At 67.0% G+C, this 57671-nt stretch carries 47 protein-coding genes (2 of these 47 running past the window's edge); 27 read left to right on the top strand and 20 right to left on the bottom strand.

Annotated elements, in window-relative coordinates:
* The 4 genes in view from csb2 to cas3g are tightly spaced (at most 4 nt apart) and all read right to left on the bottom strand, a layout consistent with a single transcriptional unit that may run on beyond the window.
* On the bottom strand, nucleotides 1–1545 hold the 5' portion of the coding sequence (gene csb2, locus E4O86_RS02645) for a type I-G CRISPR-associated protein Csb2 (RefSeq protein ID WP_161138972.1). 648 nt of this gene lie to the left of the window's left edge; 1545 of the gene's 2193 nt are visible here — the first part of the coding sequence; the start codon lies at nucleotides 1543–1545; its stop codon lies beyond the left edge, outside the window.
* A 4-nt stretch (nucleotides 1546–1549) separates the two neighbouring features.
* Entirely contained in the window at nucleotides 1550–2602 is a 1053-nt protein-coding gene (gene cas7g / locus E4O86_RS02640) for a type I-G CRISPR-associated RAMP protein Csb1/Cas7g (protein ID WP_161138971.1), read from the bottom strand.
* Between the two features lie 4 nt (nucleotides 2603–2606).
* Nucleotides 2607–3515, bottom strand: a complete 909-nt coding sequence (cas8g2, locus tag E4O86_RS02635; RefSeq protein WP_161138970.1) for a type I-G CRISPR-associated protein Cas8g2 — start codon at nucleotides 3513–3515, stop codon at nucleotides 2607–2609.
* Nucleotides 3515–6067 carry a type I-G CRISPR-associated helicase/endonuclease Cas3g gene (gene cas3g / locus E4O86_RS02630; RefSeq protein ID WP_246206142.1) on the bottom strand — a complete coding sequence of 851 codons (2553 nt, stop codon included), beginning with the start codon at nucleotides 6065–6067 and terminating at the stop codon, nucleotides 3515–3517. Before cas3g ends, cas8g2 begins: the two co-directional genes overlap by 1 nt.
* A gap of 811 nt (nucleotides 6068–6878) precedes the next feature.
* On the opposite strand from cas3g, the gene E4O86_RS02625 reads away from it, so the two are divergent.
* The 14 genes from E4O86_RS02625 (at nucleotide 6879) to E4O86_RS02560 (ending at nucleotide 20773) form a co-directional block, all read left to right on the top strand.
* Nucleotides 6879–8069 carry an L-dopachrome tautomerase-related protein gene (locus E4O86_RS02625; RefSeq protein ID WP_161138968.1) on the top strand — a complete coding sequence of 397 codons (1191 nt, stop codon included), beginning with the start codon at nucleotides 6879–6881 and terminating at the stop codon, nucleotides 8067–8069.
* Nucleotides 8070–8141: 72 nt separating this feature from the next.
* Entirely contained in the window at nucleotides 8142–8444 is a 303-nt protein-coding gene (locus tag E4O86_RS02620) for a putative quinol monooxygenase (RefSeq protein WP_161138967.1), read from the top strand.
* A 47-nt stretch (nucleotides 8445–8491) separates the two neighbouring features.
* Nucleotides 8492–9331: an aldo/keto reductase gene (locus tag E4O86_RS02615; RefSeq protein WP_161138966.1), complete on the top strand. Its 840-nt coding sequence runs from the start codon at nucleotides 8492–8494 to the stop codon at nucleotides 9329–9331.
* A 31-nt stretch (nucleotides 9332–9362) separates the two neighbouring features.
* On the top strand, nucleotides 9363–10049 hold the full coding sequence (locus tag E4O86_RS02610; RefSeq protein WP_161138965.1) for a TMEM175 family protein: 687 nt from the start codon (nucleotides 9363–9365) through the stop codon (nucleotides 10047–10049).
* A 666-nt stretch (nucleotides 10050–10715) separates the two neighbouring features.
* Complete coding sequence (locus E4O86_RS02600) at nucleotides 10716–11045, top strand: Clp protease N-terminal domain-containing protein (RefSeq protein ID WP_161138964.1); 330 nt, start codon at nucleotides 10716–10718, stop codon at nucleotides 11043–11045.
* A 34-nt stretch (nucleotides 11046–11079) separates the two neighbouring features.
* Nucleotides 11080–12852 carry a PAS domain S-box protein gene (locus tag E4O86_RS02595; RefSeq protein ID WP_161138963.1) on the top strand — a complete coding sequence of 591 codons (1773 nt, stop codon included), beginning with the start codon at nucleotides 11080–11082 and terminating at the stop codon, nucleotides 12850–12852.
* A 186-nt stretch (nucleotides 12853–13038) separates the two neighbouring features.
* Nucleotides 13039–14136: a potassium channel family protein gene (locus E4O86_RS02590; protein ID WP_161138962.1), complete on the top strand. Its 1098-nt coding sequence runs from the start codon at nucleotides 13039–13041 to the stop codon at nucleotides 14134–14136.
* A gap of 347 nt (nucleotides 14137–14483) precedes the next feature.
* Nucleotides 14484–15662: a zinc-dependent alcohol dehydrogenase gene (locus E4O86_RS02585; RefSeq protein ID WP_161138961.1), complete on the top strand. Its 1179-nt coding sequence runs from the start codon at nucleotides 14484–14486 to the stop codon at nucleotides 15660–15662.
* A gap of 4 nt (nucleotides 15663–15666) precedes the next feature.
* Nucleotides 15667–16275, top strand: a complete 609-nt coding sequence (locus tag E4O86_RS02580; RefSeq protein ID WP_161138960.1) for a cyclase dehydrase — start codon at nucleotides 15667–15669, stop codon at nucleotides 16273–16275.
* 20 nt (nucleotides 16276–16295) lie between these two features.
* Complete coding sequence (locus tag E4O86_RS02575; protein ID WP_425500106.1) at nucleotides 16296–16841, top strand: type 1 glutamine amidotransferase domain-containing protein; 546 nt, start codon at nucleotides 16296–16298, stop codon at nucleotides 16839–16841.
* Between the two features lie 3 nt (nucleotides 16842–16844).
* On the top strand, nucleotides 16845–16976 hold the full coding sequence (locus E4O86_RS23740; protein WP_281351526.1) for a hypothetical protein: 132 nt from the start codon (nucleotides 16845–16847) through the stop codon (nucleotides 16974–16976).
* Between the two features lie 45 nt (nucleotides 16977–17021).
* Entirely contained in the window at nucleotides 17022–19802 is a 2781-nt protein-coding gene (locus E4O86_RS02570) for an ATP-dependent Clp protease ATP-binding subunit (protein WP_161138958.1), read from the top strand.
* 142 nt (nucleotides 19803–19944) lie between these two features.
* A complete protein-coding gene (locus tag E4O86_RS02565; protein ID WP_161138957.1) occupies nucleotides 19945–20475 on the top strand; it encodes a hypothetical protein in 531 nt (176 codons plus the stop codon).
* Between the two features lie 85 nt (nucleotides 20476–20560).
* Nucleotides 20561–20773 carry a hypothetical protein gene (locus tag E4O86_RS02560; protein ID WP_161138956.1) on the top strand — a complete coding sequence of 71 codons (213 nt, stop codon included), beginning with the start codon at nucleotides 20561–20563 and terminating at the stop codon, nucleotides 20771–20773.
* A 493-nt stretch (nucleotides 20774–21266) separates the two neighbouring features.
* On the opposite strand, the gene E4O86_RS02555 is transcribed toward E4O86_RS02560, so the two are convergent.
* The 6 genes from E4O86_RS02555 to E4O86_RS02535 form a co-directional block, all read right to left on the bottom strand.
* Entirely contained in the window at nucleotides 21267–22508 is a 1242-nt protein-coding gene (locus E4O86_RS02555) for a cytochrome c (RefSeq protein ID WP_205520647.1), read from the bottom strand.
* A gap of 11 nt (nucleotides 22509–22519) precedes the next feature.
* Complete coding sequence (locus E4O86_RS02550) at nucleotides 22520–24280, bottom strand: GMC family oxidoreductase (protein WP_161138954.1); 1761 nt, start codon at nucleotides 24278–24280, stop codon at nucleotides 22520–22522.
* A gap of 5 nt (nucleotides 24281–24285) precedes the next feature.
* Complete coding sequence (locus E4O86_RS02545; protein ID WP_161138953.1) at nucleotides 24286–25044, bottom strand: gluconate 2-dehydrogenase subunit 3 family protein; 759 nt, start codon at nucleotides 25042–25044, stop codon at nucleotides 24286–24288.
* 291 nt (nucleotides 25045–25335) lie between these two features.
* Nucleotides 25336–25422 carry a small membrane protein YohP gene (locus E4O86_RS24070; RefSeq protein ID WP_152527856.1) on the bottom strand — a complete coding sequence of 29 codons (87 nt, stop codon included), beginning with the start codon at nucleotides 25420–25422 and terminating at the stop codon, nucleotides 25336–25338.
* Nucleotides 25423–25431: 9 nt separating this feature from the next.
* Nucleotides 25432–25608 (bottom strand): CsbD family protein, encoded by a 177-nt coding sequence (locus E4O86_RS02540; RefSeq protein ID WP_161138952.1) that lies wholly within the window; start codon nucleotides 25606–25608, stop codon nucleotides 25432–25434.
* Between the two features lie 140 nt (nucleotides 25609–25748).
* Nucleotides 25749–27152: a phospholipase D-like domain-containing protein gene (locus E4O86_RS02535; protein WP_343039074.1), complete on the bottom strand. Its 1404-nt coding sequence runs from the start codon at nucleotides 27150–27152 to the stop codon at nucleotides 25749–25751.
* A gap of 782 nt (nucleotides 27153–27934) precedes the next feature.
* Here E4O86_RS02535 and E4O86_RS02530 point away from each other — a divergent pair.
* Nucleotides 27935–28930, top strand: a complete 996-nt coding sequence (locus tag E4O86_RS02530; RefSeq protein WP_161138950.1) for a GlxA family transcriptional regulator — start codon at nucleotides 27935–27937, stop codon at nucleotides 28928–28930.
* A 163-nt stretch (nucleotides 28931–29093) separates the two neighbouring features.
* Complete coding sequence (locus tag E4O86_RS02525) at nucleotides 29094–30779, top strand: putative bifunctional diguanylate cyclase/phosphodiesterase (protein ID WP_343039073.1); 1686 nt, start codon at nucleotides 29094–29096, stop codon at nucleotides 30777–30779.
* A gap of 165 nt (nucleotides 30780–30944) precedes the next feature.
* Here the strand turns inward: E4O86_RS02525 and acnA are convergent, their stop codons facing one another.
* Nucleotides 30945–33638 (bottom strand): aconitate hydratase AcnA, encoded by a 2694-nt coding sequence (acnA, locus tag E4O86_RS02520; protein ID WP_161138948.1) that lies wholly within the window; start codon nucleotides 33636–33638, stop codon nucleotides 30945–30947.
* A gap of 24 nt (nucleotides 33639–33662) precedes the next feature.
* Nucleotides 33663–34856 carry a CaiB/BaiF CoA transferase family protein gene (locus E4O86_RS02515; protein ID WP_161138947.1) on the bottom strand — a complete coding sequence of 398 codons (1194 nt, stop codon included), beginning with the start codon at nucleotides 34854–34856 and terminating at the stop codon, nucleotides 33663–33665.
* A gap of 397 nt (nucleotides 34857–35253) precedes the next feature.
* On the opposite strand from E4O86_RS02515, the gene gcvA reads away from it, so the two are divergent.
* Nucleotides 35254–36234, top strand: coding sequence for a transcriptional regulator GcvA (gene gcvA / locus E4O86_RS02510; protein WP_161138946.1), 981 nt, complete (start codon nucleotides 35254–35256; stop codon nucleotides 36232–36234).
* Between the two features lie 372 nt (nucleotides 36235–36606).
* Here the strand turns inward: gcvA and E4O86_RS02505 are convergent, their stop codons facing one another.
* The 4 genes from E4O86_RS02505 to E4O86_RS02490 form a co-directional block, all read right to left on the bottom strand.
* Complete coding sequence (locus tag E4O86_RS02505; protein ID WP_161138945.1) at nucleotides 36607–38109, bottom strand: tripartite tricarboxylate transporter permease; 1503 nt, start codon at nucleotides 38107–38109, stop codon at nucleotides 36607–36609.
* A gap of 13 nt (nucleotides 38110–38122) precedes the next feature.
* On the bottom strand, nucleotides 38123–38587 hold the full coding sequence (locus E4O86_RS02500; protein WP_161138944.1) for a tripartite tricarboxylate transporter TctB family protein: 465 nt from the start codon (nucleotides 38585–38587) through the stop codon (nucleotides 38123–38125).
* Nucleotides 38588–38639: 52 nt separating this feature from the next.
* Nucleotides 38640–39584 carry a tripartite tricarboxylate transporter substrate-binding protein gene (locus E4O86_RS02495; protein WP_161138943.1) on the bottom strand — a complete coding sequence of 315 codons (945 nt, stop codon included), beginning with the start codon at nucleotides 39582–39584 and terminating at the stop codon, nucleotides 38640–38642.
* 226 nt (nucleotides 39585–39810) lie between these two features.
* A complete protein-coding gene (locus E4O86_RS02490; RefSeq protein WP_161138942.1) occupies nucleotides 39811–40050 on the bottom strand; it encodes a hypothetical protein in 240 nt (79 codons plus the stop codon).
* Between the two features lie 133 nt (nucleotides 40051–40183).
* Between E4O86_RS02490 and tcuA (E4O86_RS02485) the strand changes: the two genes are divergently transcribed.
* The 3 genes from tcuA (E4O86_RS02485) to tcuA (E4O86_RS02475) are packed head-to-tail and all read left to right on the top strand — an operon-like array spanning nucleotide 40184 to nucleotide 44669.
* Entirely contained in the window at nucleotides 40184–41689 is a 1506-nt protein-coding gene (gene tcuA / locus E4O86_RS02485) for an FAD-dependent tricarballylate dehydrogenase TcuA (protein WP_161138941.1), read from the top strand.
* Between the two features lie 38 nt (nucleotides 41690–41727).
* Nucleotides 41728–43101, top strand: a complete 1374-nt coding sequence (locus E4O86_RS02480) for a CapA family protein (protein ID WP_161138940.1) — start codon at nucleotides 41728–41730, stop codon at nucleotides 43099–43101.
* An 11-nt stretch (nucleotides 43102–43112) separates the two neighbouring features.
* Nucleotides 43113–44669, top strand: coding sequence for an FAD-dependent tricarballylate dehydrogenase TcuA (gene tcuA, locus E4O86_RS02475; protein ID WP_161138939.1), 1557 nt, complete (start codon nucleotides 43113–43115; stop codon nucleotides 44667–44669).
* A 72-nt stretch (nucleotides 44670–44741) separates the two neighbouring features.
* Here the strand turns inward: tcuA (E4O86_RS02475) and E4O86_RS02470 are convergent, their stop codons facing one another.
* From E4O86_RS02470 to E4O86_RS02460, 3 genes are read right to left on the bottom strand one after another with little or no spacing between them, the layout of a single operon-like run.
* On the bottom strand, nucleotides 44742–45761 hold the full coding sequence (locus E4O86_RS02470) for a Bug family tripartite tricarboxylate transporter substrate binding protein (RefSeq protein WP_161138938.1): 1020 nt from the start codon (nucleotides 45759–45761) through the stop codon (nucleotides 44742–44744).
* 37 nt (nucleotides 45762–45798) lie between these two features.
* Entirely contained in the window at nucleotides 45799–47319 is a 1521-nt protein-coding gene (locus E4O86_RS02465; protein WP_161138937.1) for a tripartite tricarboxylate transporter permease, read from the bottom strand.
* 4 nt (nucleotides 47320–47323) lie between these two features.
* Nucleotides 47324–47803 (bottom strand): tripartite tricarboxylate transporter TctB family protein, encoded by a 480-nt coding sequence (locus E4O86_RS02460; RefSeq protein WP_161138936.1) that lies wholly within the window; start codon nucleotides 47801–47803, stop codon nucleotides 47324–47326.
* 505 nt (nucleotides 47804–48308) lie between these two features.
* On the opposite strand from E4O86_RS02460, the gene E4O86_RS02455 reads away from it, so the two are divergent.
* From E4O86_RS02455 to E4O86_RS02445, 3 genes are read left to right on the top strand one after another with little or no spacing between them, the layout of a single operon-like run.
* A complete protein-coding gene (locus E4O86_RS02455) occupies nucleotides 48309–49139 on the top strand; it encodes an enoyl-CoA hydratase/isomerase family protein (RefSeq protein WP_161138935.1) in 831 nt (276 codons plus the stop codon).
* The gene (locus E4O86_RS02450) at nucleotides 49124–51274 is read left to right on the top strand and encodes an acetate--CoA ligase family protein (protein WP_161138934.1); all 2151 of its coding nucleotides are present in this window, start codon (nucleotides 49124–49126) and stop codon (nucleotides 51272–51274) included. The genes E4O86_RS02455 and E4O86_RS02450 overlap by 16 nt, the downstream gene beginning before the upstream one ends.
* Entirely contained in the window at nucleotides 51274–52233 is a 960-nt protein-coding gene (locus E4O86_RS02445) for a hydroxymethylglutaryl-CoA lyase (protein ID WP_161138933.1), read from the top strand. The genes E4O86_RS02450 and E4O86_RS02445 overlap by 1 nt, the downstream gene beginning before the upstream one ends.
* 333 nt (nucleotides 52234–52566) lie before the next feature.
* Here the strand turns inward: E4O86_RS02445 and E4O86_RS02440 are convergent, their stop codons facing one another.
* Entirely contained in the window at nucleotides 52567–53316 is a 750-nt protein-coding gene (locus tag E4O86_RS02440; RefSeq protein WP_205520646.1) for a GntR family transcriptional regulator, read from the bottom strand.
* A 353-nt stretch (nucleotides 53317–53669) separates the two neighbouring features.
* Between E4O86_RS02440 and E4O86_RS02435 the strand changes: the two genes are divergently transcribed.
* The 4 genes from E4O86_RS02435 to E4O86_RS02420 all read left to right on the top strand — a co-directional run.
* Nucleotides 53670–54896 (top strand): CaiB/BaiF CoA transferase family protein, encoded by a 1227-nt coding sequence (locus E4O86_RS02435; protein ID WP_246206123.1) that lies wholly within the window; start codon nucleotides 53670–53672, stop codon nucleotides 54894–54896.
* A 70-nt stretch (nucleotides 54897–54966) separates the two neighbouring features.
* Entirely contained in the window at nucleotides 54967–55998 is a 1032-nt protein-coding gene (gene dctP / locus E4O86_RS02430; protein ID WP_161138930.1) for a TRAP transporter substrate-binding protein DctP, read from the top strand.
* 78 nt (nucleotides 55999–56076) lie between these two features.
* Entirely contained in the window at nucleotides 56077–57108 is a 1032-nt protein-coding gene (gene dctP, locus E4O86_RS02425) for a TRAP transporter substrate-binding protein DctP (RefSeq protein ID WP_161138929.1), read from the top strand.
* 54 nt (nucleotides 57109–57162) lie between these two features.
* Nucleotides 57163–57671, top strand: partial view of a TRAP transporter small permease subunit gene (locus tag E4O86_RS02420; protein WP_161138928.1) — the 5' portion only. It continues 52 nt past the right edge of the window; 509 of the gene's 561 nt are visible here — the first part of the coding sequence; it begins with the start codon at nucleotides 57163–57165; its stop codon lies off the right edge, out of view.

The raw sequence follows: 57671 nt of genomic DNA, 5'->3' as shown, positions 1-57671 counted from the left end.
CAGCGCGAAGGCGTAGGCGCCGGGCGGCCGCTCGGCAGGGCGCATCAGACCGAGACCGCAGAACCGGCCGTCGCCCAGGATGAGCGGACCTTTGACCGTTGCGGCGAAACCGAGCTCGACATGCCATAGGGCGGTCTTCGAAAACCGTGTGCCCTCGGCGAAGGCCTCCGCCCACGCGCCCTGTGCGGCGAAGGGCTCGCGCTGAACGCGGATCGAAAGCGACCGCTCCCCGATCCCGGCCTGGCGAAGCGCCGTCAACACAGCCGCTGCGGCGGCATAATCCTCGCGCAGCCGCTCGACGCCGGGCTTAGGCTCGCGACGGGCAGGGTCAATGCGCCGACGCCCGGCGGGGAGCGCCAGCGGGGTCTCGGAGCGCCAGAGCCGGTCGGCCCGACAGTAGCGGTCGAGCATCGACCGGTCTTCGGCCTCGATCAATATTGGCGCGCCCGCCTCAGCGTCGGGTTCGCGCACCAGCGGCGACAAGCCGGAGAACGCCCAGGCGATATCGCGCCAGTCCAGCGGACAGTGGGCCGGGATCTCGATGGCGACACGGCGGATGGCGCGGTCGACATGGGCCCGCAGCGTCGGAAGTGCGAAGACGCGGACGCGCCGCTGCAGGTCGGCGGCTCCGGCGCCGCGCCCGACGAGGAAGCGCTCGATCTCTCCCTCTCTCGCCGGAAGAGCCGGTTTCAGCCGGCCGGCCGCCAGCTCGATCAGGTGCCGAACCAGCTGGCCGGCCCGGGCGGGGGGGACAGCGTGGAAACGCCCGTCCGGCCAGCGGAGATCGAAAAGCAGCTGCCGCGGCGGCGCGTCGTAGCGGACCTGCCGGAAACGCGGCTTCGGCGGGTTCGTGAAGCTTGTCCGCGCGCTGCGCCCCGTTCCGACCTGGCGAAAGCGACCGAGGAAGGCGGCGTGCCGCGCCTCGAGGCTGGCAAGGCTGCCACGCTCCGGCACGGCGACCCCCTCGGGTCCGGCGGCCCCCGGCCGGAGCGCGCGCCCGTCATGCTCGGCGATCAGCGCTTCCGCCTCGGCGGACGAAATCAGCGCCGCCTCGGCCCAGGCCGGGTCGATGCCGCGCCCGAGCTGGTAGAGCCCAAGAGCGATGGCGGGCAGCCGCGCGCGCTCCGGCTCGTCGGTGACATCCAACCAGAGATAGACAAGCGGGCGTTCGGCGTTGAACAACCAGGGACGGACGGTCTTGCCGGCCCTGATGGTGCTGGCCGCGATCGCCCACCCATCCTTGCGCCTGATGTAGCCGGCCGGGTTGCCGGCAACCGTCTCGATGTCCGGCACCGCGTCGAGGTCATTGTTCGGGACGTATGTGTTGAAACCCTGACCGGGCGTCGCCGGCGGCGCCAGGACAACCGGCGGGTCCTGGAGCTCCAGCCATGCGAGCGCCTCGCGGTTCGCCTCCGCGAGTCGGCCCCCTGCTGCGACACCTGCGACCAACGCCTGATACAGGCGCGCCGGCGCCGGCGGCCAACCGCCCGAACCGTGATACCGGCCCTCGTGAAACCGGACGCGGATGACGAGCGCGCCGGCCACGGATTCAGGCCTTCACCTTCTTGCCGGCGACCGCGTCCTTCTTCGCCCGGTCCTTGTCGAACGCCACCGCCCGGTCGGGGCCGACGCCGAACCGCCCTGCCGCCTCGCGCGCGTAGGTGAGCGCCTGGTCGTGCGACAGCTCGAGCGGCCGGCGCGTCCCGTCCCGCTTCACCAGCTCCAGCGTTCGCCCTGCATCGGGGTCGAGCACCAGCTGGCAGCCGGCGCGCAGGAAGCCGTCCTGCGGCGCCGTCGCCGCGACCAGAGCGAGCCCGAGCACATACTGCCGCAGCGCCGCGGTATCGTCGCCCCTGAGCCGGCGCAGCGCGACCAGGTTGACGGTCACGTCGCGCCGGATCTCGCCGCGCGCGACGATGCCGCCATGCGTCCCGACGGCAGGGACATGTACATAGCCGCGCTCGGCCAGCTGCGAGCCTGGCTTGCCCTCCTGCTTCTCGCGCTCGGCCTCGGAGAACACGTCGAGGCCGGCGTAATCGAGTGGCGGATTATACTGCGCCGAGCGCGTCAGCGGGCTGACGTCCCATGCGCGGATCACAGACTGCACCAGCCGCGGCAGCTTGGCCTGCGTGTCGCGGCTGTCCCAGACGCCGAAGACCAGCGAGGTCGGCGCGAGTTTGGCGATCCGGGTGGCATTGCCTTCATGGACGAGAAACGCCTCGAAGGCCGATCTCACCGGTTCGGCCAGTTCGGTGCAGCGGACGACCGCGTCGCCCAGCCGGTGGCCGGCCTCGAGGATCGACACGCGCTTCTCGTTGCCATAGGTGATCTCGACCTTGGGTACGAGTCCGGCATATTTCGGCTCTTTGAAAATGGGCTCGATCCGGTTCGCCTGCGAGCCGACACTGTCGAGGGATGCGACCTTCGTGCCGTCGGCCAGCTCGTCGATGTTGTAGCCGATCCCTGCATAGGTCGCGGGGAAGATGGGGGCCCCGTGGCCCTCGACCGGCATCAGCCGCTCGCGCAGGCAGATCGCGACGGGCGCCTGCGTGCCGTCTTCGGTCCAGGCGTCGATCTCGGCAGGCGTCGGGTTGTATGGCATCGGCTCACTCCATATCGGCGAAGAAAAATTTCTTGTAGTACTTGTCATCCCCCATGTGCGTGCGGAACCGACAGTAAGTGCCACTCACCAATATCGATTCAGGTTGTGCAAGCACGACGCGGCAAAGGCTGGCGGGGAGGACGATGTTCCAAGCCGAGTAGTAGACTTGGGACTCCGGTCCAAGTGCCGGCCGTGCAAATCCTAGCCCGATCGCGGCGAGGAGTTCGACGACGGGAGAAATGTTTAAGGGTACGCTTTGGGCGTCCAGAGATGCCCCAACGCGGACAGCGTCCCACGCTCCCCGAGCGTCAAATCCGAACTTTCCCTTGTCTATCGGGACAACGCCAGCCGATTGCGGATCAGCCACTCCGAAGGGGTCGCAAATCAGATGGTCTGCTTCATCTCGCCAGAGCTGGCGAACACCCTTCCGGCTCACACCGGCTTTTTCATAGCTCAAAAGCATCTCAGCTATCTGCCAGCCGACTTGATTGCCCGCGAACAGCTTGAAGGTCTCCAGACCTGAGCCGTCGAGCCAATGGAAAAGCCGTAGCTCCCGCCCGGAGCCGCGCAGGACCGCAGGGAGAGCGTTTCCAGTCAATCCCTTCCCGTCTGACTTCCGCAGGTCGGCAATCCTGGCCGGAAAGATACGACTCCTTTCGGCTTCTTCCGGCCACGGGCCATCGGCGCCTTCCGGGGCGATGGGAACAACCTCCGCCTCCACCAAGAACCGGATCACCTCGACGACGGGGTTCGGTTCCCCGCGGGCGCGAAGGCGGAAGGTGGTGGCTCCGTCGCGCCAGTCGAAGGCGGCCTCGGCGTTGCCGAGGAGAATTTCCGCCGCCTCGACCAGACCGAGGCAGGCGAACACCTGGCCCGGGTTGGTGAGGTCGACCGGGATCGCCGCCTCGGCCATCAGCCGGCCTCCTTCGAGACGGTCTGGTCGGCGGCCCGCAGCAGCGACTCCCACCAGGCGAGGCCCCAAGGCCCCCACCGCGTCTGGAGGCGCGCGAAGCGGAGCGCCACCTCCAGCCCCGCCGCCGCCATGGCCGTCGGCGGCCCCTCGGGGCAGTTCTCCACCCATATTGTGGGCCGCGCATTGCCGTGATGGGCGGCAATGAGATGCAGCAGCAGGTCGCGGTCGTCCGGGTTCATCGCCTGCACAGCCGGGTCGCTCTGCGCAGCAAACAGCGACCCGAACTCGTGCCGATAGCGGCCGAGCGCAGTCGGGTTGCCGCCGCCGCGCGTTTTCGCATAGGGCCGCCCAGCGCGTGGCGCGTTCATCGCTTCCTGCCAGACCGGCGCCGCCTTGCCGTGGTCGTGCAGCCGGGCGGCGGCCGCCAGCAGCTCGACCCAGCGCGGCTCCAGGCCCAGCCGCCCGGCGATCCGCCGGACCTCGGCCTCGACCGCGCTCGCGTGCTCCGCCAGGGGCACGTCGCGTGCGGCGCGCGACGGCGCGTCGATGTCGGTGTCCTGACGCTCCCTCTGCAAGAAGATGTCGAGCAGAGTCTCCGGATCGCCCTCGGCTGAGAAGCGCGTCACGAAACGGTATGCCGCGCCTGCGTACTGGTCCCCCGGCCGGCTTTGTTGGATCGTGAAGCCGACCTCTGGCCATCCCCCTGCGCCGTCGGCCACGCTCGGCGCCTCGTTCTGGTCGTTCTTGAGGAGCCCGGCGGCATCGAGCCCGCCCAGCGCCGCGTCGACCACCAGCGTCCGGCCCGCGAGTGCATGTTCGAATGCGTCGCGCTCGCGCTGGGCCTGCCGGTCGATCTTTCTGCCTGCCCAGAGCGCCAGCGTCCCGAGCGTCAGACGTGCGTGTAGTCCGCCGTCGGGGTCGAGCAGGAACACGATCTCCTGCTTGTCTCGCTTCTCCCGCTCTGCGCCGGTGTCCGACCCCCGGAACGCCTTGGCGCGGGCATAGAGCCAGTCCGTCGCCCGGTACGTTTCGGTTTCCAGCATTTCGGAGAGGTGCGGCCGGGCGTGGGCGAAGAAAGCCTCGACCTCGGCGACCTGCACGGCCGGATCGGCGGCCCGCCGTGGCAGGTGTTCGCGCCAGACGATCCGCGTCTGCGGCTCGACCTCGACCCAGCCGCGCAGCCAGGGATCGACCTCGGGGCGGCCCGTGTGCTGGGGAAGGCCGGTCAGCGCCCAGGCATCGACCAGCGGGCGCGACAGAGCGGGCCGGAGCGGTTCCGGCGTCGTCGCCTCGCGCACCAGATCGGGTTCGCGCGCCGCCAGTTCGCCCAGCGCCCCCGGCCCCGCCTGCACGGCGCCACCCGTCGGCGGCAGCCGCCTGAGCAGCCGTCGCACCGAATCGAGCCGTGCCCCGGAGGGCGAGTTCGCCAGGCCTGGATCGACCACCCGAACGAGCGCCGAGCCCCGGCCGCGCCGGTTCACGCGCCCCAGCCGCTGGACCATGCGTTCCCACGGCACCAGGTCCATAATGGCGTGGTCAGCGTCCAGGTCGACCCCGACCTCGCCGGCCGAGGTGGCGATCAGGAACCGCGTCGCCTCCGGCGGCTCGGCGCCGGCCATGAAGCCGGCGCTGCGCAACTCGTCCGCTGCACGCTGCCGCTCGTGAACGCGCCGCGCACCCGTGAACAGGATAGGCTGGCGCTCACTCAGGTGGTCCGCGACCCTCTCGGCGACTGCGCGGCCGTCGCAGTAGACCAAGATCCGCGCCGGACCGTCGAGGCCATCGGCGATGGCGGTCGCCTGCCCCGCCAGCGCCTCGGCCAGAACGGCGGGGTCGAGCTCCTGGCGCTCCCCTTTGGTCTTGCTCGCCTGAACGTCGCTGACGGACAACAGCTTCGCCGCGCCAAGGCGGCGTTCGACCTCCGGGTGCCTGCGGTCGTCCTCGCCGATCCGGAACGTAGCCTCCGCCCCTGGGGACTGCGTCGCCGACAGCGACATCAGCCGGAGGCGGGGCACCGGCAGCGGCTGTCTCCCCGCCAGCGTCGGATCGACCGAAATCGTCTCCATCAGCGCCTGAAAAGGCGGCACCAGATGCGCCTCGTCCAGCACCACCAGCGAGTCAACCCCGAGCAATCCCGCGTGGAGCGGCCGCATCCGGCGCGAGATTCCGTAACCTTCGAACAGCAGGCGCGACCCGATCATGTCAACCGTGCCGACGACGATCGCAGGCCGCGAAGGATCCTCACGCCACTCGCCGGAATCGACGTGCTGGCCGCGAAGTGTCGATATGGTGATATCGGCGCCGAACTCATTCCGGAAAATAGCGGCCGTGTCTTCGGCCTCTGCTGTAGCCTGATCGACTACCGCGCGGCGATCTACGACATAAATCAGTCGTCGCGGCACAGCCGCCCCAGAGGCCAGGGCCGTCAGCCATATGGCGATGATCTTGGTCTTTCCCAAACCGGTTGGAATATCCAACCCGACCGGAATTTCCCCGGCCATAAAGGCTGAGCCAAGCCGCTCCTGCCAAGGAAACGGCCTGTTTCCCAACATCTCGGCCAAGTGTCCGCCTATTTGCGCGGCAGTAGCATTTATGGCCATTTTCTCGGATACAGTAGATCCCGCCAATGGGAACGCACACGACCTAAACCGTCAAGCCGGTTTCGAGTCTGTCCCGCTCAAGGTTGCCTGTCCCACTCTATCGGAAAGCCCTTCATCAGCGCCGGTAGCGTGGCCGCCTCCAGCTGCCGCCCATCCAGAATTCTCTCGGCAATGTCAGGCGCGAGCAGAGTCAGCCGCAGCACGCGGCAGACATTGGCCGACGCATTGAACGGCGACGCCAGCCCACGCAGCCGCACCCATAGCATGCTGGAATACGGTGAGCTGCGAGATGAAAGCGGCAAACCAACCGAATTGATGAGTTCCGATCACATTTACTACACGATATTTCCCAGAGGAGGCATAGATGAACGGCGGGGTTATCGAGCTAACGGCATATCAGAGCTCGCTGATCGAGCGAGAGATCCGCCGCATTGTTGCCCAAGCGGGCGCAGGACGGACGCATGCTGCGCATCGGGCCGCTCGCTTCGGACTTGGCGGAATCCCATTGCCATTCCGGACTGGGGCCCACCGAAATCGCCCGATCAGCTTTTGATGGCCGCCGCCCGCGCCGGAGTAGCCATGGAGATCAGCCGTCCCGGCTGTTCGGCCGGTGAGTGGGCTGGCGCTCGCCCGAACCGCTCCCCCTCTACCCACGCCGCTACGGATCATTCCTTAGGAAGGCTCCGCATGGACCGCCCTTGCTCGAAGCCGATGTTCCCGCCGGAACTGCGCGACGCCGCCAGATAGCGATCGGGAGAAGGCCATGCTGCATTTGCCTCGGACCAGTATAAGCCTGCGAACCGCAATCATCGCCGGCCAGCTGGCCTTTGCCGGAGCGGCGTCGGCGCAGAACTCTCCTGAACCCGCGGCGGGGGGCGGGACTCTTGCGGAGCTCGAGGATGTGGCTACGTTCGATCATCAGGTAACCGGCGTCACGCTCTCCGAGAATGGACGCATCTTCGTCAACTTCCCGCGCTGGACGGAAGACAGTCCCGTTTCAGTCGCCGAGGTGGTCGACGGGGAGATCAGGCCATATCCCGATAAGGAATGGAACGCCTGGCGTAACGCCAGGAAGAACGAGATGACCCCGGAGGATCATTGGGTCTGCCTCCAGAGCGTCGTCGCCGATGGCCGCGGCAGCCTGTGGGTGCTCGATCCGGCGGCGCCGGCCGCAACCTTCCTGATTCCCGGCGGCCCAAAGCTGGTGAAAATCGACCTCGCCTCGAACGCCGTGGTCCAGACGATCGCCTTCGACCTGCAAGCCGCTCCGCAGGGCACATATCTCAACGACGTGCGGTTCAGCCCGGACGGCAGACATGCCTACATCACCGATTCCGGTGCGCGGGGAGCCTTGATCGTCGTCGACCTGGAGAGCGGCGAGGCCAGGCGACTGCTTGACGGCCACCCGTCCACGCAGCCCGAAAAGGACGTGGTGGTGACCCACCGCGGGGTGCCTGTCCGCCGTCCCGATGGACGCGGCGTGGAATTCGCCGCTGACAGCATCGAGCTCTCCGAGGACGGAGCGACACTGTACTGGAAGGCGCTGACGGGACGCACGCTCTTTTCGATAGCGACAGAGGTTCTCAAGAACCCGGACGCTTCGGCGGAGGAGGTCGCGGCGGCAGCACAGAGTGAAGGAAAGACGGTCGTCACGGACGGGCTTTGGAAAGACGAGGCCGGTCGCATCTATCTCTCCGCCCTCGAAGAGGACGCCATCAAGCTCTGGGACGGCGAGAGCGTCACCACGCTGCTTCAGGACGATCGGCTCCGCTGGCCGGACACGTTCAGCGAAGGTCCTGACGGACAGATTTACGTCACCGCGTCGCGGATCATGGACATGGCTTGGTTCAAGCCGGATAGCCCGCCGCAGCTGGAGACGCAGCTGTGGAGCTTCCGCCCACCGGCCGAGGACCTGCCCACCGGTTCCATCGGAGCGGCTCCGGCCCAAAAATAGGCCTGGGACTTCGCAGCCGGCGCGCCTTCGCGCCGGCACGTCATCCGCCGGACACTGAAAGGGGCGCAAGCCATGGTGACCAAGGCGCTTTACGTGGTGGTCGAGGCGCGGCCAGGACGAGAGACTGACGCGGAGCAGTTCCTGCGGGACGCGCTCGCGATGGCGCAGGCGGAGCCGCAGACGACGGTGTGGTTCGCGCTCCGAATCGGCCGCTCGACGTTCGGCATCTTCGACGCCTTCCCGGACGAGACGGGGCGGGAGGCGCACCTCGACGGGCGGATCGCCGCGGGCCTGAAGGAGAAGGTGCCTGAGCTCTTCATCGGCGATCCGCTTATCGAGCGGATCGACGTGCTCGCAGCCAAGCTGCCCCGCTGAGCCCACGAAACGGTATGAGCCGACAGGAAGATTCGGCGAAAGCAAACATGCAACTTCGACGATTTGGTTCCAGTGGACGCGAGGTCTCCGTCATCGGCCAGGGAACCTGGTACATCGACGACGCGCACCGGCCCACCGCGGTCGCCGCCCTGCGCCGCGGCCTCGACCTTGGCATGACCCACCTCGACACCGCCGAGATGTACGGCGACGCCGAGAGCGTGGTCGGCGAGGCGATTGCCGGGCGGCGCGACGAGGTCTTCCTCGTCTCCAAGGTCCTTCCCAGCAACGCCACGCGTGCCGGGACCGTGGCGGCATGCGAGCGCTCGCTCGCCCGCCTCGGCACCGACAGGCTGGACTGCTACCTCCTGCACTGGCCCGGTCCGCACCCGCTCGAGGACACCTTCGCCGGCTTCGAGAGGCTCCGCGAACAGGGCAAGATCCTGTCTTGGGGGGTGAGCAACTTCGACGTGCCCGATCTCGATGCCGCCTGGAAAGCCGGAGGCGAGGGCCGGATCGCCTGCAATCAGGTCCTCTACCACCTGGAAGAACGCGCGATCGAGCACGCCGTGCTCCCCTGGTGCGAGGCGCACGGCGTCGCCACCGTCGCCTACAGCCCATTCGGCCACGGCAGCTTCCCCGGCCCGCGCACGCCCGGCGGCCGCGTATTGGAGGACATCGCAGGAAACCACGGCGCGACCGCGCGCCAGGTGGCGCTCCGCTTCCTCGTGCGGAGGCCATCCTCGTTCACGATCCCCAAGGCGTCCAGCCCCGAGCACGCCGCCGACAACGCGGGCGCCGGCGCGTTGCGGCTGACGGAAGCCGAACTTGCCCGGATCGACGCGGCGTTCCCGCTCGGCCCCCGGCCGCGCCGGCTTCCCATGCTGTAGGCCCCGTGAAAGGCGTACCGGAGATTAGCGGATGGCGCGTGTCAAGAACGTGAAGACCGCGGGCGCGGAGCGCGGGCTCAGCCGCTTTGAGGGGTTCAGCGACGCAGTTTTCGCAATCATCCTCACCCTGCTGTTCGTCGAGATCAAAGTCCCGGGATCCCCGCAGGGGCCGCAGGGCTACACCGACCTCGCCCGGGCCATGGCCGAGCAGTGGCGCGAGCATCTCGCCCTGCTCGTCTGCTATGGCGTGATCGGCGCCTACTGGTTGCAGCACCGCTATTCGGGCCGCATCTACGCCCGGAGCGATCATTGGTTCGGCGCGATCAACCTGCTGTTCCTGTTCGCCGTGGGCCTCGTCCCATACCCGATCCGCGCCTGGTGCTTCCACCTCGGCACGCGCTTCGAGGACACGGCATCGGTGACCCTGGTGGCCGGCCTCGCCCTGATCGCCTGCACCTGGATGGCCAAGTGGTTCTACGCAAAGCCGGGCCGGCGGGTGATGGACGAGCGGCTCGCGCCCGACTTCCTGCGGCAGATGACGCGCCGCTACGGCGTTGCGACGCTGATCCAGATCGCCGCCGTTGCGGCCGCCGTCCTGGCGCCGCGCGTCGGGGTCGCCATTGCACTGGCGTGCGTCGCCTTTTTCCTGCTGCCGCAGCCCAAGCCGCGCTACAAGCCGGGCGAGGAGCCGAGCACGGAGGAGGCATCCAGCACCTAGCTGCTTGCAATCTCCTTAAGCGACGGAGCGGAAAACAGACTCGCCGAATGTCCGCCCTGAGTCAGGAGCGGACCAGCCGAAACGTGCGCCACGCTGTCCTACTACGCCCGACTCCGCCCACTCGGTGTCGCCTTTTTACTGCGTTGAAAATGCGATGAAATCCCAGGATTTAATGAATCATTAGCGCCTGCAAGTCATGGTAGAAGAATGGCAGGGCGGAACGCTCCAGCCAATCTAGTTTGGCAGGCGCTCACTACTGACCCGTAGCCCGATATGCCGGCGGCTGTCGGGAGCACGATCACCTCGTTGATGTCGACGCCGTCGGGCTGCTCAAGCGCGCAGCGGATCGCGCGCGCTATCGCATAGGGGGCAGCGAGGACTGGTGCTTCTTCAAATAGCCGCTTTTGAGCATCGCAGCTAAAGCCCTGCTTCGACCGAAAAGGGCGCAAGCGGAACACGCCGCCGTAAGCGCCCTTCGCTGGGAACCCCACTCAACTGAAAAGGACCTGAACAGCCTGGCTAGCGTCAGCTCCGCCTCGTGCCCCGCCATGGCAGATCGCGGAGCAGCGTTCGACCGCGGACGGCGACACGCGAACTCTCGACATTGGGGAGGCGGATTATCTTCGACTGGCGCGACAGCAGCGCCAGAGCTCGCCGCTGGAGTCGTTGTTCGGCAGGCGCGGCGGCCTCTTCGACAAATTCTTCGGCGATGAATTCCTCGGCAGGTCGCCCTTCGGCGAGCGCGGCGGGTTGAGCGAGCCGACAGCACCGCGAGCGCTCGATCGCGCCCGGCGGAGCGGGGAAGCCGAGGAGCGGATCAGCGACCACGCCAAGGAATTGCTACAGAGCGCGGCGCGTCACGCCGTTGAGCATCGTCGCACGGAGGTGGATACGGAGCACCTTCTGATTGCGCTCACCAAAAGCGATGTAGTTCGCACTATCATCGCCCAGTTCAAGGTGTCTACCCAAGGAACAGTTCAAAGTTGGAGCCGTTGACGCTGTGCCGGCAAGGTGCTGGCGGATGGCCGGCATGTCGGACAGCGCATCATCAAGGTTCGAGTCGGCCGAGGCGACGCTCTCGTCCATTCCCGATTTCGTCTACGCCTTCGATCCGAAGCGGCGCTTTGCCTACGCCAATCGGGCCATGCTGGCGCTGTTCGGCCTGGCTGCGGAGGAGATGCTGGGCAAGACCTTGGCGGACCTCGACTACCCCTCCGAGCTTGCGGATCGGCTCAACGGCCATATCGACCGCGTCCTGTGCGACGGGATCACGGTGGAGGACGAGGTGCTCTACCGCAGTCCCACGGGCTACGGCGCCTATTTCGCCTTTCTGGGACCGGTCCGCGCCGAGGATGGCTCGGTCGAACTGGTCGTCGGCATGTCCCGCGACACCAGCGAGCGCCGTGGGGTCGAGGAGGCGCTGAAGAAGAGCGAGGCGCGCCTGCGCGCCGCAACCGAGCTGGTCGGCCTCGGCATCTATGCGTGGGATCCGGTGACCGGCGCATTCGACTGGGACGATCGGCTGCGCGCCATGTGGGGCCTGCCGCCCGACGCGCCTGTCGATGTCGCCGTCTTCGAGGCGGGCATCCACCCGGACGATCTTGCGCGCGTCCAGGACGCCATCGCGGCATGCGTCGATCCGGCCGGGGACGGCAGCTACACCATTGAATACCGGGTGATCGGGCGCGACGACGGCGTTACCCGTCATGTCGCCACCTACGGCCGGACGAGGTTCGAGCATGGCCGCGCCGTCGGCTTCATCGGCGCCGCGATCGACGTTACGGCGCAGCGTCGCGCCGAATCGGCGATCCGCGCGAGCGAGGCGCAATTCCGCAGCTTTGCCGAGCACAGCAGCACCCTGATCTGGATCGGCGATCCGGGCGCGGGCCGCATCATCTATCTCAGCGCCGCCTATGAGCGGATCTGGGGCATCCCATGCGAAGGGGCGCCCGCGAGCCTCGCAGAATGGATCGACACCATACACCCCGACGACCGCCAGCAGGTCGAGCGCGCGCTTGGCACCGTCAGCGCTGGCGAGGTTGCGCAGTTCGAATACCGGATCATCCGGCCGGCGGACGGGTCGATCCGGTGGCTGCGCGAGACGAGCTTTCCCATCCGCGACGAGCATGACCGAGTGACCCGGATCGGCGGCATCACCGAGGACCTGACGCAGGAGGACGGCCGCCAGGTCTACGTCGTCAGCGCCAGGGCTGCAGAGGCGCGGCGGCTGGCGGACCTCGTCCGCGCCGCCGGCTATCGGGCGCGGACCTTCGATAGCGCCTCCGCCTTCCTGGACATAGCCCCGGTGCTCGCGCCGGGTTGCGTGCTGGTCGACCTCCGCAACGCCAGGCGCGAGGGGGTCAACATCCCGCGCGAGCTCAAGGCGCGCTCGATCGCGCTGCCGACCATCGCGCTCGATGCACGGGCTGCCGACATCGCGTCGGCCGTCGCTGCGATGAAGGCGGGGGCGGTCGACTACCTCACGGTGACTGACGAGGAGTCGCTCCGCTCTTCGCTCGCGAACGCGATGGCGGAATGTCACGGCGCAGCGCGGCCGGCGACATCCGGCGAAAACGCCGGTGCCCGGCTGGCCAGATTGACGCAGCGCGAGCGCGAGGTGCTCCTGGGCCTGGTGGAGGGCGGGACCAACAAGACGATCGGCCAGGAGCTCGGCATCAGCCCCCGCACCGTGGAGCTGCACCGCGCGCAGGTCATGCATCGCCTGAACGCGAGCAACCTGACGGAATTGCTCCAGATCGCCCTTGCCGCAGGTATCCCGACATCAGTCGGCGTGGGAAAGTAGCGCAGGGATACGTAGGGATCCACCGGATGCCCGGCGTTGGCCGGGACCTGCACGCTGGCAGCCAACCGGCGCTGGAGCGGTGGCGATGGGGCGGTTCGGGCGTGGAGCCGCGAGCTTGACTGCGGAGCCGGAAGGGCACGGGACCGGCTTCCCGGGGTTCGGGATCGGGATTCGAGCGGGCAGACAATGGCGGCTATCCTCTCCCTGGTCGGCGCGATCATTGTGCTGGTGACGCTGCTCGACGTCTTCCTGACCGTGCTCTATCCCGCCAGTGGTCGCGGACCGATCCGCAAGCCGCTCTCAAGCTGCGTCTGGCACGGCTTCAGGCTGATCGGCGGGATGACCGCCGGCCAGCGCCGCCGCAACCTGCTATCCTATAGCGGCCCGGTCCTGATCACGGTGACGCTGTTCGTCTGGTTGGTCCTGCTCGTCGCCGGCTGGGCGATGATCTTCAAGCCGGCGCTCGGATCGGGCGTGCAGGCCTCCTCCGGACACACCGATACCGGCTGGGCGACGGCCTTCTACTTCAGCGGGTTCAACCTAACGACGCTCGGCGTCGGAGACGTGTCGCCCAGAACCGGCCTCTACCGGCTGCTGACGATCACCGAGGCCGCGTTGGGCTTCGCCTTCTTCAGCATGGTGATCACCTATTTCCTATCGGTCTACTCGAACCTCACCAGCCGCAACGCATTCGCCCAGGGATTGCACCACCTGACGGGGAACACGGACGACGCCGCTGAGCTTCTCGCCCGGATTGCGGATGGATCAGAAATCTCCGCGGCGCGCCAGCACCTCTCGGCAAAGGCAGGGTTCCTCCGAGAGATCCACCAGACGCACCGGTTCTATCCCGTGCTGCGCTACTTCCACTACCGCGAGCCATATTATGCGCTGCCGCGAATCCTGCTGACCGCCCTCGATACGGCGACCCTGATGCGCAGCGCGCTCGAGCGCGATCGCTACGCGCGCGAAATCGAGGCCCCGGCGATGGGCGAGCTCTTCGAGGCGGCGATGTCGCTGATGCGCGAGCTCATTCCGGCCGCGCAGCCTCACCAGCCCTCCGCGGACGAGGTTTCCCTCTGGCGCGAGCGTTATACCGACGCTCTGGCGCGCCTCGCGCGCGCCGGCCTGCAAGTGCGAGCTGATAGCGAAGCCGGCGCCGACGACTACGTCGCGTTGCGGCGCGAGTGGGACAGTCCCGTGCGTGAACTTGCCGCCATCATGCTCTACGAATGGGGCAGCATCGAGCCGCAGAGGATTGGCGCGCCCCGCTCGCGCCGGAAGTGATCGGAATATGCTCTGATCAAGAAGTGGGTCTGTCTGACGGCCGATCTTCAGAGAGACCTCGGCCTTGTGACGTTGTTCGGGAACGACTGGCCTCAGGGCGCGCAATCGGCCTGCGAAATGATGACCCTGAGCGTCGGGTGCCTGTCGACACTGCCGAGCCGGCGCTGCGAGGGCCGAGTACGGGAAAGTCCCTAAGGATCAGCCCGGATGGTCCCTTCCGGGCCTGGCCCGATATGGGCGGGTGAGGAAGCGGCCAGACGTCATCCCCGGCGGGACCCGTTTCCACGCTCAATGGGGCGACGGCGGCGTCGCATCGACGACCCGAACTTGACCTGAGGAGAAACGTCATGCGCGCGCTGGTCTGGCACGGCCCGAAGGACATCCGCTGCGACACGGTGCCCGATCCAGCGATCGAACACCCGCGCGACGCGATCGTGAGAATCACGAGCACGGCGATCTGTGGCTCCGACCTGCACCTCTACGACGGCTTCATGCCCGGCATGGAGAACGGCGACGTGATGGGCCACGAGCCGATGGGCGAGGTGGTCGAGGTCGGGGCCGAGGCGAGAGGCAAGCTCAAGGTCGGCGACCGCATCGTCGTACCGTTCACGATCACCTGCGGTCAGTGCGACCAGTGCCAACGTCGCAACTACTCGGTTTGTGAGATGACCAACCGCAACAAGGAAGTGGCCGACAAGGTCTTCGGACATACCACGGCCGGCCTGTTCGGCTACACACACCTGACCGGCGGCTATCAGGGCGGCCAGGCCGAGTACTTGCGCGTGCCGTTCGCGGACTCGACGCACGTAAAGGTTTCCGGGAGCATCCCCGACGAGAAGGTGCTGTTCCTCTCCGACATCCTGCCGACCGGCTGGCAGGCGGCAGTGCAGGCCGACATCCAGCCGACCGACACGGTCGCGATCTGGGGCTGCGGGCCGGTCGGCCAAATGACCATACGCAGCGCCGTGCTCCTCGGCGCCAGGCAGGTGGTCGCGATCGACGACGTGCCTGAGCGCCTCAGCATGGCGGAGGCCGGCGGGGCGACCGTGATCAACCTTGCCAAGGAGAGCGTGGTCGAGCGGCTGAACGACATGACGGGCGGCAAGGGCCCAGAGAAGTGCATCGACGCGGTCGGCATGGAGGCGCACGGGACCACCGCGCTCACCGCGGCGTACGACCGGGCGAAGCAGGCGGTGATGGCGGAGAGCGACCGGCCGCACGTGCTGCGCGAAATGGCCTACGTCTGCCGGCCGGCCGGGACCCTCTCGGTGCCGGGCGTCTACGGCGGGCTGATCGACAAGTTCCCGATGGGCATGATCATGAACAAGGCCCTGACGATCCGGACGGGCCAGACGCATGTGAACCGCTGGACCGGCGACCTCCTGCGCCGGATCGAGGAGGGCCAGCTCGACCCGTCCTTCGTCATCACCCACGAGGTCCCGCTGGATCGGGGCCCCGAGATGTACCGGACGTTCCGCGACAAGCAGGACGGCTGCGTCAAAGTCGTCCTCAAGCCCTGGAGCTGATAGAATGCGCCTCGACATCCACGGGAAAAGCCGGCCCGACCTGTCCAATCACGCGCTGGCGCGCGGCCTGGGCTGGTTGTCGATCGGGCTCGGCATCGCCGAGATCGCGGCCCCGCACCGGCTCGCCCGCACGCTCGGCCTGGACGGGCACGAGCCGATCGTCTTCGCCTACGGCGTGCGGGAGGTGGTGAACGGGATCGGCATCCTGACCTCCGACGACCCGACGCCCTGGATTTGGGGCCGGGTCGGCGGCGACGCGCTCGACATCGCGACCGCGGCGACCGGGATGTCGGGCGACAACCCGAGGGCCCGGAACGTCGCCGTGGCGCTCGTCTCGCTGCTGGGGATCACGGCGGTCGATCTTTACTGCGCCCGCGCCCTGAGCGAGGAGCGCGAGCGCCGGTCGGCGCCGATCCGGGACTACCGCGACCGCACCGGCTACCCGCGGCCGGTTCAGGCGATGCGCGGTGCCGCGCGCGCCGAGGGGTTCGAGATCCCCGACGACTTCCGCGGCCCCCCTGCGCTCCGCCCCTACGAGGATGGGACCGCCCCGCTGTCGACGGCGGCCGCCCACGCCAAGACGAGCCCACGACCCGAGGAGACCCGGCCATGAGCGATGTTACTCTTGACGGGATGAAGGTGGCGATCCTGATCACGGACGGCTTTGAGCAGGTCGAGATGACCGAGCCCAGGGAGGCGCTCGACGCGGCCGGCGCGGAGACCAGCATCGTCTCGCCCAAGCAGGACCGCGTCCGCGCCTGGAAGTTCACCGAGTGGGGCGACGAGTACCCGGTCGACGTCCCGATCGAGGGCGCCCGACCGGAGGACTTCGACGCGCTGCTCCTGCCCGGCGGCGTCATCAATCCGGACAATCTCCGAATGGACGAGAATGCCATCGCTTTCGCGCAAGCCTTTCTCGATGCCGGCAAGCCCGTCGCCTCGATCTGTCACGGGCCCTGGACCCTGATCGAGACCGGCAAGGTGCGCGGCCGCAGGATGACCTCTTGGCCGTCGCTCCAGACCGACCTCGAGAACGCCGGGGTGGACTGGCACGATCAGGAGGCAGTGGTCGACGGCAACTTGGTGACCAGCCGCAAGCCGGACGACATCCCGGCTTTCAATCGCGCAATGATCGAACTGTTGCGTTCTCACGCATCGCAGCCTGCGAGCCTTGGCTGACCGATGTCGCAACGACAGTATCCTAACCCGTCCTACCTCGCCACAAGCCGGTTCTCGCTAGAGGACGGGCCGCACGGCTACGACATGTTCAAGCACAAGACGGACGGCTGCGTGCGCGCGGTGTTCGCGCCGTAGAAGCCGCCGCCGATTGCGGGCCCACTCGCGCAGAGGGAGGTGACAATGGCTGATGGACGATGCGACATCTGCGGCAGGCCCGCCACAGTCAGGGCGCAGGTGACCAGCAATGGACGCCGGCAGGCGATGGAACTCTGCGACGAGCATTACCAGCAGATCGCGCGGCGGAGCCGCGGCCGGTCGGCCTCGCCTCTCGAGTCGCTTTTCCAGCGAAGGGGCAGCCTGTTCGACGATTTCTTCGGCGACAGCCCGTTCGATGACGAAAGCTCCCCGGGCGTGTCCCGAGGCGACGACGGCGCGGAGGGCGTTCCTGCCCGCAGGAGCGGCCGGCGCGCCTCGGCGGGACTGGCCGAGCGGCTGAGCGAGCAGGCCGACAAGATCCTGCAGGAGGCCGGCAGAAAGGCCGTCGACCTCGGCCGGCGCGAGGTCGACACCGAGCACCTGCTCTTCGCCCTCACCGAAAGCGAAGTGGTCCAGACCATCCTCACCCAGTTCAAGATCTCGGTGGACGACCTGAAGCGGCAGATCGACAGCGAGGCACGGCGCGGCGACGCCAAGGCCGAGGAGACGACCGAGATCAGTGTCAGCCCCCGGGCCAAGGATGCGCTGGCCCGGGCCTTCGCGGCCTCGCACGACCTCGGCCATAGCTATGTCGGCCCGGAGCACCTGCTCATCGGCCTCGCCGAGGAAGGCGAGGGCCTGGCAGCCGACCTCCTGAAGCGCTACGGCCTCAGCCCGCAGGCACTGCGCCAGCAGGTGACGAAGGTCGTCGGCCGCGGCGCCGAGGAGGGCCGGGTCCAGGCGCCGTCGGCCACGCCGAACCTCGACAAGCATTCGCGCGACCTGACGAAGCTCGCGCGCGAGGGCAAGCTCGACCCGGTGATCGGCCGCGCCAGGGAAATCGAGACGACGATCGAGGTGCTGGCCCGGCGCAAGAAGAACAACCCCGTCCTGATCGGCGAGCCCGGCGTCGGGAAGACCGCCATCGTTGAGGGCCTCGCCCAGCGGATCGTCGCCGGCGAGGTGCCCGAGGCACTGCGCGACAAGCGCCTCGTCGAGCTCAACATCAACTCGATGGTTGCCGGCGCGAAGTATCGCGGCGAGTTCGAGGAGCGCGTCCAGCAGGTGCTCAAGGAAGTCACCGAGAACCGCGGCGACATGATCCTCTTCATCGACGAGCTGCACACCATCATCGGCGCGGGCCAGGGCGGCGAGGGCGGCCTCGATGTCGCCAACACCTTCAAGCCGGCGCTGGCCCGGGGCGAGCTCAACCTCATCGGCGCGACCACGCTGAACGAGTACCAGAAGCACATCGAGAAGGATGCGGCCCTGGAGCGACGCTTCCAGCCCGTCTTCGTGCCCGAACCGACCGTCGCCCAGACCATCATGATCCTCCGCGGCCTGCGCGACACGCTCGAGGCGCACCACAAGGTCACGCTGACCGACGAGGCGATCCTCGCCGCGGCGGAGCTCTCGGACCGCTACGTGACCGGACGCTTCCTGCCCGATAAGGCGATCGACCTGATCGACCAGGCGGCCGCGCGCGTGAAGATCTCGGCCACCGCCCGGCCGGCCGACGTGCAGGAGCTCGAGGCCGAGGTGCACCAGATCAAGCGCGAACAGGACTATGCCGCCTCGCGCAAGAACTTCGCAAAGGCCTCTGAGCTGAAGGAGCAGCTCGGAGCGAAGGAGAAGGAGCTCGGCGCGCTGACCGAGACCTGGAAGCGCGACCGCGCCACCGGCTCGGCCGAGGTGCGCGCCGAGCACGTCGCGCAGGTGGTCTCGAAGCTGACCGGCATCCCGGTGACTGAGCTGACCGTCGAGGAACGCGAGCGTCTAGCGAAGATGGAAGAGAAGCTGCACGAGCGTATCGTAGGCCAGGAGGAGGCGATCAAGGCAGTCTCCGACGCCGTGCGGCTCGCCCGGGCAGGCCTGCGCGAGGGGCGCCGCCCGGTCGCGACCTTCCTCTTCCTGGGGCCGACAGGCGTCGGCAAGACCGAGCTCGCCAAGGCGCTCGCCGAGACCGTCTACGGCGACGAGGACGCGATGGTCCGCATCGACATGTCCGAGTACCGCGAGCGGCATACGGTGGCGCGGCTAGTCGGGGCGCCGCCGGGCTATGTCGGCTACGAGGAGGGCGGGCAGCTCACCGAGAAGGTGCGCCGGCGGCCCTACAGCGTCCTTCTGCTGGACGAAATCGAGAAGGCGCATGGGGACGTACACAACATACTGCTGCAGGTCTTCGACGACGGCCGGCTGACCGACGGCAAGGGGCGCGTGGTCGATTTCACCAACTCGATCCTCATCGCCACCTCGAACCTCGGCGCGGACATCATCCAGCGCAACCTCGCCCGGCGTGGCACGGCGCAGGAAGACCCGGCCAAGCTGAAATCCGATCTCATGGAGGTGGTGCGCGCCCACTTCCGGCCCGAGTTCATCAACCGGATCGATGAGATCATCGTCTTCCAGTCGCTCTCGAAGGAGGAGATCCGTGCGATCGTCGAGCTGCAGCTCGAGCGGGTGAAACGCACCGCGCACGCCCAGGGCGTGGCGCTCGAGCTGGACGACTCGCTGCTGGATCACGTGGCGTCCGAGGGCTACCGCCCCGAGTTCGGCGCCCGCGAGCTCAGGCGCCTGATCCGCACCGAGCTCGAGACCCAGCTCGCGCGCGCCATGCTGGCGGGCGAGGTGGTGGAAGGCGCCAAGGTTGTCGCGCGTTGGGACGCGACGGAGGACAAGGTCGCCTTCCAAATCGAGTCGCCTGCCGACGCCGACAAACAACCCGCCGAGGAGGCGAAGGAACACGAACCCGCAGCGGGCGAGTAGGACATGGCAAGCCGTGGCGCAGAGCCGATCTCCGGCTGCCCCTGAAGATCATCTCGATACGCGCCGAAACTTCGAAGGATCAAGGAGCGTCGCGAGGCAAGCAGCGCTGCGATCTGGACTGCGGTCGAGCCGGAGAAGCATCATGGACACGAGACAGCTTCGCTTCGAATCCATGCGCGATCTCTACCAGACGCAACGAGATCGCCGCGACGCCATCAGAAGCAGTGTAGCCACGCCGGTTGCCGCCTTCGCGTTCTCAATCTTCGACCTGTCGACCCTTGCGACGCACTATGACGTCGACAATCTCGGCTCAGTGCCAGGGATACTTATCGCGGCCATCGCTATCTGCAGCGTCGCGACGCTCCTCTACGCAGCCTTGCTTATAATCAGCGTCGAGCGGAACTTCATCTATATCGACCCCCCGGACCTGGAGGGAATGGTGGATGCCGAGGCTAGCATCCGAAGGTCCACCGAAGCCTCTGATGAGGACGAGACCGCCGATCAGATGCAGGATCTGCTCGCCGGGTCCTACGACATCATCTACCGTCGATATTTTGCGGCGAACGAGCAGGCGGCACGCGACCGGACCCTCGGGTTGCGCCTCATCCTCTGCGCCCTCGCCGCGATCGCAGTCGCGTTCTTGATCCTGCCGTTTCAGGGTGGAGGAAGTTAAGCCGATGTCCCCGTTGAGGAATTTCTTGCCATGGCCTTCCGAGCACGCCGAGGTCCGTTCGCTCCGTGCGAAAGACAGGCGGCGAATGTACCAGCATCTGCTGACGCTTGAGGAGGAAGAGGGGCGGATGAAGGAGCTCCTGAAGCTCCTTGTCCAGCCGCGACTGTCCGTGGTCGACGAGGAGCGGGTGACGATACTGCGCCCCCGTGACCGCGTGCACCTCGCGGACGATCCGCAGATGCGGGAAGCAAAGGATGCCAAGAAGGCGCGGACGGATTCAGGGTGGAGGGGGAAGTGACGAGCGCTCGCGGCGGATAAACTCCCGTCTCTATCGACGAGCGGATGATTGCCCGGCCGACTATCTCCTGCGACCGGCGCCGGTCTCTGTTGGTGTCGGATCTGTCAGCCGCAGCGGCACGGCACGGGCGGCCAGGTTTCCGCCACGAATAGAACTCTGCACCAGTGACCCGAGCGAGACTCGATACCGGACCTCTTCCCGCTAGCGCAGGTGCACTTATCCCCGAGTCGTAATGGGCTGTCAGGATCGGCGTGATGCGCTTTTCCCGAGCGATTCGGGAGGCTGGGATGGGTCGGGCGCTGGCGATGGATCTGCGGCTCAGGGTGGTGCACGCGATCGAGGCAGGCTTGTCCACCCGCGCGGCCGCGCGAGCCGCTCGCCTGGAAGATCGCTGAACTTGCGGCCGACCCGGCGCCGCTCGATCGGGAAACGGCGGAGGCGGTCGCCGACCGGCTGGTCGACGCGTTCGGGGTGGCGCTTGCCGCGCCGCACCTCATTGCGCTTTGCGCACCTCTTCGACATCGTCCGCAGAAACTGCGGGTGCTCCATTGCCGAAGGAGTTGCGCACGTAGGTCGCAACGGCGGCGACCTCGTCGTCGGTGAGCTTCCAGTCGAAGGCCGGCATCTTGTGCGGCGTGGGAAACTTGCTCGTCGCCACGCCCTTGCCGCCCTCGAGGATCAGCCGGATGACGCTCCGCGGATGGTCGGCCTGCACGAAGGAGGAGTCGGCGAGCGGCGGCAGCATGTTCGGCACGCCCTTGCCGTCGGCCCTGTGGCAGGCCGAGCATTGCGTCGCGTAGACGAGCGCGCCGACGTGCTTCACGTCGTCGGACATCTGCGCCGCCTGCTTCGTCTCCTTCGTCCCCCTGTCCTGCTGCTGGATCGCGATGTCCTTCAGGTAGGTCGCGACAGCCTGCAGGTCGTCGTCGGTCATGTGCTGCGTGGAGAGGCTCACCACCTGGGCCATCGGGCCGAAGGCGATCGAGCGCCCGTTGCGGCCGTATTTGAGGTACTGGACGAGGTCGTCCTCCGACCAGTCGCCGATGCCTTCGCGGGAGCCCCCGACGAGCGGGGGCGCGAGCCACCCTTCGGCCATCCCGCCGGCGAAGCGATCGCCCGGATCGTCCTCCTCGGCGCCGATCACGTTCTTCGGCGAGTGGCACATGCCGCAATGCATGAGCCCCTCCACCAGGTATTTGCCGCGATTGTAGGCCGGCGACTTGCCGGCGTCGGGGACGAAGCTCTTCTCGTCGAAGTTGAGCCAGTTCCAGCCGATCATCAGGAAACGCCAGCTCAGCGGCCAGACGAGATCGGGCTTCGACACGCGGTTGCGGACCGGCTGCAGCGTCTGAAGGTAGGAGAAGATCGCGTCCGAGTCCTCCCGCGTCACGTAGGTGAAGTGGGTGTAGGGGAACGCGGGGTAGAGGCGCGAGCCGTCCTTCGATCGGCCCGCGTTCATGGCGCGGTAGAAGTCGCCCTCGTCCCAGGTGCCGAGGCCGGTGTCGCCGTCGGGCGTCAGGTTCGCCGAGTAGACGGTGCCGAAGGGCGTCTTCAGCGGATAGCCGCCGGCGAAGGGCTTGCCGCCCTCGACCGTGTGGCACGCCGCGCAGTCGCCGGCCCGCGTCAGGTAGAGGCCGCGCTGGATGACGGACCAGTCGTTGTCCTCGGCGCGCGACGCGGTCGTCCCGCCCGCCAGCGCGAGCAGGGCCGCCAGGACGGGGAGAGCGATCTTCATCATGCGCCTCCTCACGCCTGGACGAGCGGGCCGGGCGACCGGAGATACTGCTCCCTAATCGCCTTGGCCGAATGATAGGCGAGCGCGCCGACGGTGCCCGTCGGGTTGTAGCCGGCGTTCTGCGGGAAGGCGCCGGCGCCCATCACGAAGAGGTTCGGCAGGTCCCAGCTCTGCAGGTACTTGTTGAGCACGCTCTCGCGCGGGTTCGTCCCCATGATCGTGCCGCCCGTGTTGTGGGTCGTCTGGTAGGGCACGATCGAATAGTGGCCGGTGCGCCGGCTCACCTTGATCTCCCGCGGGTTCATCGCCTTGGCGATCTCGGCGGCGCGGTCGGTCAGGTAGTCCGACATGCGGTGCTCGTTGTCGGTGAAGTCGAACGTCATGCGCAGCATCGGCCGGCCGTAGACGTCGCGGTAGGTCGGGTCGAGATCGAGGTAGTTGCCGCGGTGGCTCATCACCGAGCCGTGCGTGCTGATGCCGATCGCGTGGAGGTAGCTGTCGCGCACGGCCTTCTTCCACCTGGCGCCCCATTTCGGGGTGCCCTCGGGCGTCGGGTGTGACTCGATCGGGCGGCCGTTCGTCTGCCACTGGGCGATGTAGCCGCCGCCGATGAAGCCGAGGCCGGAATGGTCGAAATTGTCGCCGTTGAAGTCGTCGATCGCCATGCCGAGCGCCCCGGCGCCGACGAACGGATTGAAGACCTTGTCGTCGTAGAACAGCGTGACGCCCGACGTGATCTGGTAGGCGTAGTTCTTGCCGACGGTCCCCTCGCCGGTGCGCGGGTCGTAGGGCTGCCCGATCTGCGACAGGAGCATCAGGTGGGCGTTGTGGTTGATGTAGGCGCAGAGGATCACGATGTCGGCCGGCTGCTCGTAGGTGTCGCCGTTCGTGTCGACGTACTCGACGCCCGTCGCCCGCTCGCCGGCCTTGTCCTTGAGCACGCGCAGGACCATCGACTCGGTGCGGAGCGTGAAGTTCTTCTTCTGCATCAGCACCGGAAGCAGCGTCGTCTGCGCCGTCGCCTTGGAATAGTTGGCACAGGCGAACTTCTCGCAGAAGCCGCAATAGCTGCACGGCGCGAGCCCGACGCCGAGCGGGTTCGTGTAGGCCTGGCTCATGTTCGCCGAGGGGGCGGGGAACGGATGGTGGCCGAGCCCCGCCGCGGCGTCGGCGAAGAGCGTGGGGCCGTAGACCATCTCCATCGGCGGGTTCGGGTAGTCCCGCGCGCGGGGGCCCTCGAACGGGTTGCCGCCGTCCTGGATCTTGCCGTTGAGGTTGCCCGCCCGGCCGGAGATCCCGCAGAGATACTCGAACGTGTCGTAGTGCGGCTCGAGCTCCTCGTAGGTGACGCCCCAGTCCTGCACCGTCATGTCCTCCGGCAGCGGGCCGTAGCGCTCCTCGTTGTGCGAGCGCGCCTTGAAGTCGGACGGCAGGAAGCGCCAGGTCTGGCCGTTCCAGTGGACGCCCGAGCCGCCGACATTGGTGCCGGGCAGGAAGGAGCCGAGCTTGCGCATCGGCAGCGCCGTCTGGCTCGTGTCGTTACGGAAGGTGAGCGAGTTGCGCGACAGCTCCTCGAAGAGCTCGCTGCGGTATCGATAGCGGACCTCGTCCTGAACGTTCGTGACGCCGAACTCGGTCGAGGTGTCCCGCCACACGCCGCGTTCGAGGGCCAGCACGTCGAGCCCCGCCTCGGTGAGTTCCTGCGCCATGATCGCGCCGGTCCAGCCGAAGCCGACGAGAAGAACGTCCACCTTGGGAAGCTTCTTCGCCATCACGCTCAGCCCCTCCCGCCGGGGATGCTGGCCGCCGTCATGCCGGCGACCGAGACGGGCTCGAGGTCGAGCTTCTCGTTGTAGCGCGACACGTAGGGCCGGTAGTCGTAACGAGCGCCGGGAAAGCCGATCATCTTCCAGGCGACCATGCCGCGATTGCCGCCATGGACGGGATCGCCGAAGAAGCCCTCGATCGTGTTCTGGAGGAAAAGGTCGAAGAACGTCGTGCCGCTGACGCCCTCGAGCTCGACGTCACCCTTCTCGAGGCCCGTCAGAACCTCGTCCTGCTGGTCCCCCGACAGCTCCGCGAAGGTCCGGCCGCCATAGGCCTTGCCGCAATGGCTCTCGATCGCCTGGATCGCCTTGCGATAGAGCCCCGCCGGGGCGAAGCGCGACTGATAGCCCTGCGTGTCCTCGCCCTTCGGCCAGGGGCCCTGCATGTACCACCGGTCGCCGCGGCCGAAGCGGCCGGCGAGCTGGTCGTCGAGAAAGTCCACGACCCCGAGGTCGGAGGCGCCGGGCCACTCGTCGTCCGGCGGGATGAGCCGGTCGACGGCGGCGGTGACGAAGCGGCGCTCCTCTACGGTGAAGAACTGGTGCGACTCGAGGGGGGCTTGGGTGGGCGGGCTCGCCTCGCCCGGCTGCCACGGAATTCCGCCGCCGTTGTATTCCCTCGCCTCGGCCGTCGCGGGCACCAGCGCCGCAGAGCCACCCAGGAGGCCGACCTTCAGGAAGCCGCGCCGATCGAGTCCGTCTTTCCGCATGGTCGTCTCCTCCTGATCAAGAAGGCTAGAGACCAGCGGATGAGCCTCAACAGGCGCGCGGCGTTTCGTCGCGACTGGTACGACCTATGCCAAGAAGATAGCCGGACACGGCTGTGGTTCCGGCATGAAGGAGAAACTCCAGCCAGCTGCCGCGTCATCCGGCATGATCGTTTCGATCGAATACTTCGCGCCGAGGATCAAGAGTCTTGATCGGCTGCTATCGAAAGCTTGAGGGGCCCGGGCCCCGGAGGGTGTTTCTCCGGCTGGACGCGTCCCCTCGGGGGTAGGCGGTCAAAAGATCAAAGCGAGCAGACCGATGACGACCAGCAAGCCGATCAGAAAGATGACGCCAACCGTGCCGCCAATGAACTTGAGCATGATCGTCCCTCAGTTCTTTCCGCGGAGCGCATCCTTGGCTTCGCCGACGCCCTTCTGAACCTTGCCCTCTATCTGATCGGCCTTGCCGCTGCGCTCGGTCTCCTTGTTTCCGGTCGCCTTGCCAAGCGTCTCCTTTGCGGTGCCGACGACGTCCTTGGTCTTCCCCTTGGCGCGATCTTCGTCCATCCATTATCTCCTTTCCGTCTGCAGTGGGGCCCAACGCGACGCGCTCGTCGGTGTTCCGGAAGTTCTTCGAGCGAGCCTCCTGCGCCGGCCTGAAGCCGCGTGTGCGGCTGCCTAGCGCAGACGGGAATTACCTGCCGCCATCACTTGGGGCGGAGCGTTGACAGAGCGCGGCGCAGCCCCCGCCGAAGGCTTCGCCACCGACTTGCAGGCCGCTCGGGGTCGAGGAGCTGGTTCTCTCCCAGGACTGTCGCCTCAACATCGTTGAGGGCTGGCGGTTGGAACGGTCGGAGGGATTTGCCGTCCGACCGAAGGGCCTCGATGGCTCTGATCACCGAACCGCCTGCGGCCCGGATTTGCTCCTCGATCACTGCGTTCGGCACGCCGAGATGCTCTGCGAGGAGGTCGTTGCGCAGCCCGACGATCGACCGCGAGAGAGCGACCCCACGCTGCGCGCCGGGTAGAGCCTCGACAGAGAGGTCACACTCGGTGTCGAAGCCCAGAGAACGGTTGTTGAGGTTCGAGGAACCGACTCTGAGGAGCCGGTCGTCGACTACCATGACCTTGGCGTGGACGTAGATGGGCGCTCCACCGGAGGTGACCGGCGTATAGAGCCGAAACCGCCGATGTCGGTCGGCCTCGCGAATGAGCCGCAAGAGCCGAGCGCGTGAGGAGCCCATTACCTCTTCCTCAAGCCACCCGTCCGCGGTCTCGGGATTGACGACGATGATCTCCGGACCGTTCGATTCACGGAGCCGCCGAGACATGGCTTCGGCGATCTTGCGGGAGGCGAAGTACTGGCTCTCGATATAGAGCGTCTTTCGTGCCGCCGCGATGGCCGCCATGTAAAGCGCCTCAATTTCGTGGACGGCTGGTCGATCGCCATATTCCGGCGCCGTTCGCGAAATCGCGACATCGACGTCCCGAAAGGAAGGATCGAGCCCGTCAGGCCAGGCGCTTCCGGTCGGCGGGGGCGGCTCCAGCTCTTCCCCGGTGGCACATCTCCAGCGTTCCCGAGCGAGTTGTCCCAGAGCACGGGCGGCATCGCCGTCGACGGCTGTCGAGACATCATGCCATGGGCCGTAGCGGCGATGCGTGGTCGGACGCACTCGGTTCGGGTCATCATCGAGATGGGCGCGCGTGTCCCAGCGGTCGGCGGTCATGTCGATGCCGCCACAGAACGCCAAGGCATCGTCTATCACGACTATCTTCTGGTGGTGCGCAGCGCCGGCCGGGTGAGCTCCATCAAGTTTGAAGTGGATGCGCTTGTCGATCATCCAGTCGAGGATCACCAGCGGAGTGCTGCCGCGACCCAACGCGTGCAGCGCCCCAACATCCCAGCGCAGAACATGAATCTGCAGCTCCGGCCGCTGCCTGACGACCCACTTCAGGAACTTGCCCAGGGTGTTCGGCGTGGGTGATCCGTTGCCGGGACGATCGAGCGTGATGCGCGTGTCGAAATCCCAACCGATGAAGAGAACGCTGTATCGAGCCTTCAGCACGGCTCGACGCACCGTGGCGAAATAGTCGGCAGCGTCAACGATCACAGCCAAGCGCCGAGCTCTCTCTATCCGCCAGCAAGTGTCTCCAGTCCGCAGCAATGGACCTTCAGCGCCAGCTTGCAGCATTCATAATCCTCCTTGCGGCGGCGCCCAGAGCCTCTGGGGAACGACTGCTCGGCGCATGGGTTACTGTCCGATGCTGACCACGACTGCAATCTTCGCACTCTGCCTCGCAGTCATTCATGTCTTTGTTGGGCGGCTGACCTTCTTGAATGTTGTGCCCGGAGCCGTTGGCTCTCGGCGGCCGGCGGTGTTGCTGCCGCCTATGTCTTCCTCCATATCCTGCCGGACCTGGCGGCGCACCAGCAGACGTTCGCGAATGGCCCGCGCATCGACGCTGACCTGCGAAATCTCTAGAGAAGCTGGCGGAAGTTCGTGCCGGTCCGGGCTGAGGTCACGGTAGCGTGACCTGCCTGATTGTCCTAATATCGCAACACGGAGAGAATGCCTATTGTAGCGGTATAGCCCGGCGGTCAGTCAGTGTGATCGACGCGTGCGCGTGCGTTAGCGTGTACGCTCGTGAAATTCGACCTCTTGGCCCTGTCGCCGGGCTCGAAGCAGGTTCCCCGGACTACCTGGTCGCTTGCTGTCAGGCAGCTTTCGAGCGCAATTCATCGATTCGGAGCTACGCCGCCGCGACCAAGGCTCGCGGGCGGCGAGTTCTTCAAAGGCGGGAGGCGACGCTGAACAGAGGGTACGCTGTTGGTCCGCCAGAGACCTAATCGCGACGGAAAGAGCATCGGCAATCCGGGCCTTAGCTGCTAGCCATGCCAGCCGCGACGCCATCCCGTAACGTCGTCGTCTTCGCTCCGACGGACGTCCACGCGCTGGAGATCGCCAGCGTCATGGACGTGTTCAACGAAGCCAACGCGCAGGCCGGTTCCACCACGCTCTATTCAATGACACTCGTGGCGGAGCGGCGAGAAACCATCCGATGCTCTTCCGGGCTCCGGATCGTGCCGGATCTATCAATCGCCGATCCGGTGCCCGATGCGGACACGCTTATCGTCGCGGGAAGCTATGGGGTTCCCCGCACGCCGTCCGATGCGGTGATCGCCTGGCTGCAGCGACGCAGTGAGTCGGCACGGCGATACGGCGCCGTCTGCACCGGGGCCTTTCTGGTCGGTGCAGCCGGTCTCATCGACGGGCGCATCGTCACAACGCATTGGGCATACGCAGACGAATTGAGAACCCGCTTCCCGTCGGCGCGGGTCGATCCAGACAGCATCTTCGTCCGCAACGGGCCGCTTTTCACGTCTGCCGGTGTCTCGGCTTGCATCGACCTCGCGCTCGCGCTCGTCGAGGAGGATCACGGCCGCAACCTCGCCCTTTCGGTCGCCCGTCACATGGTCATGTACCTGAAGCGGCCGGGTGGACAGTCGCAATACAGTGCGCCCCTGGCGGCACAGGCACGGGCCGGGACGCCGATTGCCCGCGTCCAGACCTGGATCCTCGACCATCCGGAGGAAGAACTGAGTCTCTCTGCCCTCGCCAGCCGCGCCGCCATGAGCCCGCGCAACTTCTCGCGCGTGTTCCGCAACGAAACCGGCCTAAGCCCAGCCGAGTTCGTCCAGCAGGTGCGCATGGATAAGGCACGACAGCTACTGGAGGAAACGTCTCTGCCCCTCGATCAGGTGGCGAAGCGAAGCGGGCTGGGCACGGCCGCCTCGGCCCGCCGCATCTTCCTGCGCCGGCTCGGCATATCGCTCCGGCAGTATCGAGAGCGGTTCAAGCTCGGCGCAAACCCGCGCTCGAGCGACTGAATGTCCCAGACCGGTCGATCTTTGGCGCGATCTGTAACCGAACCGACCTTGTTCCCGTCGCGGCTGCAGTTCAAAGAATGGCAGCTGCCGAGGGGAGCGCTCTACGTCCGCTCGGGAGCGGCCGTTCCGAGATCGAGCCGAGTCGTTGTCCCTCCAGTCGCTTGTGCTTCCGCTCCTGCCCCGCTTCGGTCTCCCGTACAGACCCACGCTCCCGGAGAACGTCTCGTCGGCGATCGTGGAAGGCGCGCCGATGGGTATCCTGGTCGCCGACATCCGCTCGGCCGATTCGCGGATCGTCTACGTCAATAACACGTTCGAGGCCATTACCGGCTATTCGCGCAAGGAAGCGATCGGGAAGAACTGCCGCTACCTGCAAGGCAGCGATCGCCTGCAGCCCGAGATCGACGTCATCCGAGCGGCGCTGGAGACCGGCGAGGCGGCCCAGGTTCGGCTCCGCAACTACCGCAAGGACGGAAGCCTGTTCTGGAACGACCTTCACCTCGTTCCGATCGTCGACGCCGCAGGGGCGCCGACCCACTATGCCGGCTTCATCCGCGACGTGTCGGAGGGGGTGGCGACAGCATCCAGGCTGGAGCAGATGACGCATACGGACCAGCTCACCGGATGCCTCAACCGGGACGGATTCGTCGCGAAGCTGTCGAGTTGGCCAGCATCCAGCCGGGTGCTGCTCGTCAAGCTCGACATAGCGCGATTTCACGAGATCAACGGCGGATATGGATACGATCTCGGCGACGCCCTGCTACGCGCGACGACGCAGCGCCTTGAGACGCTCGGGGCAGAGCTGGTTGGGCGCGTCGGAAATGATCAGTTTGCGCTGGCCTTCGCCATCGGCAGCGATGCCGATGTGGCGGAGACCCTGGAGCGACTGACGCGCTCGCTCGGCTCGCGGTTCGCGCTTCCGGGTGCGGACCTCAGGGTCCGCTTCGGAATCGGATTCGTCACTGGATCGCCGGGAGCGGACCCGATGACTCTCGCAAGGCAGGCTGGAGCGGCGCTGGCGGATTCGAAGGCGACTCCGCTTCGGCGACCTTGCGAATTCGTGGCCGAGCGGGAGGTGCAAGCTCACAACCGGCTGAAAATGACGTCCGAGCTGCAGCGGGCGCTTTCCGCCGACGAGTTCGTCTACCACTACCAGCCGCAGGTGAATCTCGCGAACGGAAGGATTGTGGGAGCCGAGGCGCTGATCCGCTGGGAGCATCCGCTGTTCGGGCTGCAGCAGCCCGGCCGTTTCATGGGGGTGGCCGAGGAGACCGGCCTGATCCTCGACATCGGCGCCATGGGCCTGCGCGAGGTCGCGCGCTTCGCCTCCGGCTTCAACCGCAATCGCGCCGAGGCCGTTTGCTTTTCTTTCAACGTGTCTTCGATCGAGCTCACCCACCGCGACATGGTGGCGTTCGCGCGCCGCGTCATCGACGAGACCGGCGTCGATCCGACGTGTCTCACCCTCGAACTCACCGAAAGCCTGCTCGCCGAGGACTCGTCCGAGATGCTGAGCATTTTTCAAGGGCTGCGCGAGCTCGGGATCGGGCTGTCGATCGACGATTTCGGGACCGGCTATTCCAGCCTGCGCTACCTCGAACGGTTTCCGCTCACCGAGATCAAGATCGACCGGAGCTTCGTGTCGGGGCTGCCCCACAGCGCCGCCAAGCGCGTGATCGTCGAAGCCGTGATCAGGCTCGGTTCGGAGCTGGGCGTGCGTGTGGTCGGCGAGGGCGTGGAGCAACAGACCGAGCGCGACATGCTGGCCGAGATGGGGTGCTCCCTTGTGCAAGGCTACCTGTTCAGCCCACCGCTCCCGGCCGATGCGTTCAGCGCGATCGCCGTTTAGCCGACGGAATGACTCGCTCGCTTGGTATCGTTCGCGGCGGACGAGCGGCGGCTCGGTACCGCCACCGCGCAGCGCGGCGGCCTGCTTTGCACGCCGGACTCGGCCGGACGCGTGGCGATGGGGCTAGGGCCGCCTTGGCATCCTAACGCGCGGCGGCCGAGGAATTCATGCCGCCTCCGCGAGGATCTCCCTCAGGACGTAGGGCAGAATGCCACCGTGGCGGAGATACTCCGCTTCGATGGCGGTATCGACCCTGAGGAGCAGCGGCACGCGGTCGCCCGTCCCGTCGGCGCGCCGTATAGCGAGCTCCACGTCCTGCATCGGCACGATGCCGTTCCCGATGCCGAGGAGATCGAAGCGCTCGCTGCCGTCGATGCCGAGCGCCTGCCAGCTCGCGCCGTCCTTGAATTGGGCGGGGAGCACGCCCATGCCGATCAGGTTCGACCGGTGGATGCGCTCGAAGCTGCGCGCCACCACAAGCCGGACGCCCAGGAGCTGCGTCCCCTTTGCGGCCCAGTCCCGCGCCGACCCCGTGCCGTAGTCCAGGCCGGCAAAGACGACGAGTGGCACGCTTTCGGCCTGATAACGCGCCGACGCGTCGTAGATTGTCGTCAGTTCGCCCGACGGCTGGTGCACCGTCACGCCACCCTCGGTGCCCGGCGCCATGAGGTTCTTGAGCCGCACATTGGCGAAGGTGCCGCGCACCATGACTTCATGGTTGCAGCGCCGGACGCCGTAGTTCCCGAAAGTCTGCGGGTTGGCCCCGTGACGCTGCAGCCATTCGCCGGCGGGCGAGCGCAGCGGGATCGGAGCGACCGAACTGATGTGGTCGGTCGTCAGCGAATCGCCGAACAGCGCGAGTGCACGTGCTCCGCGGATCTCGCCGAAGCCGGAGGGCTCCTCTGCGAAGCGGGCGAGGAAGGGCGGCTCCTTAATGTAGGTCGAATTCGGCTCCCACTCGTAGACGGCGCCGTGGCTCTCCGGCACCTTGCCCCAGAGCTCGGCGCTGCCGGCGAGCGCGCCGTACTCCCGACGATAGGTTTCGGGATCATCGGCGTGGCGGAGCACGGCGGCGATCTCCGCTTCGGACGGCCACAGGTCGGCGAGATGCACCGGCCTGCCACTGACGTCCGTTCCGAGCGGTGTCCGGCAGATATCGATGTCGACCGTCCCCGCGATCGCGAAGGCGACCACCAGCGCCGGGCTCATCAGGAAGTTCGCCTTCACGCTCGGATGGATCCGCGCCTCAAAGTTTCGGTTGCCGGACAGCACAGAGGCGACCACCAGATCGTTCCCGACGATCGTCTCCTCGATGGCAGCGTCGAGCGGCCCCGATGCGCCGCCGCATGTGGTGCAGCCGTATGCGACCACGTGGAAGCCGAGCGCTTCCAGATCGGCGAGCAGGCCGGACTTGTGCAGATAGGCCGTCACCGCCCGCGAACCGGGCGCGAGCGAGGTCTTGATGCGTCGATGCACCGAAAGGCCCCGCTCCACCGCCTTCCGAGCGAGGAGCCCGGCAGCCAGCATCAGATTTGGATTTGACGTGTTCGTGCAGGAGGTGATCGCGGCGATCGCGATGTCGCCGTGGCCAATGTCGAAACCGCGGCCCGGCACCTCGAACCGCCGCGTCCGGTCGGCCGCCGCCTTGCCGTAGCCGCCGCCCGCGACCGGCGAGGCGAGGAGTTCCTCGAACCGTGCACCCAGCCGGTCGAGGTCGATCCGGTCCTGCGGCCGCCGCGGTCCGGAGACACTCGGTCGCACGGTGGCCAGGTCGAACTCGAAGACGTGCGAATATTCGCAATCGCCCGGCCGCGGGATACCGAACAGGCCTTGCGCGCGGCAATATGCTTCCACGGCAGCGACATGCCGTTCCGGCCGTCCCGTGCTCCGGAGGAAGTCGAGCGTCTTCTCGTCCACCGAGAAGAAGCCGACGGTCGCGCCGTAATCGGGCGACATGTTCGAGACGACGGCCCGGTCCGTGACCGACAGCGAAGCCGCGCCCTCGCCGAAATATTCCACGAACTTGCCGACCACATTGAGCTTCCGCAGCGCTTCGGTGAGTGACAGCACGAGGTCGGTCGCCGTCGTCCCGGGCTGGAGGGTCCCCTTGAGATGGACTCCCACGACATCGGGGGTGAGGATGTAGATCGGCTGGCCGAGCATGCCGGCCTCCGCCTCGATCCCGCCCACGCCCCAGCCCACGACGCCGATGCCGTTGATCATCGTCGTGTGCGAGTCGGTGCCGACCAGCGTGTCGGGATAATAGAGCCCGTCCTTCTCCCAGACGCAGCGGGCCAGGAACTCGAGATTGACCTGGTGGCAAATGCCGTTCCCGGGCGGGATCACCCGGATATTGGAAAAGGCCTGCTTGCTCCACTTCAGGAACTGGAAGCGCTCGACGTTCCGTCCGAACTCGTTCTCCATGTTGCGGCGGAGCGCGTCCGGCGAGCCGTAGGCATCGACCTCCACGGAATGGTCCACCACCACGTCGACGGGCACGAGCGGCTCGATCCGGCCCGGATCGCTGTTCAGGCGGCTGGCGGTCGCCCGCAACATGGCGAAATCGTTAAGGGCCGGAAAGCCCGACATGTCCTGAAGCAGGATCCGGCCGACGACGAACGGGATCTCGCCGTCGCGCCTGGCGTTCGGCTGCCAGGCCGCGAGCGCGCGCACGTGCTGTTCGGTCACGCGCTTTCCGTCGCAATTGCGCAGCAGCGATTCCAGCATGACCTTCAGGGTGGGAGGCAACCGCGAAACGCGGCCGAGCTCCGCCTCTTCCAGTGCGGCAAGTGCGTAGTACCGGCCGCTGCCGCCAGGAATGGGGAACCTGCGCAGCGCGTTGAAGGGATCGTGGGGCATTCTCGATCTTCTCTCGGCCGCTGGTCAGTGGGCGGCCGCGCGGGCCGGTGGTTCCGTCGCGAGATGGTCCGCCTCGAAGCCGAGTTCGCGGAGGATCTCGGCGGTGTGCTCGCCGTGCAGCGGCGCCGGCCGGCGGATCTCCGGGCCTTCGCTGTCCATGAGGACCGGGTTCCGCACGGTTCGCGTGGTCCCCATGGTCGGATGTCCGACCTCCACCACCAGGCCGCGCGCCTTGACCTGCGGATCCTCGAAGACCTGGCCGAAATCGTTGACGGGGGAACAGGGGATGCCGACGCGATCGAGCGCCGCTGCCAGGTCGTTCACGTCCCAGCCGAGGATCGCGGGGTTCAGCGCATCGAGCAGCGCATCCTCGTTCGCCTTGCGCTGCACCTTGGTGGCGAAACGGGAATCGGCGAGGCTTTCCTCCAGGCCGAGCACCTCCATCAGCCGCCGGAAATGCTCGTCGGTGGCGGCGCTGAGCGCGATGTAGCGGCCTCCCCGTGTCTCGAAGAGCTGCGCCGGCGTGTGCACGCGGTGGCGGTGCCCGAGCCGCTGGGGCACCTGGCCCGTCGTGAGGTATTCCGCGGTCTCCCACACGGCCACGGCAATGGTCGATTCCGACAGAGAGACGTCGAAGCTGTGCCCCTTTCGGTTCCGCAGGACGTTGATGATCCCGATCAGCGCGGAATAGGTCGTGAACAGCGCCGCCACGATATCGGCGGTCTGGATGCCCGTACGCATCGGCATCTGGTCGGGCTCGCCGCAGATCGAAAGCGATCCGGCATAGGCTTCGACCGTAAAGTTCACGCCAGCGCGGCGGCGGTAGGGCCCGGTCTGTCCAAACCCGGACGTCGAGACGTAGACGAGGTCCGGCTTGACGGCGAGGAGGTCCTTGGCGCCGAGCCCGAGCTTCTCGAGCGCACCGGGCCGGTTGTTCTCCACCAGGACGTCGGCCGTCTCCGCCAGCTTCAGCATGACCTCGCGGTCCTCGGGCCGCTTGAGGTCGAGGATGATGCTGCGCTTGTTGCGGTTGAGGTTCGCGAAGCAGGCGCTCTCGCCGTTGACGACCGGCGGGAACATGCGCGTGTGATCGCCGATATGGGGCGGCTCGATCTTGATGACGTCGGCGCCCATGTCCCCGAGAAGCATCCCGCAGACCGGGCCGGCGATGTAGTTCCCGAGTTCGAGCACCCGGATGCCGTCGAGTGGTTGTACCATTCTCTTGCGCGTCCCCGTTAGTCCACCTGGTCCGGCCCGCCGCGGACAGGCGACGGGACCCCGATCTTCGCGCCCCGCCCGACGGAGGCAAATGAAGTGTTCGGGTCTGGGCATGAGCGGATCGCGTGACCGGGTACGCCGATGCCGGCGCGCCCACGGAGGATCGGTCCGAACACCTCCTCACGCGCACTGCGCATGCGCGTTCGTCACGCCCGCGGGAACCGCGGGGTAGGCGAGGGCACATCCCGCCCCTTTCCGCACGGTTCTTGCGGCGCGGTCCGCGCATGAGATATTTGTATGAAGCGATGCGGCGAAGACCGCGCACCGGGCCGGACGTGGTCGGGTTCGGAAGGGTTTCTGGTAGGAGGAGACGCAGCATGGTGGGAACCGCGCAGCGATGATCACCCGCTATCCGTCATTGACGAACCTTCGCGCCTTTGAGGCGGTATCACGGCACCTGAGCTTCACGCGGGCGGCGCTCGAGCTCAATATCACGCAGACCGCGGTGAGCCACCAGATCAAGGGCCTGGAGGACCTGCTCGGCACGAAGCTCTTCGTCCGCAAGCGGAATTCGATTGAGCTCACCGAGGTCGCGGGCGAGTATTATGGACCGATACGTAGCGCACTGATGGAGGTCTCGATCGCGACCGAGCGCGCCATGCGCTCCGATCGCGAGAACAACCTAACGATCGCCAGCCCGCAGACCTTCGCGATAAAGGTCCTGTTCCCGCGGCTGGAAGAGTTCCGGTCGCTGCACCCGAACATCTCGCTAAACATCAAGGCGGTGCTGTCGTTCGAGAACCTCGCGCGCTACGATCATGACGTCGCAATTCGCTACGGACCGCTCAGCAACCTGCCCGGCCAGCACGTCGAGCGGCTGACATCGGAGGAGTCCTTTCCCGTCTGTAGTCCCAAGCTCCTGGAGAAGCACCCCCTCGAAACCCCCGAAGATCTCGCCTTCCACACGGCGATCCGCAATTCGTCGCCGGTTCTCGCCGACGACTGGCCGGTCTGGCTCCGGCTCGCGGGCGTGCCGAACCTCCTGTTCAAGGACGAGATCGTCTGCGACCTGCTCTTCCCCGCGATCGAGGCGGCAGTCGACGGCCTCGGGGTGGTGATGGGACGTCGGGGCCTCGTGGATCGCGAACTCGCCTCGGGCACCCTCATCGAGCCCTTCGGAATCCGGCACGCTTCGAGCGCCGGTTACTTCCTGCTGTGCACGCCGGAGCGGATCAAGCTCCAGAAGGTGCAAATCTTCAGGAATTGGCTGGTCAATTGCTGCCGGTCGATCCAGCAGGGCGGAGCGAGCATGCCGGATGGCGTCTCCGAGGCGCGGCAGCACCCGACCCACAGCCGGGCATTGGCAGAGCCGACCTAGCTGGCGATACCGCGATGTGCGTGCACCCACTGCTGCGCAGCGCGACGCATGAGCTTCCCTCATACGAATTGTGAGCACAGGTCCTTTGCCTATGTCTGCCGGCCAAGCTCCTATCGCGCCGCTATGCGCGACCGAGCAAACAGCTCCGGCCCGTCGGGCGTCTATCGGGGATGCATGGCGCAGGCCGGCGGCGGCACGCCGATCGCCTGTCGGAGCGACGCGGATATCCGCGATTACCTCGCCGGCCATCTCTGCCGGTGCGAGGCCTGTCCCGAGATCCCGGAGGCTGCGCATGCGGCCGGCGGAAGCCGGACGGGCGCGCCGCCGTCCGGGTGAGCTGGCCGCCTCTGGAAATCCCGATCTTTCCGCATCCTATTCCTCGACGAACGCTTCCTGCCGTGCCGAACTGATCGACGGCAGCAGGACGAGCACGAGCGCGACGAAGGCGACGCAGAGCAGGGCGCCGGAAATCGGGTTGGTGAAGAACACGGTCCAGTCGCCGCGCGCCATCAGCATCGCACGGCGCAGGTGCTCCTCCAGCATCGGCCCGAGGATGAAGCCGAGAAGCAGCGGCGCCGGCTCGCAGTCAAGTTTCACGAGCACGTAACCGACCAGCCCGAACCCTGCCATGACAAAGACGTCGAAGACGTGATTGGCGAGGCTGTACGCGCCGATGCAGCAGAAGGTCACGATGGCCGGATAGAGGAGGTGATAGGGCACGCGCAGCAGCCGGACCCAAAGGCCGATGAGCGGCAAGTTCAGGATCACGAGCATCAGATTTCCGATCCACATGGAGGCGATAACGCCCCAGAAGAGCGCCGGCTGGGCCTTGATTATATTCGGGCCGGGGGTAACGCCCACCACGATGAGCGCGCCGACCATCAGGGCCATGACGGCATTGGTCGGAATGCCGAGAGTGAGCATCGGCACGAACGAGGTCTGCGCGCCGGCATTGTTGGCGCTTTCCGGGCCGGCCACGCCTTCGATCGCCCCCTTGCCGAACCGCTCGGGGTTACGCGCGATGCGCTTCTCCAGCATGTAGGACGCGAAGGATGCGAGCATCGCTCCGCCCCCGGGCAGGACGCCGAGCGCGGATCCGAGCATGGTGCCGCGCAGAACCGGCTTCGCGATCTGCTTGAGATCGCGGAGGGTGAGCATCAGCCCCTCGATCTTATTGACAATGATGCTACGCTGGCCGGGCTGCTCCAGGTTGCGGATGACCTCGCCGAGCCCGAACACGCCCATTGCGATCGCGACGAAATCAAGCCCTTCGATCAGCTGGCTCTGGCCGTAGGTGTAGCGCATCGTGCCGGTATAGAGGTCCTGGCCGACGAGCCCGAGGAGCAAGCCGAGGACGACCATCGCGAGCGCCTTCATGACGGAGCCGGATGCGAGCGCGACCGAGGCGACCAGCCCGAGCACGACCAAAGCGAAATATTCCGGCGATCCGAACTTGAGCGCCACCGCTGCAAGCGGCGGCGAAAAGAGTGCGAGCAGCAGGGTCGCCACGCAGCCGGCGAAGAAGGAGCCGAGCGCCGCAGTGGCGAGGGCTGCTCCCGCCCGGCCCTGGCGGGCGAGTTGGTAGCCGTCGATCGCCGTGACCACCGACGAGGCCTCGCCGGGCAGGTTGATCAGGATGGCCGTCGTCGACCCACCGTATTGCGCGCCGTAATAGATGCCCGACAGCATGATCAGGGCGGAAACCGGCTCCAGGCCGAAGGTCAGCGGCAGGAGGATGGCCACCGTGGCCGTCGGCCCCAGCCCGGGCAGAACGCCGATGAAGGTTCCGATCGCCACTCCGACGAAGCAATAGAGGAGGTTCTGGAAGGATAGGGCGGTCCCGAAGCCGAGCGCCAGATTGGAGAAGATGTCCAACTGTCCTGCCCCCTCAATATCCGCCGAGCCATGGACCGAAAGCGACCCAGGGCAGGTGCAGTGCCTCCACGAAGACGATCCACACGAACCCCACCAGCCCGACTGCGAGGACCAGAGCGGTCGCCGGGCGGAAGTTCGGGCTCGCCATCGTGGTGATGAGGATGGTCGCGCCGAGTGCGGGCACGATGCCGAGCGGCTTCAGGAGCACGCCGAACAGCACGGCGGCGCCGATGATGAACGCCAGTCCGCGCCAGTGGAATGCCGCCGGCATGCTGTCCTCGACATAGAGCGAGCTCGCGACGATGCCGGCGCCGAGGAGAGCCAGCAGCACGGAGAGGACCTGGGGAAAATAGCCGGGGCCCATCCGGGCGGCGGTCCCGATCGGCATAGCGAAAGAGCCCGTCCAGAACACCGCCGCGATTGCAAGGAAGATGATGCCGGAGGCCAGGTTCTTGATGCTGCGGATCTTCACGTCCACGCCCCTCTCGACGGGCGGGGCGGGCTGGCTCTGTTGCCCGCCCGGCCTCCTGTTACGGCTTCTTCTTCTCGATCCCGAGCTTGCCGGCGATCGCCTGCCACCGTTCGATCTCGTCGCTGATGATAGCCTTGAACGCGTCGGGGCCGTCGGTGGCCGGCTCCAGGCCCTTGGCCGCAAGCGCCTGCTGCGGCGCTTTGCCGATGTAGCTCTCCTGCAGCGTCGTCCACAGCTTGTCGACGATCTCCTGAGGCAGGTCCTTCGGGCCGACCAAGCCGAACCATCCAGTGCCGTAGGTCGGGTAGCCGAGCTCCTCGAGCGTAGGCACGTCCGGGAACGTCGCCGCGCGTTTCGAGCCTGCCGTGCCGAGCGCCTTCAGGGTCCCGCCCTCGACCTGCGCCTTGGCCTGCTCGGCCGTCATCATCAGGTACGTCACGCGTCCGGCGATGAGCTCTGTCATGGCCTGCGCCGATGCATTGAAGGGCACGCCGAGCGCTTCGAACCCGGCGACACTGGCGAAGGTGGCCGCGGCGAGCTGCGGCGGTCCGCCCTGGTAGCCATAGCTGATATCGTTCGGATGCGCCTTTGCGTAGGCGACAAACTCCTCGACCGTATTGGCAGGGAAGTCCTTGTTGACCATCAGAAGGACGGGTGCGATCGACAGCCGCGCGATCGGCGTGATGTCCCCGACCGGATCGTAAGGCAGTTCGTAGAAGGCCGGAAGCACGGACTGGCTGCTCGCCATCAATAGGAGCGTGTAGCCGTCAGGCGCCGCATCCTTGAAGGACGTCATCGCGACGAGGCCTTGCGCCCCGGGCTGGTTCTCCACCACGAAGGTCTGTCCGAGAGCCTGGCCGAGTGTGTCGGTGACGCTGCGAGCCGTGGTGTCCGTGGCGCCGCCGGGGCCGGTCGGCACGATGACCCGTACCGATCGGTTCGGAAAATCCGTCTGCGCCGCGGCCGGCGCGGCCAGCGCGAGCCCGGCGGCCAGGCCGAGCACAATTCCCCACGAAGAAAGCCGTCCCACTCTCATGTCGCTCCTCCCTGACTTCTTGTATCCGCCGCCCCGCTTCCTCGGCTCGAGAGCCCGCGGAAACGGCGTCCCGCGCCGTCTGGTGCAGCGTTCCGGGACGATTGACATTCCGATCATCGGGCCGGGGCCGGATCGGGCAAGCGACATGTCGTCATGACCCTCATGAGCCTTGCTCATCCGGCGTCGACCCACCTCACCCCTTGCCGCGCGACGGCGGCGGATTGAGGTAGCCGGGCTTCACCGTCGCATCGATCAGGTAGGGTCGACCGTGCCGCGCATGCTCAAGCCCGCGGACAATCGCCGCCTCCAACTCGGGTACGTTCGCGACGGCCCCTCCGGCTCCCAGCGAGAACTCGTCGTGAAACGCATGAGCAACGCTCATCCTGCTGGCGCGAATACAATCCAGCCCATGACCTATGCTCATGGCGATCATTACAACATCTCGTTTGCCAAGCCCCGGTTCCGGCGCGGATACCGAAACGATCGAACGAGCCCTCCCTGCCGCATGCCGCGCGGCACCGGCGGAGGGGCGAGACCGCGACCCCGGGTCAAGAGGAGCGAAAAGCGTGCGGATCAAGGAACATTGCGACGTCGTCGTCGTCGGTGGCGGTAGCGCCGCCCTGGAAACCGCCGTCGCCGCTCGTCAGGCGGGCGCCGAACGCGTGGTCATGGTCGAGAAGGCTCCGGAATCGGAATCCGGCGGCAATGCGCGCTTTTCCTCGACGGGGTTCCGCTTCGTCTATTCCGGGCCGGACGAGATCCGCGACCTTGTCGGGGACATGGACGACGAAACCTATGCCCGGATCGTCGTACCGCCCTACACCGTTGACGACTTCATGGCGGATCTGAACCGCGTGACGGAGGGCCTGATCGACCAGAATCTTGCAATGGCGATCGCGGGCGATTCGAACGAGGCGATCCACTGGACCCGGGAGCTCGGCATCCGCTGGAAGCTCCACATGAACGTCGTCGTCGACAACAAGATTCACTTCGAGCCGGGCGTGGTGATCCATCCGGTCGGGGGCGGGCTCGGGCAGCTCAAGATCTGGCGCGAGATCGCGACCGGAATGGGCGTGGAGATCCGCTACGATTCGCCGGTGAGCGCCCTCCTCGGCGACCGCCATCGTGTCGAAGGCGTCTCCGTCTCAACGGCCGACCAGATCTACGACCTCTATGCCGACGCGGTCATCCTGTGCGCCGGCGGGTTCCAGGCCAACCAGGAGATGCGCGCACGTTATCTCGCCGGCAATCCGGACATGATGAAGGTCCGGGGTACCCGGCATGACACCGGGGAGGTGCTCCGGATGGCGCTCGACCTCGGGGCGCGCTCGGCCGGCCATTGGAAGGGCGCACACCTCGCGCCCCTCGACGGCGCCTCGCCACGCTTCGAGGTGCCGGTGGGCAAAGACGGCATGGGCAGCTGGACGAAGCGCTACTCGTATCCGCTCGGCATAACCGTGAACAAGTTCGGCCAGCGCTTCTACGACGAAGGCGAGGCACACTTCTCCTACACCTATGCGAAGAGCGGTCGCTTCATCCTCGAGCAGGCGGGCGGCGTTGCGTACCAGATCTTCGACGGAACCACGATCCCGCACATCTACCGCCACGATTCCGAGCATCTCGAGCTCAAGTTCGAGGCCGACACCCTGCGGGAGCTCGCCAGGAAGATCGGCGTCAATGCGGACGTGCTCGAAGCGACCGTCGCGGAGTTCAACCAGGCGGTTTCGGACGACCGGCCCTTCGACCCGACGAAGCGCGACGGTCGTCATACCGTCGGCATCGACCCGCCCAAGACAAACTGGGCGAGCCGGATCGAGAAGCCGCCGTTCCGAGCCTACCCGGTGACGGGCGGGATCGCGTTCACCTTCGGCGGCCTGGAAATCACGGCGGACGGCCAGGTCGTCGCCATTACCGGACATCCCATCCCGGGGCTCTATGCCGTCGGCGATATCACCGGCATCTTCTTCCACAACTATCCGTCCTGCTCCGGTCAGACGCGGAACGCCGTCTTTGCGCGGCGGACGACCCGCCACGCCGTTGCATCCCGCTCGAACGAGGCGCGGGTCGCCTGACGCCTTCGCGTCGGCGGCCGATGACGGTCATGGCGGACATGAGCGAAGACGTGCGGTTTGCGGTCGAGCGCGGCGACATCAGCGTCGCGCTCGTCGGCGATGTGATGCTGAACCGGCGCATCCGCATGCACGAGGAGAGCAGATTCCTGCAACTCCGCGAGATTCTCCGCGGCGCGGACCTCGCCTTCGGCAATCTGGAGACCGTGGTGCGCCGGCCCGACGAGGGCGTGCCGACGCTGTCCTATGCCACCTACACCTCGATGCACCCGAGTCTCCTCGCAGAGCTCGAATGGCTGGGGATCGGGCTTGTCTCCGCCGCGAACAACCACGCCTACGACTACAATGAGAGCGGTGCCCTCGCCACGATCACGCACCTGGAGGAAGCGGGCCTTGCCTTCGCGGGGATCGGGCGCAATCTCGCCGCCGCGCGCGCGCCCGGCTATTGCGACACCCGTGGTGGGCGCGTCGGCCTGGTCGCCGCCACGACGACGTTCTACCCCTGGAGCCGGGCCGGCGCTGCCCGCTCCGACGCGACCGGCCGGCCCGGCATCAACCCGCTCGCCTTCGGCACGGTCTTCACGGTCCCGCCGGACGCTCTCGAGGTGCTTCGGAGACTGTCCCGGGACCTCGGCTTCGCGAAGGAGGCGGAGCGCAAGCGGAAGCATTTCTACAGCGATGCGGAAGCCCCGCAGGGCGGTGCGGACGAGGTCCACTTCCTCGACCACAACTTCTCGGCCGGCCCCGCCGCACGCTTCGCTCGGCCAGCCGATCCCGCCGATCTCGCAGCCAACATGAAGTCGCTCGGCGAGGCGCGTCGCCAGGCGGACTGGGTCATCGCCTCGATCCATTCCCACGACTTCGCGCATGCGAGCGCCGCGACCGCGTCGAGGCAGGCGGAAATGACCGAGCCGGCGGAATGCGTGGTGGAATTCGCCCACGGCGCAATCGACGCCGGGGCCGACATCGTCGCCGGCCACGGGTCCCACACGGCGCTCGGGATCGAGATATACAAGGGGCGGCCGGTTTTCTACGGGCTCGGCAACTTCATCTTCCAGAACGAGACGATGACGAGCTTCCCGGCCGATTCCTACGAGCGCTTCGGGTTGCCGTCCGACGCCACGCCCGCTGATTTCCTCGACGCGCGCACGGACAAGGACCGCAAGGGCCATCCGGCGGAGCCGGCATTCTGGCAGGGGATGATCGCCGTCTGCCGTTTCGAGGGGCGCGTGCTGCGTCGGATCGAAATCCATCCCACGGATGCGGGCTACGGTCTCCCCCGGCCGCAGCGTGGCCGCCCGGTCCTCGCCCGGGGGGAAACGGCGCGTGCCGTGCTCGAACGCATCGACCGTCTCTCTCGGCCTTACGGAACAAATCTTGCACGCGAGGGCGACACGGGCGTGATCGCAGTCTGAGGGGGCTTGCCATGTTGGAGGCGGGGGATCTCGGCAGCGCCGACGTTATTGTGGTCGGCGGTGGCAACGCCGCGTGCTGTGCCGCTCTGTCCGCCCGCGAAGCCGGCGCGCGGGTCCTCATGCTCGAGGCGGCTCCGGAAGAGCTCTCGGGCGGCAACAGCCGCTTCACCGGCGGCGGCTACCGCTTCGCCTTCAACGGCATCGACGATCTCGCGGAGCTGATGCCCGACCTCAGCGAGGCCGAGAGGGAGACGCTCGATTTCGGATCCTATCCGGAGTCCCGGTTCTTCGACGACATGGGCCGGACCACCAATTACCGGACCGACCCGGAGCTCTGCGAAATTCTGGTCACGAAAAGCTTCGAGACGATGGCGTGGCTGCGCGGCAAGGGCGTCCGCTTCGAGCCGAGCTTTGGCCACACCTTCAAGGTCGGCGGCAGGCTGAAGTTCTGGGGCGGACTCGCCTGCGTCGTTTCCGGCGGCGGGCCGGGGCTCGTCGAGGCGGAGTACAAGGCTTGCGCGGAGGCCGGAATCCCGATCGTCTTTGACACGTCGGCGACCGATCTGCTCCTCGATCCCGATCGGCGCGTCCGCGGCGTGCGCGCTGTCCTCAGGGGCAGGACGGTCGAGCTCGCGGCCGATGCCGTGGTTCTCGCATGCGGCGGCTTCGAGGCGAGTGCGGAGATGCGTGCACGCTATCTCGGCCCGGGCTGGGATGTCGCGAAGGTGCGCGGCACCCGCTTCAACACCGGCGGCGGCATCCGCATGGCGCTCGATGCCGGCGCGATGTCGTACGGGCATTATTCCGGCTGCCACTCGGTCGGATGGGAACTGAACGCGCCGCCCTTCGGCGATCTCGCCATCGGCGACCAGTTCCAGAAGCACAGTTATCCGCTCGGCGTCATGGTGAACGCGCGCGGCGAGCGGTTCGTCGACGAGGGCGCCGACATCCGCATCTACACCTATGCCAAGTACGGCAGCGTGATCCTGAAGCAGCCCGACATGTTCGCGTGGCAGATCTTCGATGCGAAATCGATAGCGCTCCTGCGCGGGGAATATCGCATCCGACAGGTGACGAAGGTCACCGCCGGCTCGCTGGAAGAGCTGGTCGGCAAGCTCGACGGCGTCGATGCGGAAGCCTGCCTGCGGGAAATCGCGGCGTTCAACCGGGCGGCCATTTCCGACCGGCCGTTCGACCCGACCGTGAAGGACGGCCGTCGGACGATCGGGCTCGCGATTCCGAAGTCGAACTGGGCCCGTCCGATCGACACGCCACCCTTCGAAGCCTATGCCGTGACCTGCGGCGTCACCTTCACCTTCGGAGGTGTGAAGATCTCCCGCGGCGCGGAGGTTGAGGACGTCGCCGGCCGGCCGATACCGGGCCTCTACGCGGCGGGCGAAATGGTCGGCGGGCTCTTCTACCACAATTACCCTGCCGGCAGCGGCCTGCTGTCGGGGTCGGTGTTCGGCCGGATCGCCGGGAGTTCGGCGGCGGCGCACGCGCGCGCAAGGGCGTCGGCGGCCGCTCCTTCTCCGAGTCCGTCCGCGCCGGCTATGCCCTCCATCTGAGGACAGCGGAACCGTTCCGCTCCGCCGGCGCGGTCTGCACCGCGCCGGCGGAGCCGTTCTTCGCCTCTCCGATCAGCTTGCCATCAGGTACTGTTTGTACTTCTCAATGATGGCGAAGCTGTCGTTCATCAACTTCGTGGATTCTTCGGGGCCGATCCATGCGGCGGTCAGGGACTGCGCCTGCAGCTTGGCTTCGGCGTCGGCATTGGTTCCGATGGCCTTGAAGCCGTCGACGAGGCGCTGCCAGCGTTCCGGGTGCTTCTCGGGAACCCCCTTGTGGGCAGCGAAACCCGCTATCGAGCCCTGGATCCATTGCGGCTTGCCACCGAGAGCGGTGACGGCCGCGTCGACGAGGGGTGCATTTTCGAATGGCTTCACCGGCTTTCTGCTGAAGACCACGAGCGGCCGGAAGAACTGTTCGCTCCCGAGTGCGCTCTCGGCCGCATGGGCACCGGCATCGACGACGCCCCCGCCGAGCGCGACCTGGATGTCGCCACCGCCCGGATAGTTCACGATGCGGACGTCCTCGCGGGTCAGGCCGAGGCTGTCGAGCAGGAGCGTCAGGTTGAGGTCGTGCGCGGAACCCACGGTCGACGCGATGCTGATGGTGCCCGGCTTCGCCCTGATCGCCTTCACGATTTCCTCCAGCGAGTGATAGGGCGATTCCGGCGATGCCGACAGGGCGCTCGAATTCTGCTGCGGCAGGTTGATGAACGCGAAGTCGTCGAGTTTGAACTGGGCGCCCATTACAACGATGTTCATCGGCAGGTAGATCGAGGCCGACGTGCACAGCAGCGTGTAGCCGTCGTCGCGCTGCTGGAGGAAATAGTTGTGCCCGATCATGGCCGATGCGCCGGGCTTGTTGACGATCGTCGCCGGCTGGCCGAATTCCTTCTCTATGTAGGGCTGCACGGCACGCATGTAGCGGTCTGTCGAGCCGCCGTTGCCGAACGGGACAATGAAGGTGAGCGGCTTGTCCGGCCAACCGCCTTGGGCGCGGCCGGCCGATCCCAGGATCGCGGGCGCCGAAAGGACGGCTGCGGATGCGCCGGCCGCCTTGATGAAGGTGCGTCTGGTGAATCGTTTCTTCATTGGTTCCTCCCTTGATGCTCCAGGCGTTGCGTCGCGCCTATCCCGGGCTCTCCTGAGTCGCGGCGCGGTAGCGGCGGAAGCCGCTCTTGAGCAACGGCGCCGTCGCGGTCAGGACGAGCAGCGCCAGCATCGCGGTGCCGGCCGGACGCTTGAGCAGGTAGGACGGGTCGCCGCCGCTGATCTGGTAGGTGCGCAGGAGTTCGGATTCCAGCATGAAGCCGAGCACCAGTCCCACCACCATTGCGGGCACGGAATAGTCGAACCGAGTGAGCAGCCAGCCTAGAATAGAGAAGATGAAGAGCGTGACCGGGCCGACACTGCTGCCGGTGAGGGCGTAGGACCCCATCGCACCGAGAACCATTACTGTTGGCACGAGGTAGCGAACCGGTAGCTTCACGATCGCCGCGGCGAAATAGACGAATCCTATACCGACCACGGCGAGCAGCACCGCCTGCCAAAAGTTTCCGATGATGATGCCGTAGACGATGTCCCGGTGATCGGTGATGAAACGCGGGCCGCCATTGATGTTGTGCATGGCGAAGGCGGAAAGCATCACGGCCGTGCCGGCGCCGCCCGGGATGCCGAGGGCCAGCAGCGTCGCCATCGAGCCGCCTTCGGAGCTCGAATTCGCCGATTCCGAGGCCATGACGCCTTTCGGGTTACCCTTGCCGAAGCTTTCCGGATTCGGATCCGACCGGCGCGTCTGCGCATAAGAGAGAAGGTTGGAGATGGAGGATCCGACGCCCGGCACGATACCGACGCCACAGCCGATCAGGCTGCCCTTGATGAGGATGCCGGGGTGCCGGAAACTTTCCCGGAACCCGCTCCAGATCCGCGCGACCGAGATCACGCGGGCAGCCTCGTCCTTCACGATGTAGCTTTCCCGCCCGATCAGCGCGAAGAGCTGGCTGGAGACGAAGAGCCCCATCATCGCGGGGATCACGGGAAAGCCGTCGAGGAGCACCGTGTAGCCCATGGTGCCACGGCTGTAGCCCGCGGCGTTCGTGCCCACCGTGCCGATGAGGACGCCGACTATGCCGGCAAGCAGTCCGCGCCCGACATGGCGGCCACGCAGCATGCCGATGAGCGTCAGGCCCCAGATCGCGACCGCGGACATTTCGAGCGGTCCCATCTTGAGCACCGCGTAGGAGGCCGGACCGACGGCCAGGAGGAGGACGACATATCCGACGAGCTGTCCGGCAACGGATGCACCGAGACCGAGGCCGAGGGCCTCGTTGTGCAGCCCCTTCTGAGCCATCGGGTAGCCGTCGAAGGCGGTGGCGACTGCGGCCGGCGTCCCGGGAATGTTGATGAGGATGGCGGGGATCGCGCAGCCGAACCCTGCGCCGGTGAAGATCGACGTGAGGAACAGCATCGCCGAGAGGAAGTCCATGTAGGCGGTGAGCGGCAGCAGCACCGCCATGGCCATCGAGCCGGACACGCCCGGGATCGCGCCGGCTGCGAGGCCGATGATCAGGCCGGGAAGCACGACCAGCCACGGCGAGAACGAACTCGTCAGAAGATCGAATGCGCCGCCGAGGGCGTTCAGGTCGAGCACGGTGTCATCCGAGCAGCGTTGGAATGGGCACCGAGAGGATCGCCTTCGAGCCCCAGATGACCACGAAGGTGAAGACGGCGGAGAAGACGAGGACCCGAGGCAGGTTCCGGTCGCCCTGCACAAGCAGAGAGAGCGCTACGAAGGCGAAAGTGACGATGTCGAACCCGACGATCTCGAGCAGGAACGCGTAGGCGCCGATCAGGGCCATGACCACGAGGGGCATGATCCGCGGCCAGAGCGCGCGTCCCGGCGCCTCCGCAGCTTCAGCCGCCGCCGGCGTGTCGTCGTCTTCCGCGGTTCGCAGCAGCCTCGCCGCGATCAGAAGGCAGAGCACGATCGCAGCGGCGCCGAACGGCACGATCACGATCAGGTTCTCCACCCGATGCGACACGCGCCAGGCGTCGAGCATGTAGAGCGCGGCGCAGGCGGTGATTGCGGCCAGGAACGCGAGATGCTCGAGCTTCGCCCGGGTCAGCTTCGTCATCGGCGAGCCTCCTGGCCGGCAGAGCTCGGCCGCAGCGCCGCGCCGCGCGGATCGCAGCCCGCCCCGCTCATTCCCGTTCTCGGCTGTATGGGTTCATGAAGCCGCCATCTCCCGATCGGATTCGGCTGTTGTCCAAGGGCGTGAAGCGTCCCGCTTCCGGCCGGTCGTCATTCTCGCCGACCGCTCTTCTGAACGACGTCTCGTGACGCCATGCCGAAGTTTCCGGGCCCGGTCGGCGGACGGCAAATGAAACATTCTCATGGTTTGGAGCATCAATGCTCATTTCGTGACGCCCTGTCCGGACGAACGAACGGGTGCTGCATTCGAACTGGCGAAGGATGAGGAACGCTCATCCGGCCGCTCAGCAACCTTCATTCGACAGCCCCGACGAAAGTCTGCGATTTGCGGGTCAATCGAGCGCGGGGCAGAGGCCGGCACGCACCCGGCCCGCATCTCGGGCGGAAGCCGGGCGCCCGCGAGCCGCGGTCCCAGAAGGGAGGCAGGCATGAACGAAGCCACAACTCGGGAAGCGGCGAGCCGCGACAACCAAAGCGGGGCGGCTCCGGAACTCCTGGTCGAGACGCTCGGGCACGTCCGCGTCCTCACGATCAATCGTCCGGAAAGGATGAATTCCCTGACGCCGGGCCTCATGGACGCACTCTCGGAGAGCTTCGTCGAAGCGAACATCGATCCGCATGTCCGCGCGGTGATCCTCACCGCCACCGGCGACCGGGCGTTCTGCGCCGGGCGCGACCTCAAGGAGGCGAAGGTCGCCGACGATGCCGGCCAGCCCTACCGATACTTCATGTCCACGCTGAACCGGTTCATCTTCGAGATCATCCTCGAGACCTACAAGCCCACGATCGCCGCGATCAACGGCGCGGCGGTCGCCGGAGGGTTCGAGCTCTGCCTCGCCTGCGACATGCGCATCGCGGCCGAACACGCCGTCATGGGATTGCCGGAGGCGAAACGGGGCCGGGGTGCGCACTTTTCCACCGTCATGCTGCCGCGCATCATCCCGCGTGCCCTCGCGCTCGAGATGCTCTTCCGCGGCGACTACATCGACGCCCGGAAGGCGCTGCAATGGGGGCTGCTCAACAGCGTCACGCCGCGGGGCGGCGCGCTGGAGGCTGCCCTCGAGCTCGCCGGGGCAATTGCGAAGAACGCACCGCTCACCGTCCGGCGCATGAAGGAGACCGCGGTAAAGTCGTCCGGGATGCCATTCGCGGCCGCGATGCGCCTCGACGAAGGCATTAATCCCTATCTCAGCGAGGACAGGATCGAGGGGACGCGCGCCTTCGTGGAGAAGAGGGAGCCGAAATGGAAGGGGCGGTGAAGGCGTTGCAGGCGCCATTTCCCGCTGCACACGTCCCGGCATTCCAGGAGGCGCTCTCGGCGCTGTTCGAGCCGCGCGCGGTAGCCGTGGTCGGCGTTTCCCGCGACCCGATCAAGCGCGGGCGGCAGGTCCTGCGCAACGTGATGCGCGGCGGCTTCCGAGGCAAGGTCTACGCCGTCGGCCGCGATCTCCAGGAGGCTGACGGCGCGGTCTGCCTCGGCGACATCCGCGAAGCGCCCGGTCCGGTGGACGTCGCATTCCTCGCGCTCCCAGCCGACGCGACCTCGCGGGCGCTGCGCGACTGCGCGGAGATCGGCGTGAAGACCGCCATCGTGAGCGCGGCCGGGTTCGCGGAGAGCGCAAGCCCTGGAAGCCGGGCGCGCAATGCGGACCTGAAGCGCACGGTTGCGGAAACCGGCATCCGCGTCGTCGGTCCGAACTGCAACGGCATCTACAATACGGCGAACCGCCTGGCGCTCGGCTTCAATGCCGCTCATTCGGTTGCCCTGCGGCCCGGCGATATAGCCATCCTCTCGCACAGCGGCGCCCTCTTCTCCCTGATGATGGGCTATCTGGAGAGCGTCGGGGGGGGCCTGTCCTGCTTCGTCTCGGCCGGCAACGAAGCCGACCTCGACCTTCTGGACTATCTCGAGTTCGTCCTTGAGCAGGAATCGACGCGGGTCGCCGCGCTGCTCGTGGACGCGATCTCCGACGGAGAACGGCTGCGCCGGCTCGGGGAACGCGCCGCCGGGCTCGGCAAGCACATCGTTGCGCTCAAGGCCGGCCTGACGGAGACGGGTGCGCGCGCGGCACTCGCCCATTCGAGCCGTCTTGCCGGGCAGGCGGATGCTTACCGGGCGCTTTTCGAGGCGAGCGGAATCCCTATGGTTCGCTCGCTCGAGGGCCTGATGAGCGCGGCGGCCATGCTGAGCTTCTTTGGCCGAGCGCCAGGCGGCCTGGCAATCATGTCCACCTCGGGTGCGGGCGCTGCGATTCTCGCCGATCTCGCCGAGCATCACAAGGTGCCGCTGGCCGAGTTCGGCCCGGTGACTCAATCACGCCTTGCGGAATATCTGAGCTTCTCGCAGTTCGGGAATCCTGTCGATCTCGGCGTGTTCGACCGCGCCCGCTCCGGCCCGATCGCGGAGATCGTGGCGGCGGATCCGGCGGTCGGCGCGATGATGACGCCGATCAACGGCATCGATCCGAATTCGGGCGTGCCGACGCTGATCAGGGATCTCGCGTCGGCGCGGGCGCTCTCCAAAAAGCCGTCGGTCCTGGTCGTGCCGGGCGGATTGCAGCCCGAAAAGGCGGCGGGCTATCTGGAGCAGGGCTTCAAGGTCTTCCCGGACACCGAGGCCGCGCTGCAGGGTCTTGCCGCCGTGCTGCATCCGCCGCCGGCCCCGTGCCAAGACGGCATACCGGGCCGCGAGCCGGCCGCGGGCGAACCGCTCCTGCGCCTCGGCCGCCCGCTCACGGAGCCGGAGAGCCTCGCGCTGCTCGCGCGCTTCGGCGTCCCGACGGTTCAGACGGAGGTGTGCGCCGATCTCGACGAGGCGATCGCCGCGGCCGAGCGTCTCGGCGGCAGGGTCGTCGCCAAGGCCGTCGTCGAGGGTGTCGGGCACAAGACGGAGGCCGGCCTGGTGCGCGTCGGCATCAGAGGGGCGGACGCGATCCGGGAGGCGCACAGGGCCTTCGGCGGGGGTCCGATGGCGATCCAGCCTCTCGTCGCCGGCCATCTCGAAATGATCGCCGGGGTGACGCGTCAAGCGGACGTGGGGCCGATCCTCCTTGCGGGGCTCGGCGGCATTCACGCCGAGGCGATCCGCGCGGTCGAGATGTGGTCCATCCCGGCGCCTGCCGCTGCGCTGGAGCGGCAGTTCGCCAACTCCGCGCTCGGCCGCATCCTGCGCAGCCCGCGCTGGCCCCACGCGCGCAGTGCGGATGAGATACTCGCCGTGCTAGCGCGGCTCCAGGATTTCGCGCTCTGGGCGGGCGACCTCCTCGGGGCCCTGGACGTCAACCCCTTCATTCTCCGCGAAGACGGTCTCGTGGCCGTCGATGCCCTCATCATTCCAAGTGCCGCCGCTGAGGCCCGGGCTGGGCGACAAGAAACTCACATGGAGCCGCTGTGATGTCCGACCTGCCGAAGTTTGTCGAGATCTGCGAGAAGGGACCGCGTGAAGGGCTTCAGATCGAGCCTGGGCCGATCGCTACCGACCGGAAGATCGCGCTCATTGATGCGCTTTCGGAGACCGGCGTCCGCCAAATCCAGGTCTGCTCCTTCGTCAATCCGAAGAAGGTGCCCGGCTGGGCCGACGCTGACGATGTCGTGACCGGCATGCGGGTCCGGGAGGGCGTCAGCTATCTTCCGCTGTGGCTCAACGAGCGGGGCCTGATGAGGGCGCTGCAATATCGCAACCGGCTCACCTTCAAGGATGCCATACTGCTCTCCGCATCGGAGCGGTTCATCGAGCGCAACCAGAACCAAAACACCGAAAAAAACATCGCGATCCAAAACCGCCAGGTCGAGGTTTTCCTGGAGAACGGCTTGGCTGTAGACGGCGTCCTCATAATGGCGGCCTTCGGCTGCAATTTCGCCGGCGACATCCCGACCGAGCACCTCGTCGCGACCGTGGCGAAGGCGATCGAGATCGCGGAGGCGCATCAGTGCACTCTGACGCGGGTCTCGCTGAACGACACCATGGCCTGGGCGACGCCGGACACTGTGAAGCGCACCGTCGGCGCCATTCGCGAGCGCTGGCCGTCGCTGCGGATCAACCTGCACTTCCACAATACGCGCGGCCTCGGCCTCGCCAACGTCTATGCCGGACTGGAAATGGGGGTCGACAGTTATGATTCCTCCGTGGCCGGCCTCGGCGGATGCCCGTTCGCTGGCCACCAGGGCGCAGCCGGCAATGTGTGCACCGAAGATGTCGTCTTCCTCTGCGAGGAACTCGGCGTGGAAACCGGCATCGACCTCGAAAGGATGATCGAAGCAGCCCGGCTGGCCGAGGACATCGTCGGACATCCGTTGCCCGGCTCGATCATGAAGGGCGGTTCTTTGGCTCGCCTGCGGTCTGCGATCCGCTGATGCGTCCTGCTGCGCGTCGCGGCGCGTATTGAGAACGACGCGGCTTGGCTGAGGCCGCCCTTGCCCTGCAGATGCCCGGACGGGACGATCTTTCGAATGGATGATGCCGCTCTCCCCTGACGGGATCACGATGCGTCAAGCTGTGATGCGGAAGTCACAACGGGCGAGGGGGCATCCCTGAGTAATTGTCCGTCGAGCGATCAGCTGCGTTGATCATCTCCAGAAGTCCGTCGGCAATCGGAAAACTTCGCCTGCGCTGCAAAGGGAATGTCGGGCCCGCCGGCACCGAGCTGACCGACGGTGTGGAACGACGACCGCGCCGCCTCGCCGCCGTCACGACGCCTTCGCCGCTCCGCCCGCGCCCGCCGGGGCGCTGCCGAGTACGTCGATCGTGCGCGGCTTCTCGTACGCGGTTAGCACCAGATCGCGCATGTGGCAGAGATGGTCGCGCCAGAACTCCTCCACGGCCTCGGGCGGATCGGCCCGCAGCATGCCGACGAGCGCCTCGCGGCTGCGGATGCTGTTCTGCCGCAGCTTGTCGACGCTCGGGCGCCCGAGCGTGCGCTCGGTCACGTGCTCGTGCTGACGGCGAATGAGGTCGTAGATCAGCGAGGCGAGCAGATGGATCGTCTTGTTGCCGCAGTGCTGGATGATCAGCATCGAGAACTCGGCGCTGAGGCCGGCGTAGCGGATGAGGTCCTTCCGCGAGGCTTCGCGCGCGCCCTCGATGTTGGCCTTCAGCGCGAGGAGGGCGTCCGGATCGCGGCGCGCGGCGAGCATGCCCGCTGCGGGCGGCTCGATGATCGTGCGCGCGGTCCAGAGGTCGTCGAGCGAGGTTCCCTCGATCTGCAGGAACACGCCGACCTGGCTCGCGATCGTCCGCAGATCGATCGAGGTGACCTTGGCGCCGCCGTGCTTGCCGCGGGCGATGGTGATGAGCGACTGCGCCTCGAGCAGCCGCAACGCCTCGCGCAGGGTCGGTCGCGAGATTGCGAACTGGGTCTGCAGCGCGTTCTCCGGCGGCAGCCGGTCGCCGGGCCGAAGCTGACCCGTCACGATCTGGCGTCGCAGTTCGGTCGCCACGCGGAGCGCGGCTTTGAGTGGCCTCGGGGCCGTTGCGATCGCCGTCGTTTTGCGCACTGCTGCGTGGTCGGTCATGGAAATCCGCGGGCTGTTTGAGGGGACGGTGAACCGCTGGCGGAGACCGCACCCCGGTTCTGCTACAATGCAGCAGGCAAGTGAAGCCGCCATCCACGCGGCGAGGCTGTTGCCACCCTTGGAAAAGGGTTATACAATTAGAACGTCAGGCAGGCCACCGCTCGATCGGCCTTGCCGCGACGTGTTCAACCTCCGTCAGAGGTCGAAGCTGCACACATGCGAACGTTTCTTCCGCATGCGGACGCGGGCGCGACGCATTCCACCGCCGGCTTCGCGCGATGACGAGTTGCGAGGGATCATCGCCGGCCGCACTCGCGGGCGTCCGGGTGATCGAACTCGGGACCTTCATTTCGGCGCCGTTCGCCGCCGCCCTTCTCGCCGACTTCGGCGCCGATGTCATCAAGATCGAACTTCCGGGCCAGGGCGACCCGATGCGCACGCTCGGCGCCTACCCGCCAGGCGGCGAAAGCGGCTATTGGTGGTCGTCCATCGGCCGCAACAAGCGCTCCGTCGCGCTCGATATTCGCCATCCGGAGGGGCGCGACATCCTCGCTCGCCTGCTCGCGACGACCGACGTCCTGATCGAGAACTTCCGCCCCGGCACCCTCGACCGGTGGGGTATCACCGCCGAGTGGATGCGCGCGCAGCGTCCCGAACTCGTGGTCGTACGCATCAGCGGTTACGGCCAGGACGGCCCGTGGCGCGACGTCCCCGGATTCGACCGCAACGCGCAGGCGTTCTGCGGACTCGTTTACGTCACCGGCGAGCCTGACGGGCCGCCGCAGCAGGCGGGGCTCCCCGTCTGCGACTTCACGGCGGGCCTGTGGGCTGCGTTCGGCGCGGTCACCGCGATGCTCGGCAGGCTGCGGCGCGGCGAGCGGGAGGGCGACGACGTCGACCTCGCACTCTACGAGACGATGCTGCCGTTCCTGAAGGAAATGCCGCAGACCTTCCGCCACGAAGGCATCGTCACCGAGCGGTCCGGCAATACTCCGGGCTACGTCGCGCCGGGCGGCGCCTACCTGACCGGCGACGGCGAGTGGATCTTCGTCAGCGGCACCGGAGACCGTGTCTTCGGGCGGTTGATGACCGTCATCGGCCGCCCGGACCTGATCGAGGACCCGAGATTCAAGCGGAACACCGATCGGGTTGCGAACCGTCCGGCGCTCGACGCCGAGATCAACGCCTGGCTCCGCCGCCACACAACCGCCGCGGCGCTGGACGCGCTGTCGGCGGCGGACGTGCCGGCGGTCAAGATCCAGAGCATCGGCGACCTGATGACTCACCCGCAGGTGGTGGCTCGCGGCAACTTCGTCGACGTGCCCGACCACGACCGTGGCCACGTCTGCCTCGCCGCCCCGGTGCCGCGGCTGCGGCGGATGCCGGCGGCGATCCGCTGGCCCGGCCAGCACCTCGGCGAAGCAAGCGATGAGGTCCTCGCCCGTGAGCTGAACCTGCCACAGGACGAGCTGGACGCATTGAGGGAGCGCAACATCATCGGCTGACCCGGCGCGGTCACGCCGCATCACACGCAGAAGGGCGCAAACAAGAACCCGCGCCCCACGGGAGGGATGAATGAGACTGAGCATCCTTGCGGCCGCGCTCGCGGTCACGACCGCGTTCGCGACAACGTCCGCATCGGCACAGGCGGTCAAGGGACCCAAGGTCAGCTGGAGGATCGCGACGTTCGGATCGCCGCGAACAGGCTTGACGCACATCGAGACGCTCAGGACGTATGTCGAGGAGCAGACCGGCGGCAACTTCTCGATCACCATCGGCTACGGTACGCTCGGGGAGCCGCGCGAGTTCCTCGACCTTCTGAAGGTCGGCGCGGTGCAGGGTGCAACGGTTCAGCCGTCCCTCTCCGGCTCGCGGCTGGCGCTCTATTCGGTGCGCGACCTGCCGTTCCTGCCGCTCTCCGACCCGGACGTGCAGCGCAAGGTGCACGAGGCAGTCCACGCCTACCCGCCTGTCGCCAAGGAGTTCGCGGCCTGGAACGCGATGCCGTTCATGTCGAGCCTGCTGCCGCAGTACGAGCTGATGGGAACGAACGCCAAGCCGGCCGAGCTCGCCGACATCGCAGGCATGCGCATCCGCGCGCTGGGTGGAGCGGGCGACGCCCTCGATCGCCTCGGCGCCTCGTCCGTCAACATGCCGGCGTCGGAGGTCTACGTCGCGCTGGACCGCGGGCTGCTCGACGGCGTCGCGTTCCCCTACTACGCGCACGTCTCCTTCCGCAGCTACGAGCTCGGCAAGTGGATGACGACCAACCTCGCACTCGGAACCACCGCTTTCCCGGTGACGCTTTCGCAGAGCGCCTGGGACGAGCTGCCGCCGCAATACCAGACGCTGCTCAACCAGGCGCGCGAGGTCGCCTACGCCGCGCAGAAGAAGGCGATCCAGGACGACGACGCGAAGTCGCTCGCCAAGATCAAGGGCGCCGGCGTCGAGCTCGTCCAGTTTGCGGAACGTGACCTCGAGGCGTTCCGCGCGGCCGGTGGCAAACCGGTGTGGGACGAGTGGATCGCAGAGCGGGAGGCCGAAGGCCTGCCCGGCCGCGACACGTTCGAGTTCGTCATGTCCGAGGTCGAGAAGGCGCGGCAGTAGCCGCCTGCTCGCTCCTCCGCCCGCCCGGGTTGGCGGGCCACCATGCCCCCGGGCTCCTACTCAGAGGACGTCAGCAGAATGATACCGTCCCTTCGCCTTTCGCTCACCGTTGCCGTCGCCACCCTGCTCGCCGGGCCCGCGCTCGCGCAGGACGCGCTCCCCTCGGTGAACTGGCGCATCGCCACCATGGGTTCGCCGCGCGCCGCGACCACCCACATCGAGACCATCAAGAAGTTCGTCGAGGAGAAGACGGACAGCCGCTTCTCCATCACCATCGGCTACGGCACTTTCGGCGACAGCCGCGAGTTCCTCGACCTCATCAAGATCGGCGCCATTCAGGGAGCGACAGTCCAGGCGTCGGTCTCGGCTGAGCGGCTGCCGCTCTACACCGTCCTCGACCTGCCGTTCCTGCCGATCTCGGGCGCCGAGGAGCAGCGCGCGGTCCACGACGCGGTGCATCTGAACAAGGCGATCCTCCGCGAGTTCGCGGGGTGGGGCGCGTTTCCGTTCATGTCGAGCCTGCTGCCGACATACGAACTGATGGGCAAGGGCAACCCGCCGCAGAAGCTCGCCGACATTTCGGGAATGCGCATGCGCGCGCTCGGCGGCAATGGCGACGCGCTGTCCAAGTTCGGCGCCGTGACCAGCAACATGCCGCCGCAGGAGATGTACGTCGCGATGGACCGCGGCCTAATTTCGGCGGTCGCCCTGCCTTACTACGCCCACGTCTCCTACCGCACCTACGAGCTCGGCGACTGGATGACGACGAACATGGGCATGTCCGGCACCGCGCTGCCGGTCGTGCTCAGCATCGAGGCCTGGGACGCGCTGCCGCAGCAGTACCGCGACGTGCTCATGGAGGCGCGCGAGGCCGCCTACGCCGCACAGATCGCGGCGATGGAGCATGACACCGCAGCGGCCTTAGACAAGATCAAGGCGTCCGGGATGACGCTGATCGAGATTTCGGACGAGGACATGGCGGAGCTGCGCCGGGTCGGCGCGAGGCCGATCTGGGAAGAGTGGGTGGCGAAGAACAGCGCCGCCCACCCTGAGGCCCAGGCACTGCTCGACTTCGTGCTCGGGGCCGCCGACGCCCCGGCCGCGCGGTAGGCCCTGCAGCGGGCGGCCGACAGCCGCCCGCGTACTCACCTCGCGGAGTAGTCCATGGAAAGCGACAGTGCCGCCATCGACACTCTTCCGGCTGAGGTCCCGGTCGTCGACCGGGTGCTGCGGACGGTGGAGAACATGTTCGCAGGGGCGGCTGCGGTGTTCATCTTCGCGCTTATGCTCCTCGGCGTCGTGCAGATCGTCGTGCGGGTCGTCTGGAACCTGCAGATCCCCGGCTATATCGACTATGTCGAGCTCATGATGTCTGTGATCGCGTTCGCCGCGATCGCCTATGCCGAGCGCCTCCAGGCCCACATCCGCATGGACTTCTTGCCCGGTGCCCTCTCGGGCCGCACCCGCGCCGCGTTCGAGATGTTTCTCTGCGCCATCGCGCTCGTCGCGGCTTCCGTGCTCGTCTACGCGACCTGGTTCAGTTTCCAGCGGACCTGGCAGCTCGGCGATTCGACCATGGACATCCGCGCCCCGCTCTGGCCGTCGAAGCTCCTCCTGTGCGTCTCGCTGGCTCTCCTGTGGCTGCGCGTCCTCCTCTCCATGGTGGGCTACGG

This window comes from Propylenella binzhouense (assembly GCF_009866965.1).
GTDB classification, from domain to species: Bacteria; Pseudomonadota; Alphaproteobacteria; order Rhizobiales; family Afifellaceae; genus Propylenella; species Propylenella binzhouense.
The sequence above is the reverse complement of the archived record's forward strand: the minus strand, read 5'-3'. Positions and strand labels throughout refer to the sequence as shown.

Bases quoted from the DNA above. Each gene is read 5' to 3' on its own strand.
- cas7g (WP_161138971.1), bottom strand. From the start codon at position 2,602: ATGCCATACAACCCGACGCCTGCCGAGATCGACGCCTGGACCGAAGAC.
- cas8g2 (WP_161138970.1), bottom strand. From the start codon at position 3,515: ATGGCCGAGGCGGCGATCCCGGTCGACCTCACCAACCCGGGCCAGGTG.
- cas3g (WP_246206142.1), bottom strand. From the start codon at position 6,067: ATGTTGGGAAACAGGCCGTTTCCTTGGCAGGAGCGGCTTGGCTCAGCC.
- E4O86_RS02625 (WP_161138968.1), top strand. From the start codon at position 6,879: ATGCTGCATTTGCCTCGGACCAGTATAAGCCTGCGAACCGCAATCATC.
- E4O86_RS02620 (WP_161138967.1), top strand. From the start codon at position 8,142: ATGGTGACCAAGGCGCTTTACGTGGTGGTCGAGGCGCGGCCAGGACGA.
- E4O86_RS02615 (WP_161138966.1), top strand. From the start codon at position 8,492: ATGCAACTTCGACGATTTGGTTCCAGTGGACGCGAGGTCTCCGTCATC.
- E4O86_RS02610 (WP_161138965.1), top strand. From the start codon at position 9,363: ATGGCGCGTGTCAAGAACGTGAAGACCGCGGGCGCGGAGCGCGGGCTC.
- E4O86_RS02595 (WP_161138963.1), top strand. From the start codon at position 11,080: ATGTCGGACAGCGCATCATCAAGGTTCGAGTCGGCCGAGGCGACGCTC.
- E4O86_RS02590 (WP_161138962.1), top strand. From the start codon at position 13,039: ATGGCGGCTATCCTCTCCCTGGTCGGCGCGATCATTGTGCTGGTGACG.
- E4O86_RS02585 (WP_161138961.1), top strand. From the start codon at position 14,484: ATGCGCGCGCTGGTCTGGCACGGCCCGAAGGACATCCGCTGCGACACG.
- E4O86_RS02580 (WP_161138960.1), top strand. From the start codon at position 15,667: ATGCGCCTCGACATCCACGGGAAAAGCCGGCCCGACCTGTCCAATCAC.
- E4O86_RS02575 (WP_425500106.1), top strand. From the start codon at position 16,296: ATGAAGGTGGCGATCCTGATCACGGACGGCTTTGAGCAGGTCGAGATG.
- E4O86_RS23740 (WP_281351526.1), top strand. From the start codon at position 16,845: ATGTCGCAACGACAGTATCCTAACCCGTCCTACCTCGCCACAAGCCGG.
- E4O86_RS02570 (WP_161138958.1), top strand. From the start codon at position 17,022: ATGGCTGATGGACGATGCGACATCTGCGGCAGGCCCGCCACAGTCAGG.
- E4O86_RS02565 (WP_161138957.1), top strand. From the start codon at position 19,945: ATGGACACGAGACAGCTTCGCTTCGAATCCATGCGCGATCTCTACCAG.
- E4O86_RS02560 (WP_161138956.1), top strand. From the start codon at position 20,561: ATGTACCAGCATCTGCTGACGCTTGAGGAGGAAGAGGGGCGGATGAAG.
- E4O86_RS02555 (WP_205520647.1), bottom strand. From the start codon at position 22,508: ATGAAGATCGCTCTCCCCGTCCTGGCGGCCCTGCTCGCGCTGGCGGGC.
- E4O86_RS02550 (WP_161138954.1), bottom strand. From the start codon at position 24,280: ATGGCGAAGAAGCTTCCCAAGGTGGACGTTCTTCTCGTCGGCTTCGGC.
- E4O86_RS02545 (WP_161138953.1), bottom strand. From the start codon at position 25,044: ATGCGGAAAGACGGACTCGATCGGCGCGGCTTCCTGAAGGTCGGCCTC.
- E4O86_RS24070 (WP_152527856.1), bottom strand. From the start codon at position 25,422: ATGCTCAAGTTCATTGGCGGCACGGTTGGCGTCATCTTTCTGATCGGC.
- E4O86_RS02540 (WP_161138952.1), bottom strand. From the start codon at position 25,608: ATGGACGAAGATCGCGCCAAGGGGAAGACCAAGGACGTCGTCGGCACC.
- E4O86_RS02530 (WP_161138950.1), top strand. From the start codon at position 27,935: ATGCCAGCCGCGACGCCATCCCGTAACGTCGTCGTCTTCGCTCCGACG.
- acnA (WP_161138948.1), bottom strand. From the start codon at position 33,638: ATGCCCCACGATCCCTTCAACGCGCTGCGCAGGTTCCCCATTCCTGGC.
- E4O86_RS02515 (WP_161138947.1), bottom strand. From the start codon at position 34,856: ATGGTACAACCACTCGACGGCATCCGGGTGCTCGAACTCGGGAACTAC.
- gcvA (WP_161138946.1), top strand. From the start codon at position 35,254: ATGATCACCCGCTATCCGTCATTGACGAACCTTCGCGCCTTTGAGGCG.
- E4O86_RS02490 (WP_161138942.1), bottom strand. From the start codon at position 40,050: ATGATCGCCATGAGCATAGGTCATGGGCTGGATTGTATTCGCGCCAGC.
- E4O86_RS02480 (WP_161138940.1), top strand. From the start codon at position 41,728: ATGAGCGAAGACGTGCGGTTTGCGGTCGAGCGCGGCGACATCAGCGTC.
- tcuA (WP_161138939.1), top strand. From the start codon at position 43,113: ATGTTGGAGGCGGGGGATCTCGGCAGCGCCGACGTTATTGTGGTCGGC.
- E4O86_RS02470 (WP_161138938.1), bottom strand. From the start codon at position 45,761: ATGAAGAAACGATTCACCAGACGCACCTTCATCAAGGCGGCCGGCGCA.
- E4O86_RS02460 (WP_161138936.1), bottom strand. From the start codon at position 47,803: ATGACGAAGCTGACCCGGGCGAAGCTCGAGCATCTCGCGTTCCTGGCC.
- E4O86_RS02455 (WP_161138935.1), top strand. From the start codon at position 48,309: ATGAACGAAGCCACAACTCGGGAAGCGGCGAGCCGCGACAACCAAAGC.
- E4O86_RS02450 (WP_161138934.1), top strand. From the start codon at position 49,124: ATGGAAGGGGCGGTGAAGGCGTTGCAGGCGCCATTTCCCGCTGCACAC.
- E4O86_RS02445 (WP_161138933.1), top strand. From the start codon at position 51,274: ATGTCCGACCTGCCGAAGTTTGTCGAGATCTGCGAGAAGGGACCGCGT.
- E4O86_RS02435 (WP_246206123.1), top strand. From the start codon at position 53,670: ATGACGAGTTGCGAGGGATCATCGCCGGCCGCACTCGCGGGCGTCCGG.
- dctP (WP_161138930.1), top strand. From the start codon at position 54,967: ATGAGACTGAGCATCCTTGCGGCCGCGCTCGCGGTCACGACCGCGTTC.
- dctP (WP_161138929.1), top strand. From the start codon at position 56,077: ATGATACCGTCCCTTCGCCTTTCGCTCACCGTTGCCGTCGCCACCCTG.